We start from the raw sequence: 56292 nt of genomic DNA, 5'->3' as shown, positions 1-56292 counted from the left end.
GCCCAGGCGGCGAAAGAAGCGCGCGCCGGCGATCGCCGCCGCCTCCTCGTAGTGCTCCGACCCCTGCGAAAAGGACACCGCCGCGGTCCGGAGGCCCACGGCGCCATACCGCGCCGCGAACGCCAGGGCGACGATGGCGCTCGTACCGTAGACGGCCTGGAGGGAGGGGCGATTCCAGGTGGCGATGAGGCCCACGCCCAGCACCGAAGCCGGCGTCACGAACGCCAGCACGGCGAGCGCGTCGAGCCCCACGCCGAAGCGGCGGCGTCGCGCCGCGGCGTGACCGATCACGACGGCGAGCGCGAGGACCAACGTCCCTGCGTTCAGCGCATCGAGAAGGCTGTTCCACGCGCTCGTCCCGATCCACCGCGGCAGCTCCGCGAAGCCGCCGCCGCGGGCGGCCCGGGCGGCGAGCGCCGCGATGGGCGCGAGTGGCAGCAGCGCCGCGGCGGCCACGAAGACGGTCGCGGCGGGGCGCCAGCGGCCGAGATGCAGCTCGGGGACCTCGCGGCTCCGCGCACCCAGCACCGCGAAGGATCGCCGTCCGGCGACGCGTCGCTCGAAGACGAGCAGCCCGACGGCGACCGCGAAGAGCGGCAGCGCCAGCGCGAACGCCTCTCCGGGCGCGTAGTCGGCGCCTCCGAGCCGCGAGAAGACCATTCCCGGGTAGACGGCCACCCGTAGGAACATCGGGACGCCGAGCTCGGAGAACGCGAGCGAGAAGACGATCAGCGCCGCGAGCGCGACGGCGGGCCGGATGAGCGGGAGGAGGATCCACGTCGCGGCGCGTCGGGGTCCCGCGACGAGGAGCGCCGCTTCCTCCAGCGTCGGATCGACGCCCTGCAGGGCGACGGCGGCGAGCGAGGTGGCGATTGGCGCGAGCGCGAGCGCGAGGACGAGGACGTCCCCCGGCGCAGAAAAGAGGATGCGAGCGCCGAGGTCCGATCCGACGAGGCCGCCGCGGCCGAACAGATGGAACCACCCCAGCGCGAGCAGGAAGGGCGGCACGAACAGCGGGAACGCATGCAGCCAGAGCGCAACGCGCCGGAGCGGGACGTCCGCGCGGCCGAGCAGCAACCCCAGCGGCAGCCCCACCGCGAGCGAGAGGACGGTCACGCCGGATGCGAGCCCGAAGGATGACAGGAAGAGGCCCCAGGTCCGGGGCGCGGAGAGCGCTTGCGCCGCATGGCGGAGAGCGTCGCCCTTCGCGAGCTCGCAGCCCAGGAACACGATTGGCGCGAGCGCCAGCGCGGCGAGGGTGATCCCGGCCGCGATGAGGAGGAGGGGCTCCTCCCGGCGCCGTAGCGCTATAGCCCAGCCCATTCCCGGAGCCATGGCTGGAGCCGCTCCATCGTTTCGGCGACCTTCGAGTAGTCGATCTGCATGGTCTTGAGCTCGCTCGCACGCTTTCCACCCGGCGCAGGGTCGACGCCGGCGCGCAGCGGGATGTGCGCGGCGGCGTCGACGAGCTTCTGCTCGGCGGGAACGGAGAGGAGGTAATCGACGAGCCTCCGCGCCTCCTCGGCGTGTGGCCCCGCGAGCGACACCACCGCGGTAGGCATCAGCAGGGTGCCCATCCCATCCTGATCGGGGTAGACGATCTCGATCGGCGCGCCGTCGTGGAGCGCCTCGGCCGCATCGTCGGTGTCGGCGAGGCCGAAGGCCACCTCGCCCGAGGCGACGAGGCGCTTCACCTCGCCGTTCGAGCTCGCGATCCGGCACCCGTTCGCCTTGAGCCGCGTGAGGAAGGCCTTCAGCGCGTCATCGCCCCACGCGTCCGCGAGCGCGGCGACGTGCATGGTGGTCGTGCCGAAGAGCGGGTTCGCGATCGCCGTCTGGCCCTTCCACCTCGGGTCCGCGAGGTCACGAACCGATCGAGGCATCTCGTCTGGCTTCACGCGGGTCTTGTTCACGAGGAGGAGGCGCGCCCTCGCGGCGCCACCGGTCCAGGTCCCGTCGGCCGCCTTGAAGGCCGGCGGTACCGCTGCGGCCTGCGGCGAGACGTACGCCTGAGCGAGCCCCCGCTTCACGAGCAGCTGCGGTCGGACGGGGTCCCCCGACCAGAACACGTCGGCCTGTGGGCTCCTCGCCTCGGCGATGATCCGGTTGAGGACCCCGGTGCTCTTCGTCTCCTCGGTGTCGAAGACGGCCCGGACCTTCACGCCGCTCTGGCGCTCGAAGTCGCGCAGGATGGGCTCCGTGAAGACCTGGTCGATCGACAGGTACACGACGACCTCGCGCGAGCGGCTCCGGCAGCCGGCGGCGGCCGCCAAGGCGAGGGCGAGGCAGAAGAGCGATCGGCGTTGAATCATCTCGGGACCCCCACGCTGAAACCCCAGGTCAGCCCGGCGCGGATCTCGGTGATGTCGATCCCGCCGGCGCGCGAGAGTCGCACGCCGGCATCGAGCGAGAGGCCGTCCGAAACGCGCCAGATCGATCCGACGAGGCCGGAGACCGTCGTCGGTTCGTCACGTTCCCACTCCACGAATGCTTCCGCGACGGGGCGAACGGGCCAGGCGGCGTGACCTTCGAGGATGACGCCGCCGAACACGCCGGGGGTGTGCGCGCGGGTCCAGACGCCGGCGCCGTTCACGTGGACGGTGAGATCACGCCAGCGCTGTGACACGACGAGCGCGCCCTCTGCCCCGACGCCGGGGTCGCCGTTGACGGTGGGGAGCAGGGCGGAGATCTCCGTCGCGACGCTCAGCCCATTTTTCTGCTGGAGGCTGCCTTCGCGCAGGACCCCCTTCAGCGAGAAGGCGGTGTCTTCGACGCGCAAGCGCGGCTCCTGGAGGTCGCTTCCGAGGTGCACGAGATGGCGCCCTTCGAGCACCGCCTCCCAGCGATCCGCGAAGCCCCAGTTGAGGATGAGGCTCGGCGCGACCAGCGTCTTGTCGGGCCCCCGCACCAGGTACCCGAGAGGCCCGAACTCGATCTCCATCTCACCCTTCGCTGCCACCGCGGCGTCCGTCGAGTTGAACGGTCGGTACGCGCTCGCCGTGAGTGGCCATGCCGCTGCGAGCGCGAACCAGGAGAGAAAGAGAGCGCGCCGAATCCACGATGTCGTTCTCACGACCGTCGTTCCTCAGTGGCCCGCCTTCACCTGAAGCGGCAAGGTGAACCGCGAGATCTCCCGCTGGTCTCCCTTGAACGTCCGGTCGTTGTAACGGTTGAGGTCGTACACGAGGTTCGCCTCGAGGACGTAGCTGCCGTCGCGGAGCTCGGGCTGCCAGGTCAGGACCCGCTCCTCGCCGGCCCGGACAGGCGCCTCGTGCGGGCCCTGCTCGTCCGCCTGGGTCGCGGCGATGTGGTCGGGACGCTTCTTGTCCTCCTCCAGGAAGGACCGGTCGTCGGGGCGTGGGCCGTACCAGGTCGCGAACATCCACTCGCGCGTGGCGAGGACCTTCCCCTTGCGATCGAGGACCCGCGTCTGGAGGTAGATGGCACGCCGGTTCGAGCCGGTGGGGACGGAGTGCCCAGCGCCGACGTTGATCACGTGGAGCTCCACGTTCGCGCGGTCCTGCTGCGGCTGCAGCATGACGAGCGAAAGGGCACTGCCGAGCCGCTGGCCGGAGTGACCGCCGGTCCAGAGGTGGCGCGCGACCGCGCGCACCGGGACGTCCGCGCCCTCGGCGGTCTTTCGCTGCGTCCGCGGCATGTGGCAGTCCTGGCACTGCTGGCGACCGAGACCCGGCGCGGCGAAGTCGTCACGCCACTCGAGATAGGTCTGGGTCTGCTTGCCCGGGACGCGCTTGCCCATGGAATGGCAGAACGCGCACATCTCCGAGCTCGACATGCGCTCGTCGGCGAGGGTCGCGTGCGGCGCGTCGACCTTGTGCGGCCCCCGGATCTTCCCTTCGGGGGTCAGGTGGCAGGAGGCGCAGGTGATGCCCTCGCCCTGCGCCTCAGCGCGGGGTGCCGGCTTCACGATCTCGAGCGCGGTGCGCTCCGGAATCGCGAACGGCTGCGGGAAGTGGCAGACGTTGCACTTCTTGCCTTCCTCCTCGGCCTCTCGCGCGTGGATGGGCCACGGATCGGTCCCCGAGACGGCGTGCGCACTCGCCGCGACCGACGTGCCGGCGGGCATCTCGAGGACCTTGTCACCCTGCGCGCGCAGCCTGACGCCGGGGTATCGCATGTCGCTCCCGAACCCCTCGGCGTACTCACGATAGATGGCCTGATGGCAGGCGCCGCAGTCGGCGGACGGCGTCGCGGTCCCCTTGGGGAAGTCCCTGGACGGCGTGATGGCCGGGGCCGCGGGTGCGGTCGGAGGGGCAGCGGGCGCGGGGGATGCGGGACCGGTGGGTGCGGGTGCCTGCGCTCGGGCAGCGGACCCCGTGAGGACGAGCGAGGCGAGGACGGCGGTGAGGGTCTTCACGATAAGGCTCCTGTCGTTTGAGCTGCGGGACGGAGAATCAGCGGCAGCGAGAGGCGCTATGGAAGCCCGGTCACCGACAGCGCATCGAAGGACGTGACCGAGTCGGCCTTCGTCCACACACCGACCTTCCCGGCGTCCTTGAACGTGTCGTCCGTCGCGTCGATGATCGGCTTCCCTTCCCAGGAGACCTGGAGCCGGTTGCCGCGCGCCTCGACCGCCAGCGTGTGCCAGGCCCCGGACACGACCCGTCCGCTCCAGCCCTTGATCTGCCGGCGCCGCCCGTCGACCACGCGGTACAGGTTCACGTTGTCCTCGAGCGCGTTGGCCCGGGCCAGGTAGTAATTGTCCGCGTCGCGGTAGCGGATGACGAGTCCGCAGGCCTGGTCGACCTTCCCCGCGACCGGCTTGCACCGGACCTCGGCGCGAAGATCCCTGAGCAAGGGTGCGTCGGCGGCCGCCACCGGGAAGCGGGAGTCGGTCCCGTCCTCATCGACCTGGGCCAGCACGTGATCGCCGGCGGGGGCGGAGGCGTCGAGCTGAATGACCCACTTTCCGGAACGGCCCTCGCCCGTCCGGCCGAAGGAGAAGCCGGCGGGCGGTGAGCCCACGGCATCTCCCTGGAAGTCCCAGGTCTTCCCAGCGGCCTGCGCCAGCGCCGGTCCTGCGAGCGCGACGGACGCCAGCGCAACAACACCGATCGTTCGAAGCATTGGACATCTCCCTTTCCTCGGTCGGAGCGAGCCGCTCCGCGAGAGCCAAGGATGGGGCAATCGCGCTCGCGGAGCTCCTGAAGACTCCCTGACAGCGCTGTCAGGATTCGTCTGCCATGGCGCCGCTATACTTCCCATCGTGCATGCCGAAGCTCCCCCGAGAGTCCTGATCGTCGAGGACGAGACGAAGGTGGCGCGGGCGCTCGCCGACGGGCTCGGCGCCGAGCGCTTCGAGACGCGCGTCGCGGCGAGCGGGGAGGACGGGTTCTTCCTCGTCTCGAACGAGTCGTTCGATCTCATCCTGCTCGATCTCATGCTCCCGCAGCGCGGCGGCCTCGAGATCCTCGCAGCGCTCCGGGCTCGCGGTCTTCAGACCCCGGTGCTGATCCTCACGGCCAAGGACACCGTCGAGGACCGGGTCCTGGGCCTCGACGTCGGCGCGGACGACTACCTCGTGAAGCCCTTCGCCTTCCCCGAGCTGCTGGCTCGCATCCGGGCCCTGCTCCGCCGCGGCAGGCTCGATCCGGCGTCGAAGCTCCGGCACGAAGACCTCGAGCTCGACCCCGTGAGTCGAGCCGTCGAGCGCGGTTCGCGGGCGCTGGAGCTCACGGCCAAGGAGTTCGAGATCCTCGAGTACCTGCTCCGCCACCAGGGGCGCGTGGTCTCCCGCGAGATGCTCGCGCGGGACGTCTGGAAGGTGACCGCGCGCGCGACGCCGCTCGACAACGTGATCGACGTGACCATCGCGCGGCTGCGCCGGAAGGTCGACGATCCGTTCCCGAGGAAGCTCGTCCACACCATCCGTGGCGTCGGCTTCGTGCTGGGCATGGAGCCGCGATGACGCTCCGGCCGCAGAGCGTCCGCGCACGTCTCGCGCTGTGGCACGCGGGCGTGCTGACCCTCATCGTCTGCGCCTTCTCCGGAGCGGTCTACGCGCTCGTCCGAGCCCAGCTCTTCCGCGATCTCGATGCCCGGCTGGCGCGCGACGTCGCGACGATCGAGCGAACCTATCGGGAGGCCGACTACGATCTCGCGGAGGTCGAGACCCGCGCCGGTGTCGAGCTCTTCGAGGTCACCAACGCCGGAAGCGTCCTTTATCGAACGGCTGCCTGGACGAGGATCGGGCTCGACCGGGCGGCGCTGACCGAGGCCGTGCCGGCCACCTGGTCCTCGCCGCAAGGGCACTCCTATCGGATCGAGACGAGGTCGTGGCACGAGCTCCGGATCGCGGTCGCGACCGACGAGGCGCTCACTCTCCGCGCTCTGGGCCGGCTCGCGCTCATTCTCGCGCTCGGCATCCCCTGCGCCGCGATCGGCGCGCTGGCAGGCGGGTACCTCCTCGCCGGCCGCGTCCTGGCGCCAGTCGGCGCCATGGCCAGGCACGCTCGGCGCATCACCGCCGAGTCGCTCGAGGCACGGCTGCCGGTCGAAGACCCTCGCGACGAGTTCGGCCAGCTGGCGGGCGTGTTCAACGACACGCTGGCCCGGCTGCATGACGCGTTCGAGCGCCTCCGCCGCTTCACCTCCGACGCCTCGCACGAGCTGCGGACGCCGCTCACCGCGATGCGGAGCGTGGGGGAGGTGGCGCTGCAGGGCGCGCGCGATCCGGCAGCCTACCGCGAGGTCATCGGCAGCATGCTGGAGGAAGTCGAACGGCTGACGAGGCTCGTCGAGGGCCTGCTCCTCCTGACCCGCGCCGACGCGGGACGCATCCAGGCTGCGCAGGCGGTGGTGGATCTGGGCGCGCTCGCGACGAGCGCTGCGGAGCACCTCCGAGTTCTCGCCGAGGAGAAGGGGCAGGAGCTGACGGTCGACGCCCCTCCCGCGGTTCAGGCGCGGTGCGATCCGGCGTTGGTCCGGCAGGGAGTCGTGAACCTCCTGGACAACGCGATCAAGTACACGCCGCAGAGCGGCTCGATTCGTGTGGTGGTCGAGGTCCTGCCTTCTGGTGAGCCAGCCGTCGAGGTGAGAGACACCGGTCCCGGGATCGCACCGGCGCACCTTGAGCGGATCTTCGAGCGCTTCTACCGGGTGGACGCCGACCGGGCGAGGCAAGCTGGCGGAATGGGGCTCGGCCTCGCCATCGCGCGGTCGGTCATCGCGGCGAACGGCGGCCGGATCGAGGTCGAGAGCACCGAGGGAGACGGGAGCGTCTTTCGAATGGTGCTGCCCGCCGTGTGACGACCGGCTGGATCCGTCCCGCATGAGAGCGCTCCTCCGAAGAGGCCTGGAGCGAAGGCGCGGAGAAGGCCGAGCGCTCCCCCCGCCGCCACGACGACGACGACGTTCAGCCGCCACCTCCAGAAGGTGAGTTCTCCTTCTGCGCGTCGAGCGATCAGTGCCTGGCGGCGCCGCTGTGCACGGCGTACAGGTCGTCGAACAGCGCCGTGCCGCGGGCGAGGCGCTGCTCGTCGTCGGCATGCGCGGCAGCGATGCCCGCGACGAGCTGCCCGATGCCAGGCGCCTCCTCGCGGCCGTACTTCGCGTCCTTCACGTCGATGTCGTGGACGATCTCGGCGATCGCGCGGAGGGCGGGATCTGTGAGGCCGAATCGCCGCACGAGCACCTCGAACGTGCACAGCTCGCCCTCGTGAGTGAACTCCGATTCGAACATGTCGAAGCGAAGCTCGCCCTCTTCCGGGCGATACCCCTTCGCCGGGACGAACTTGAAGCGCGCCTCCGGATCGATGAACTTCCGGATGAGCCATGCGCTCGCCATCCGGTCCACCTTGATCCCGGTGCGTGTCACCCAGGTGCGGCCTTGGTGCTGCTCACGAGCCAGCGACGCCTTCGCCGGCTCCGTTCCTTCGACGAACCTCATGCGTGCCTCCATTCCGGACAGGAGGCCATCGACGACCTCGCGCCCGGGTGCTCCGAAGAAGTCGATCGCGGCGAGCTCGGTCGCGCGCTGGCGGAGGCGTGCAACCTGCCTTGCGAGCTCGGCGCGGCGGTCCTCGGGAACGACGCCTCGCTTCGGAAAAGCTGCCGCGATGGCGCGCGCCTGCTCCGCGAGGTGGCGGAAGTCGGCCTCGCGCTCCGACTGGAACCGCTCGATCACCCGCTCGTCGGAGAGGCCTTCGATGAACCGGGCCTCGACGATCGACGCGTCGCCGCCGCCCTTGACGACCTCGCGAAGGACCCACTGGAAGTCCTCCTGCGACTCGTCGTCGTAGGGCAGGGCGTAGACCGAGTTCTTGATCGCGACCGCCCCGATGCGAGCCAGGTGCCGGCCGATCTTGACCCGCAGATAGGCTGGTGTCGGCGGGATCTGGTGGATCAGCAGCATCCAGCGCGCCTCCGGCCGGGCGGGGGGACTCTCACGTTTCTTCAAGGCGCTCAACTGTGTCGTTGATGTAGCAAGTGAATCATTGGTGCGCGAGACCCGGACGGGACGGACTCCGAGCGTGCAGGCCTCCGCGCAACCGCGCGGTGCCGAGACGGGCCGGTGAGCGTGGGCGGTCGTCAGCGGAGGTGGTCTCGGGCGCATTCACCTGTGGCCCGAGCTCCGGATCCGGTACCGGACCCAGAGCAGGTCGCCGCGACGACGCTCGACGGACACGAGCTTCAGGTGTCGCGCCGGCCCGGGCCCTTCACGCGCGTCGAAGAGCGTCGGCGTGCCGACCCCGCCGTCGGCGACGGGAGCGACGAGGACGCTGAGCTCGTCGATGACGCCGGCTGCCAGGAACGAGCCGTTGATCTTTCCGCCGCCCTCGAGGAGCAGCCGTCGAATTCCGAACCGGGATCGCAGCTTGCGGAGCACGGTGGGAACGTCGATCCGGCTCTTTCCGCCGAACAGGTAGGAGACGCCGCGCGCGCGCAGGAACGCGAGGTAGCGATCCGGGACCTGCTCCGTGAGCACCGTCACGGCGTGCTCCCCGTCGATCGCGCCCGATTCCCAGCGCAGCTTCCCGCCGGGATCGATCGCGACGGCGTACGAGGGGGCGTCGGAGCGCGCGACGAAGTCCGTCCGCGGGAGGCGGGCGCCGCGCGTGGACGCCGGCAGCCTCGCCTTCCCCGCGTAGGGCTCCATCGAGATGCGGCCGATGATCCAGGCGTCCGCCTGGAACGACGCGGCGGTGCGCTCGTACTCCGCGAGGAGCCCATGCGGCAGGCGCCAGCCGTCGGTGACGATCCGTCCATCGACGGACGGGACCATGTGACAGATCACGTAAGGACGCTTCGTCATGACGGGCTCACCGACCGTACTGCGCGGGCGGTGGAGCGAGGACGGAGAGGGAGACGATCGCTGCGAGCAGGTTCATGTCGCCGGCCTCGACGGCCTACGCCGCCTTCAGGGAAGCCATGTCGATCGAGAAGCGGTACTTCACGTCCGACCGCAGCATCCGCTCGTACGCCTCGTTCACCTTCTGCACCGGGATCACCTCGACGTCGGCGGTGATGCCGTGCTTGCCGCAGAAGTCGAGCATCTCCTGCGTCTCCGGGATGCCGCCGATGGGCGAGCCGGAGATGCTGCGGCGGCCCAGGATCAGCCCGAAGGCGGCGAGGGCGGACGGCCTCTCCGGCGCGCCGACGAGCGTGAGGGTGCCGTCGCGCCGGAGGAGCTGGACGTACGCGTTGAGGTCGTGCTCGGCGGAGACCGTGTCGAGGATGAAGTCGAAGCTGGCCGCGTGCTTCCGCATCTCGTCGGCGTTGCGCGACACGACGGCCTCGTGCGCGCCGAGGCGCAACGCGTCCTCCTTCTTGCTGGGCGAGGTCGTGAAGGCGACGACGTGGGCGCCGAGCGCGCGGGCGAACTTCACGCCCATGTGGCCGAGCCCGCCGATGCCGACGACGCCGACCTTCTTTCCCTTCGTGACACCCCAGTGGCGCAGCGGCGACCAGGTCGTGATGCCGGCGCAGAGCAGCGGCGCGACGCCGGCGAGGTCGAGGTTCGAGGGGACACGCAGGACGAAGCGCTCGTCGACGACGATCCCGTCCGAGTAGCCACCGTAGGTGACGCCGCCGAGGTGCTTGTCCGGCGCGTTGTAGGTGAGGACCTGGCCGGGGCAGAACTGCTCGAGCCCGGCCTGGCACTCGGGGCAGGTGCGATCCGAGTCGACGAGGCAGCCGACGGCGGCGAGGTCGCCGGTCGCGAACTTCGTCACGGCGGAACCGACCCTCGTCACGCGACCGACGATCTCGTGGCCGGGAACGCACGGGTACACCGTGGACATCAGGCTGCTCCACTCGTTCCGGACGGTGTGGAGATCGGAGTGGCAGATCCCGCAGAACAGGATCTCGAGCTGAACGTCATGCGGGGTCGGATCGCGACGGGCGATGGTGGTAGGGGCGAGCGGCGCGGTCGCGCTCGCCGCGGAGTAGGCCTTGGCGTGGAACATGGACTGTTTCTCCCTTCGGGGTGCGCTGCGGCCCTGCACGGAGCCGGGCGACGCCGTGAAACCTACGCGCGCGCCGAGCCCCGCGAAACGGGCGAGAAGTGGATGGGCCGTTCAGGAAAGCTTCACGAAATGCAGGACTCCACCGGCTTACCGTGAGGAGGGGAGGGATGGAGCGTCAGCCTCGAACGATCCCGCAGCCCGTTACTCAGCCGGGCGAGCACGAGAAGGGCGGCTCTGACTCGCGGTCGGCCCGACCCGTGCGGAGCGGGCGCCTGAATTGCGGACGCGTGTGCCACCGCACAACCCTACGGCATGGTCGTCTTCGAGATCGTCATCGCCTTGCTGCTCGCGGGCGCCGGCCTGACCGCTTTGTCGCGGCGCATGGGGACGCCGTACCCCGCGATGCTGGCGCTCGCCGGCGCTGCCCTGGCGCTCGTCCCCGGCACTCCGACGCTGGTGCTCGAGCCCGATCTGGCGCTGACGCTCTTCGTCGCGCCGGTGCTCCTCGACGCCGCGTTCGATTCGTCCGCGCGCGATCTTCGCGCCAACTGGCGGTCCGTTGCCGGGCTCGCCGTGGGCGCCGTCGCCTTGACCGTCGCCCTCGTGGCGGTGGTGGCCCGGGCGGTCGTGCCGGACATGCCGTGGGCCGCCGCGGTGGCGCTCGGCGCGATCGTCGCTCCACCCGACGCGGCAGCCGCGATGGCGGTCCTGGGGCAGCTCCGCCCGCCGCACCGCCTCCTCGTGATCCTCGAGGGCGAGAGCCTCTTCAACGACGCGACCGCGCTCCTCGTCTTCCGGCTCGCGCTCGGCGCCGCACTCGCGGGCTCGGTGTCCCCGGTGAAGGCCATCCCGCTGCTCGTCGTGGTGACCGCCGGCAGCGTGGTGCTCGGGTACGTGCTGTCGCGCGTGATCGTACCGCTCACCGCGCGGATCCAGGACGTGCCCATCGCGGTCGTCGTCCAGTTCTGCGGCACGTTCGCCGTGTGGATGCTCGCGGAGCGCCTCCACCTCTCGGGCATCCTCACCGTCGTCGTCTTCGCGATGGCGAGCACGCGGGCCGCGTCGCGTTCCGTTCCCGCGCGGGTCCGGGTCCCGTCGTACGCGGTGTGGGAGTTCGCGGTCTTCGTCTTGAACGTGCTCGCGTTCATCCTCGTCGGGTTCCAGCTCAAGGCGATCCTGGGCCGGATCGACGCGGCCACGCTGGCTCGCTACGTCGTGGTCGCGGCGGCAGTCTGCGCCGCCACCATCCTCGCGCGCATCGTCTGGGTCTCCGGCGCAGCCGCGGTCAGCCGGTGGCGGTGCCGTCCCGCTGCCGAGGGCGAGGAGCCGCGCCGCGACGCCGTCGGGCTGTCGCCCCGCGCGGCGGCCGTCGTCGGGTGGTGCGGGATGCGCGGGATCGTCACGCTCGCCGCGGCGCTCGCGCTTCCCGCGGGAGGAGGCGGCGGGGCGGCGTTCCCGTACCGCGACCTGGTCCTGTTCACGGCGTTCTCGGTCGTGCTCGGCACGCTCGTCGTTCAGGGGCTGACGCTCCGGCCTCTGATGAGCGCGCTGCGGCTGCGGGATGACGGCGAGATCGAGCGCGAGCTGCGCCTGGCTCGCGTGGAGGCGCTGCGGGCGTCGGTCGCGGCGGCGGGAGAGGCGCCCGGTGACGACATGTCGAGCATGCTGCGCCGCCGCTACGAGGTGCTGCTCCGCCGCGCCGAAGCCGACAACGCCGGCGGGGCGGTGGGCGCGGATGGGCAAGAGGGGCAGCGGCTCGACGTCGGGACGGACCTGGTACGCAAGGCGACGGCCGCCGCGCGCAGCCGGATCCTCGCGCTGCGGGCGGACGGCACGATCGGCGACGCTGCGTTCCAGCGCGTCGAGCAGGAGCTCGACCGGGAGGAGCTGAACTTCCAGCCCCTCGGACCGGACGAGGCGGCTGCCGCGCGCTGACGTGGCGGCGCCAACGGGCCCGCGCGAGCCGCGCCTCGAGCGACCGCGCGTCCGCAAGGAGCGGCGCGTTCGCGTCCGCGCGCCGCCACGCCCGCAGGAGCTCGTCCAGGCGTTGAGGTCGCGCTCGCGCTCGAAGTACTCGCCGGTCTCGCTGAGGTGCCAGCGGACGTCGCCCGCCTGGAACAGCGCCTCCTTGTCGAGCGGGTACGCCTCGACGTCCCGCCTGCGATCTGCACGGCGCTCAGGGACGAGGCACGGTGACGGGCGGCACGCGCCGCTCGCTCGGGGACAGCCGGCGTCGAGAACGACGATTGGACCAGCGTGCGAACCCCTGCAGCCCGGGGATCTGGTAGCTCCAGAATGCCTCGATCGCCTCGCGGAGCGCGCGCTCGTCGGCGTGCGCCTCCAGGATCGCCGCGAGCATCCGCCGGGTGTTGTCGAAGATCCGGGCAAGCACGAAGCGCGCGGCCGCGCTTGCGCCGCGACGCGGACGCAGATCGGCGAGCGTCGAGGCGACGAGACGCTCCACGAAGCGCGCGCCGAACGCGGCGTAGTCGGTCCCCGCGGCGCGGTCGAGCAGGATCACGACCGCGAGCCGGTGCTCCGCCCAGAAGCGCAGCATCTCGTCGCCGATGTCGTCGGCGCCCCGGGTCGCCTCCGCCCGGAACGCGCGGGAGAGGGCGCGCACACGTCGGTCGAGCAGCGACTCGAACTCCTCGGCGAGCGCAGGCGTGACGAGCGCATGGAAGAGCTCGTACTTCCCGGCGTAGTAGCGGTACGTGCTCGCCGTTCCGACCCCGGCGCGCTCGGCGATGGCGGTCATCTTCGCGCCGGCGTACCCGCGCTCCGCGAAGATCTGGAGGGCGGCCGCCTCGATGCGCGCGCGCACCTCGTCCTTGAGGACCTGGGGCATCAGGCCTCGAACAGCCGCGGGTAGGAGAAGGGTGCCCAGCGTTCCGCCCAGGGGCGCGCCTCCTCGAGCTGATAGGCGAGACCGAGCAGGAGCGCGTCCGCGCCCGGTGCGGCGGCGAAGTGGACGCCGATGGGGATGCCCTCTTCGGTCCAGTGCAGCGGCACTGACATCGCCGGGCAGCCCGCGATGTTGTGGATGGGCGTGTAGCCGACGGTGCGCCCGGTCCGCCGGAGCAGCTCCTCGCGCGGCAGGACCGGGGAGAGGTGGCCAAGGCGCCAGGGCGTCGTCGCGAGCGTCGGCGTGAGGACCGCATCGTAGCCGCGGATCGTCTCGAGGTACCGCTCGGTGCCAGCGGCGAACGCCGCGCGCGCCGCGGGCAGCGCGCCCGGGCCCCGGCGTTCGAGCTCGTCGACGAGCGCCCAGCTGAACGGTTCGAGCTCGTCCCGCTGCACCGGGTGTCCTCGCAGCCGGTCCACCAGCTCCACGAGGCCGGCCACCGCCGCCCCGGCGACGATGAAGAAAGCGTCGCCGAGAGCCGCGCCGTCGAGATCGGGCGAAGCGACGGGCTCGACCCGGTGTCCGAGAGCCGCGCAGAGCCCAGCCGCGTCGTCCACGGCGCGGCGCACCGCCGGCTCCGGCTCCTCGCCGAGGAGGGTGCGCGTCCAGGTCGCGATCCGCAGCGAACGCGCGAGCGGCTCCCGCACGTACCCTACGGCGGGGAGCGGACCGGCCCGGTCCTCCGTCACGGAGAGGAACAGGGCGCTGTCGCGAACGGTGCGGCTCACGCAGTGGTCGGAGACGAGGGCGCCGAACTCGGAAGGGAGGCTCGCCGGCACGCAGCGCGTCCGGCTCGGCTTGAACCCGAAGAGGCCGCACACCGAGGCGGGGATCCGGATCGACCCGCCGCCGTCGTTCGCGTGGGCGAGAGGAACGATCCCGGCGGCGACCGCTGCAGCGGCCCCGCCGGATGAGCCCGCGGCCGACAGCGACAGGTCCCACGGGTTGTGCGTCACGCCCTCGAGGAGTGTCTCCGTGCTGCCCAGCAGCCCGAATTCAGAGGCAGCGGACTTTCCGACGGTGACGAGCCCGCTCTCATCGATACGGCCGATGTACGGGGTGCGAGTCTCGGGCCCCGCGACGTTGCCGGCGAACACCCGCGAGCCACATGACCAGCGCAGGCCCGGGTACGGGGTCACCTCCTTCACCAGGAACGGCACGCCGGCGAACGGTCCGGGCGGCACCTTCGCCGCGCGCGCGCGCTCGAGGTCCACGGCGGGGACCACCCGCAGCAGCGCGTTCAGAGCCTCGAGCCGCTCGGCGAACGCATCGAGCAGGTCGGACGCGGTGAGCTCGCCGCGCGCGACCAGCGCCGCCTGCCCGACCCCGTCGAGCCGGGAAAGACCGCGGAACTTCGCCATGAGACGCCTCCTCGCGAGGTTGAAACGCGAACATGGTATTCCCGTTTCCGCCTCGCGTCAAAGGAGCCCGGCGCCCGCGACGGAAGCGCCACGGATGCCGATCGAATCGCCCCGATGAGCGATCGCGGAGGCACGCCCGCGAGACCCCAGAGCATCACCGGCCCGCCTCGGGCACGATCTGGTCGGCTCGCGGCGCCCGGAGCGCGAGCCCCGTCACCGCCGCTCGAGGACGCGCGCGCGGCGGACCGCGCGCTCGCGCCGGTCGATCGCTTGAACGGCGCGGACCGCGTACTCCTGCGCCGTGTAGATCTGCTTCAGGGATGGGGTGCCGCTTCGGTGCCGGCTCATGTCCCCCACCGCGAAGAGCCCGCGCACGCTCGTCTCGCTCGTCGCGTCGTCGACGAGCACGTGGCGGGCGTCCTCCGGACCGTCGCCGGCGTCGAGCTCCGCGCCGAGCTGGAGGGCGAGGTCGTTGTAGACGCGGTGCAGCCCCATGGCGACCATCCCGAACCGCGCCGGTACCTGCGCGCCATCCTCGAGGCGGAACCCGCGGAGGCTTTCGCCCTTCCGGCCGCTCTCTCCGTCCAGGATCTCGACGAGCCGCGCTCCATGGAACGCCACCCCGTAGGCCTCCATGAGTCGCAGCGTCTCCGGCCTGGCCTCGAGCGCCTCGCCGTTTCCGAGGAGGACGACGGCCACACCGTAGCGCTCGTGCAGGAGGAGCGCGACCTGAGCGGCGGCGTCGCTCGCCCCGAGCACCGCCACCGGCGTGCCGCGCACGAGGTGCCCCTCGCAGAGGATGCAGTAGAGGAGGGACTCCGCGTTGGCCCAGGGATAGATCCAGCGGATGTCGTCCACCACCTTGCCGCCCTTCGTGGTGAGCTTCACTCGCGGCTGGCGGTCCATCACGCCGGTGGAGAGGATGACCGCGCCGGCGCGGAGGCGCTGGCCGCGGTCCGTCTCGACGACGAACCCGGTGTCTTCTGCACGCGCCGCGACGGCCTTCTCGTCGAGCAGCGTGGCCACGTCGGCGAAGTCGGCGGTCAGCCGAAGCGTCACGTCCTCGACGATCTCCGGGATGCCGACGTGGAAGTGAGTCCGGGCGATCGCCTCGCGCGCGGCCGCGTGCTCGGGGCCCGAGAGCAGCTCGAGCACCTTTCGCTGCACGATGCCCCCCGAGACGCCGATCATGTTGTCCACGTTGTAGACGTAACGGGCCCGGCTCGCGCGAGCGGTCCTCGCGTCGCCGCGGATCCAGGCGACCGTGAGGCCGTGCTGCGCTGCGCGCAGCGCAGCCGCGCTCCCCCCGATGCCGCCCCCCACGACGATGACCTGGCACTGATTCACGGAGCGCCTCCCGCCTAGCCTCGACGGCCTCCATGTAGCGTCCGGCGGGCACGCGCAAGGTTACGGCGCGCTCCCCACCGTCCCCTCAGGGGGTTGGACGGCCTGCTCCGAGAGTTTTCGCCCCGGCCGCGCCCGCGTTGACGGGTGCGCCCATCCCGGCGCGGCCACCTTCCGATCAGGAGGCCTCCTTGCGGAGCTGCCTCGAGCGCAGGTCGTCCTTCGTCCACTCGAAGGGCAGCGCCTCCAGCGTACCGGCGCGCTGGATTCGCTCCGCTGCGGCGAGCATCTCGTCCAGGATGGCGACGTGGGTGGCGTCGTCGTGCAGGTCCCCCATGGTGAGGCCGAAGGGGTGCTCGACGAGGAGCGCGCGGGAGGGCTTGATGCGGCGCGTGATGCTGGCGGAGAGCGTGAGGGACATCGTGCTCACCCCCTCCTCGTCGAGGACCCGCTGGACCAGTCCGACCGACTGGTTGCAGACGGGTCACGCGGGCACGAGGAGGGCGAGGTCGACCGCGTCCGACCGCAGCCGCCGCGCGACCTCCCGGCCGTTGTCTCGCAGCACGTCCGTCTCGATGGCGTAGCCCATGAAGCTGTAGTGGCGAGGTGCCGCGGCGCCGATCCGGCCGCTTCGCTCCAGGGTGCGGAGCGCGCGGAGCGGGAAGACGACGTCCACGTCGTCCAGGGCGCGCCGGGTGTCGTAGCCGCCGTGAGAGAGCCCGATGCGGGCGAGGTCGACGTCGTGCGGAAGCTCCCGGAAGCTCGGGTCACCTTCCTTGCTACGCCGGAACCGTTCCTGCTCGCCGGCGAGGTACGCGCCGGCGGTGACGACGAGCGCCACGGTCCCCGTCGAGACGGGTCGGCCGAGCGCGTTGACGCGGGACGGCTCGTCGTACGACTCGAACTCGAAGTCTGGGAGGAGCTTCTCCCGGATGTAGTCACGCTCCACGTCTGCGAAGGACTTCACGTCGGTGGACCTCCTTCCGGTCAGCGCACGCGCTGCTTCGAGCCGACGGAGAGCTCGCGCGCGACGTCCACGAACGCCCTGAACGCCGGCGACACCTGCGATCTGCTCGGGAAGTACAGGAAGAACCCGGGCACCGCGGCGGCGTAGTCCTCGAGGACGATGCGCAGGGCGCCGCGGCGCAGCTCGTCTGCCACCAGGGGCTCGAACGAGTAGAGGAGGCCCACTCCCGCCTCGGCGAGGAGCCGCATGAGCTCGGGGTCGTTCGTCGTGACCGATCCGTGGACGGGCACGCGCCACTCCTTCTTTCCGCGCTCGAGCTCCCACGCGTACCGCGCGCCGCCGACGTCCGTGCGGATGCAGAGGCAGTCGTGCTGGAGGAGGTCCTCTGGCCTCTGCGGCGCCCCGCGGCGCTCGAGGTACGACGGAGCGGCGACCACGACGAAGCGCCCGGGCGGCGTGAGACGGACCTGGACCATGTCGCGCTCGATGGCCTCCGACAGGCGGATGCCCGCGTCGAAGCCCTCGGCGACGATGTTCACGAAGCGGTTCTCGGCCTGGACCTCGACCTCCACCTTCGGATGCCGCTCCAGGAACCTCGGCAGCAGGCGAGCGACGACGAGCGACACCGCCACCGTCGGGACCGACAGCCGGACGCGGCCCGTGATCTCTCCCGGGCGAGCGGACACCGTCTTCAGCGACTCCAGCGCCTGATCCACCGCCGGGCCCGCGTTCTCGACGAGGCGTTGCCCAGCGTCCGTGAGCGCCACCGTCCGCGAGGTCCGCGTGAGCAGCGTCACGCCGAGCCGCGCCTCGAGCTGCCGGACCGACTGGCTGAGCGCGGAGGTGGACACCCCGAGATCCCTCGCCGCGGCCGCGAAGCTCCTGCGGCGCGCCACCGCGATGAAGGAGCTGAGGGCGTTGAGCGGAGTGAAGGCCATGGGGACGCTATCGCTGCGCTTCGGGGATGACCTCGTTCACGCAAGTCAGCGCGCTGAGCGCCCGAGGATAGCCGATGTACGGAAGAAGCTGCGTCACGACCGCGATGAGCTTCTCCTTGTCGTTCCCGACGTTGACGTTGCCCTGGATGTGCCCCTTGAGCTGAGGCTCGGCGCCCCCGAGCGCCGCCAGCATCGAAAACGTCAGGAGCTCCCGCGTCCTGGCGTCGAGGCCACCCCGGGTCCAGTAATCGCCGAAGCAGTTCGCGGAAAGGAGCTCCTGGACGTGGCGCTGATTGGCGGGCGCGGCCGCGTACAGCTCGTCGATGCGACCCCCGAAGATCTCCTTCTGGAGGGCCAGCCCCCTCGCGCGCCGGTTCTCCGGCGCCGTCGTGGACTGAGCCTCCAGCGGCAACTCCACGCCCCTGGCCCGCAGCACGTCGTTGGTCGTGTGGATGAAGTCGACGACCTTGGCGATGCCGACGTAGGGGACGGCCTGGTACAGGATCTCCTTGGCCTCGACCGGGGTGACGCCCACGTTCAGCGCTCCGCCGAGCATCATCCTGTACTCGCTCGAGGCTTGGCTCGCGATCGTCGACGCCAGGATGACCATGACCCTCGTCTTCGGGTCCAGGTTCCCGTGACGGAGAACCTCGTCGAACGCGAAGTTGTCGAAGATCTCGATCAACTCCGGGTCCGTCTCCTTCAGCTTGGACTCGTACCCGGGAAACAGCTGCTCGTGGTTTCGGACGGCCGCTTCCGTCAGATGAGCGACCGGACGGTTTCGGGTGGAGTTCATCTCGATCCTCGAGTGGGCGCTGCACGCGGCCAGGGACGTCAACGTCAACGCCGCGACGGCGATGACCTGCTTCATGGTGCGCTCGCGATCGTCGTCAGGCGTTCGTCATGTCGATGACGAAGCGGTAGCGCGCCGCCTTGTCGACCACCTTGGTCCAGGCGTCGTCGATCCTGGACATCGGGACCTTGGTGATCTCCGGCCTGATGCCGTGAAGCTCGCAGAACTGCACGAGCTCCTGCGTCTCCCGGATCCCGCCGATCTGCGAGCTCGCGAACGAGGTGCGATCTCTCAGGAGCGAGAACGGGCCGATCTGGTGAGGCTCGGTGGTCTTGCCGACGCCGACCATGCACAGCGTGGAGTCCATCTTCAGCAGCGGAATGAGCCGCTCGAGGTCGTGCTGGTACGGGACCGTGTCGAGGAGGAAGTCGAGCGACCGCCGGTACTTCGCCAGATCCGCTCCCTGATCGTTCACGATGACGGTCTTCGCGCCGAACCGCCTCGCGTCGTCGACCTTGCCTCTCGACGTCGTCAGCACCGTCACCTGGGCGCCCATCGCGGCGGCGATCTTCGTCGCCATGTGACCGAGGCCGCCGAGCCCGACGACGCCGACCTTCTTCCCGGGGCCGACGCTCCACCTCCGGAAAGGAGAGTAGACGGTGATCCCGGCGCACAGCATCGGTCCCGCGTGCGCGAGGTCGATCGCGTCGGGGATCGCGATGACGAAGTCCTCGTCCACGACGTTGAAGGTCGAGTAGCCGCCCTGCGTGAGCGAGCCGTCGCGGTCCTTCGACCCGTAGGTGAGGACGCTGCCGTTCTCGCAGTACTGCTCCATGCCGGCCTCGCACGGACCACAGTGGCGGCAGGAGTTCACCATGCAGCCCACCCCCACGCGAGAGCCCACCTTGAACTTGCCGACGCTCGAGCCGACCGCCACCACCACGCCGGCCAGCTCGTGCCCGGTGACGAGCGGGAACGTCTCCTTCCGCCAGTGCTCGCGCCCATGGTGGATGTCGGAGTGGCAGATGCCGCAGTACTGGAGCTTGATCGCGACGTCCTTCGGCCCGAGCGCTCGCCGCTGGAACTTCAACAGCTCGTGGGGGCCCTGGGACGAGTAGAGCGCCATCCCTTCGACCGGGAACGGGCCCTGTCCGTAGCTCGTCCTCTCGGCGCCTGGAGCGGCTCCCGCCGTGGACGGCTTGAACAACCCGGCGGCACCTGCGCCCGCCGCGGCGAGGGCGCCCGTCCACATGAAGCCGCGCCGGCTCAGGGTCGTCGTGTCGTGGGAATCCGGCTCGCGCTCGGGCGGCCGCTTCGCAATCTGATTCTTCATGGTTGGCTATCTCCGAACACGAGCCGCTAGAGCCCGGTCCTCTTCTCGAGCTCCTCCGGGTACCGCGCGCCCTCCACGCGAATCTTCGACGCGGCCTCGTCGATGGCGCGGAGGTCGTCCGCGGTCAGCTCGACGTTCGCGGCGCCGAGGTCCTCCTCGAGCCGGTGCAGCTTCGTCGTCCCGGGGATCGGCACGATCCAGGGCTTCTGCGCGAGGAGCCACGCGAGCGCGATCTGCGCGGGGGTCGCCTGCTTGCCCGCCGCGATGACGCCGAGGAGGTCTACGAGCGCCTGGTTCGCCTTGCGCGCCTCCGGGGAGAAGCGGGGCACGATGTTGCGGAAGTCGTTCTTCTCGAACGTGGTCTTCTCGTCGATCTTCCCCGTCAGGAATCCCTTGCCGAGCGGGCTGAACGGGACGAACCCGATGCCGAGCTCCTCGAGCGTCGGGAGCAGCTCCTCCTCGGGCTTCCGCCACCACAGCGAGTACTCGCTCTGGACCGCGGCGACCGGCTGCACGGCGTGCGCGCGGCGGATCGTGTTCACGCCGGCCTCGGACATGCCGAAGTGCTTCACCTTGCCAGCGCGGATGAGGTCCTTCACCGTGCCCGCGACATCCTCGATGGGAACGTCCGGATCCACGCGGTGCTGGTAGAGGAGGTCGATCGTCTCGACCTTCAGCCGCCGGAGCGACGCCTCGGCGACCTCGCGGATGTGCTCGGGCCGGCTGTCCACTCCGATCGTCCCGAGCTTCATCCCGAACTTCGTCGCGATGACGACCCGGTCGCGGACGGGCGCGAGCGCCTCGCCGACCAGCTCCTCGTTCGTGAAGGGGCCGTAGGCCTCGGCGGTGTCGAAGAACGTGACGCCGCGATCGACCGCGGCGCGGAGGAGCGCGATCATCTCCTTCCTGTCCGGTGGGGTCCCGTAGGCGAAGCTCATCCCCATGCAGCCGAGGCCGATGGCCGAGACCTCGAGTCCGCTCCTTCCCAGCTTGCGCTTCTGCATCTCGTGCTCCTTCCGGTTCGCTCAACCTCGGCTCACGCCGATGCTGTGGCGGCTCTCCATCCCCGTCGTCATCGAACGGGAAACTACGCGCGGCACGGCAGTCTCGAAAGAGGTCGATCGCGGATGGCCCGTGCAGGAAAGCTTCACGATGTGCCACTCCGCGGCCGAGCGCCTGATGCTTCGCGCGGGGGACGATCTCGAGCACGCCGTGCCTGCCCGAAAGCGGGATCCCTCCGGAGGTGTGCAGGACTGGCCTCGAGGGACGTGACGGGCGACGAACGGCTTCTACAGTACGTTTCAGCGCGCCAGGCGGAGGACGGATGCCTGATTTCAAGTACGTGGTGGTGGGCGGCGGGATGACGGGGCACGCCGCCGCGATGGGGATCCGCTCGGTGGATGCGAGCGCGCCCGTCCTGCTGGTCGGCGAGGAGCCCGTGGGACCCTACGTGCGCCCGCCGCTCACGAAGGGGCTCTGGACGGGGCAGGAGGAGGGATCGATCTGGCTGCCCTCGGTCGAGGGGATCCAGCTTCGGACTGGCACGCGCGTCGTCGCCATCGACCGTGCCGAGCGGCGCATCGGGCTCGAGGGAGGGGAGACCATCGGGTACGAGCGGCTCCTCCTCGCGACCGGTGGCACTCCGCGTCGGCTGCCCTTCGACGGCGACGGGGTCGTCTACTACCGGACGGTCGCGGACTTCAGGCGCGTCCGGGCGCTCCCGGCGGGAAAGCACGTGGCGATCGTCGGTGGCGGCTTCATCGGGTCGGAGATCGCGGCCTCTCTCGCGACCGCTGGCTATCGGGTGACGCTCGTCTTCCCGGAGGAAGGGATCGGCTCACGGCTCTTCCCGCGAGACCTCGCGGTTCACCTGAACGGCTACTACGCCGAGCGTGAGGTGGAGGTTCGGGCGGGGGAGCGCGTCACGGGGCTCGTGGCGCGCGGCTCGGGATTCACCCTCCGGACCGACCGGGACGAGATCCAGGCCGACCTCGTGGTGGCGGGGCTCGGCATCGTCCCGAACGACCGCCTCGCCGCGGAGGCGGGACTCGAGGTCGACGACGGCATCCTCGTGGACGAGACGCTACGCACGTCCGACCCCGCAATCTTCGCTGCAGGTGACGTCGCGAGATTCCTCAATCCGGCACTCGGAACGAGAATCCGGGTCGAGCACGAGGACAACGCCAACCGCATGGGACGGGAGGCCGGCCGCGCGATGGCCGGGGCCGACGTCGCCTACCGTCACCTGCCATTCTTCTACTCGGACCTGTTCGACCTCGGGTACGAGGCAGTCGGCGTTCTGGACCCGCGCCTCGAGGTCGTCGCCGAATGGAAGGAGCCGTACCGCAGGGGAATCGTCTACTACGTCGCGAATGGCAGGGTGCGCGGCGTGCTGACGTGGGGCGTCTTCGGCAAGATGGACTCCGCGCGAGAGCTCATCGCGGAGCCCGGTCCGCACGATCCGGAGTCGCTACGCGGGCGGATCCCGACCTAGCAGATATCCGGTTCCAGGCGCGCCGCGCGGCGGCGAAGCCTCGGCGCGCTCACGGTGGCGATGCCCGCGAGCACCAGCGCCGCCCCGATCCCGAAGGCGGGGTCGACGTGCTCCCCCAGGACGAGCACGCCGAAGGTCACGCCGAAGAGCGGCGTCAGGAACGAGAACACCGAGACCTGCGACGCGGCGTAGTGGCGGAGGAGCCAGAACCACGCGAGGTAGCTCGCGAAGGACACGACGACGCCCTGGAACAGGAGGCTCGTCCAGGCGAGCCGCGTGAGCGACACCTGCGTCGCCTGCCCGGAGGCCGCGGCGGCAGCGCCGAGGAGGACGCTCGCGACCGCGAGCTGGTAGAGCAGCGTCTTGGCGGGCGCCGCATCGGACAACGCCGAGCGGCGCACCACGACCGTGGTCGCGCCCCATGCCGCGCCGGCGAGGACGCCGAGCGCATCGCCGCCGAGCATCCGGAGCGACACGGCGCCGCGCGCCCAGCCGCCCGCGAACGCCACGGCGATCCCGGTGAAGGCGAGGAGGATGCCGAGCCACTGTCGGGGGCGGAGCCGCTCGCCGGGCACGGTCCAGTGGAGCCCGACCGCGGTGAAGATCGGCGAGGTGTAGAGGAGGACCGCCATGTGCGACGCCGAGGTCCGGCGCAGCCCCTCGGCGACGAACATGAACTCGGCGGCGAAGAGCGCACCCGCCACGAGCCCTGGCCGCAGCGTGCCGTCTCGCAGCGAGAGCGGCTCGCGGCGGATGGACATGAGCAGCAGGACGAGCGCGGCGCTCATCCCGGAGCGCAGGCAGACCTGCATGATCGGGACGACGTCGTGCGCGGCCAGCTTGATCGCCACCTGCTGTGCGCCCCAGATCGCGCACAGGAGCACCATCGTCGCCATCACGAAGCCGTCGAGACCCTTGCGCGCCGCGCTCATGCGTTCCGTTCCCGCGGGCCGTCGCGGCCTGCGCGAGCGCGATGATGCCGCTGGCGCCGGGGCTGGATATAGTGCGATCCGGACATTCATTGCAGCGAAGGCGCCATGCCCAGGCATCTCCGCACACCTCTCGACGAGACGCTGCCGCATCCGGTGTACTTCCGGACGGACAGCTTGCAGCCGGACTCGTCGTACCCACGCCACCGGCACCACTGGGGCGAGTTCGTCTACGCGTTCAGCGGGGTCATGGAGCTGAAGCTGGCCGACCGCCATTACCTCGCTCCGCCGCAGTACGGGATCTGGCTCCCGCCCGAGGTCGAGCACGTCGGGCTCAACCGCCACGAGGCGACGTTCTGCTCGCTCTACCTCGCGCGCGAGCGCTGCCGCCGTCTTCCGCGGGACGCCTGCGCGCTCGCGGTGGGCCCGCTCCTGAAGGCGCTGCTCGATCAGCTCCGCGCGCGCGGCATCGACACGCCGCGGACGGCGCCGGACGCCCGGCTCGTGGAGGTGCTCGTCGACGAGCTCGCTGCGGCGCCGCGCCAGGGCACTTACCTGCCCAGCTCCGAGGACCCGCTGCTCGGCCCCATCCTCGCCGCGCTCCAGGCGCAGCCGGACGACCAGCGGTCCCTCGCGCACTGGGCGAGGCAGGTGCACACCACGGAGCGGACGCTCGTCCGGCGGTGCCAGCGCGACCTCGGGATGTCCTTCGGCGAGTGGCGGCAACGGCTGCGGGTCGTGCGGGCGCTCGCGCTCCTCGAGGCGGGGCGCTCGGTGGAGTCCATCGCCTTCGACCTCGGCTACGGCAGCTCGTCGGCCTTCATCGCCATGTTCCACCGGATGACGGGGACGTCGCCGAGCAAGCTCCGGAAGGACGCCGCCTCGAGGGACCGCGCGCGGGCCGCCGTCAGTACGGCTGGTCTCCCTTCACGAGCCCGAAGGGTGACGCCGGCGCGAACACCCCGTTGACCGTGGTGCCGCCGTTGTGGATGGCCGGGAAGATGGGCTGCATGCTCTGCGGGAAGCCGAACGTCGGCTGGGTGAGCGCGTCGAGCCGCCCGCGCTCGTCCGCCGTGAGCTCCACCTCGAGCGACGCGAGGTTGTCCTCGAGCTGTTCCCACCGGCGCGCGCCGATGATGGTGGAGGTCACGCCGGGCCGCTGGCGGAGCCACGCGAGCGCCACGCGCGCCACCGTCGACTGGTGCGCCCGGGCGATGGCCTCGAGCGCGTCCACGGTCGCGTAGGTCCGCTCGTTCAGGAACGACTCTAGGAACTGAGCCCGATCCGTCTTCACCTGGCCGGCGTTGCGGCGGGTGTACTTGCCGCTCAGCGCACCGCTCTTGAGCGGCGACCAGGGAGTGATCCCCAGGCCGAGCTCCAGCGCCATGGGCACGAGCTCCTGCTCGACGCTGCGCTCGAGCAGCGAGTACTCGATCTGCAGCCCGATGAACGCCGACCACCCGCGGAAGCGGGCGAGGACGTTCGCCTCGGCGATCTTCCAGGCCGGCGTGTCGGAGACGCCGAGGTAGCGCACCTTCCCCGCGCGCACCAGGTCGTCGAGCGCGGCCATCGTCTCCTCGATGGGCGTGTGGACGTCCCAGTTGTGCAGCCAGTAGAGGTCGATGTAGTCGGTCTGGAGCCGCCGCAGCGAGTTCTCGCAGGCGGCGAGGATCGACTTCCGGCCGGAGCCGCCGCCGTTGGGATCACCTGGGTAGAGGTTCCCGCTGAACTTGGTCGCGAGCACCAGGCGATCGCGGCGAGCGGCGTGGCGTCCGAGATGGTCGCCGATGATCTTCTCGGAGTGGCTCTTCGTGTAGAAGTTCGCCGTGTCGATGAAGTTGCCGCCGCGCTCGATGTAGCGGTCCATGATGCGCTGCGACTCCTCGACGCTCGAGCCCCACCCGAGATCTTCGCCGAAGGTCATCGCGCCGAGGCAGAGCGGGCTCACGCGCAGGCCGGACCGGCCCAGCGTCACGTAGTGGTCGAGAGGCATGGGATCTCCCATCGTGCTAACTTGTTCAAAGATGCAGCTGGTTCAAGAACACACGTCGTTTAAAGTGGAACTACTTTAATCCTGAACCACAGAGCCGCAACCCATGCCGAAGATCGAACCCGCCAGGGTCTGGTCGCTCAACTACCGGCTGCTCATGTCGGTGATAACCGCCGCCGCGCCCGCCATCGCGGCGCTCGGGCTCGAGACGAAGGAGCTGTTCGTCCTCGGCGAGGTCGAGGAGCACCCGTATCCGGCGGCGCTCGCGGCCACCCTCTGCATGCCGAAGCCCAGCGTGACCGTGTACGTGAAGCGGCTCGAGGCCGCCGGCTTCCTGCGCCGCGAGATCGATCCCGCCGACCTGCGGCGTCACCGGCTGGTGCTGACTGCGGCCGGGCGCAAGGCAGCAGCGCAGGGGAAGGCCCTGCTGTCGAAGGCGTTCAGCGATCGGCTGGGGCGCCTCGGCGTCGCCGAGCAGGCGGTCCTCCTCTCCCTGCTCGAGAAGATGACCTGACCGTCGTCCGTGGGAGCGGGAGTCACGCGAGCTTCTTCAACAGCCAGGCCATGTTCTGGCCGAGGACCTGCATCGTGCGCAGCCCCTCCTCGTCCCGCTCCACGTCGCCCTTCTCGAGCCCGATCCCCACGTTCCAGTAGTTGGAGCCGGGCACGATCATCTGGTTGATCGTGAAGAAGTGATTCATCGTGTCGAAGGCGTGCGTCGAGCCTGCTCGTCGCACGGCGACGACCGCGGCGCCCACCTTCCGGCGGAACAGGTCGCCGTTCTGCTTGGCGACGAACCCGCAGCGGTCGATGAGCGCCTTCATCTCGGTGGACACGTCGCTGAAGTAGGTCGGCGAGCCGAGCAGGATGCCGTCGGAGGCGGTCATCTTCTCGATGCACGCGTTGACCATGTCGTCGTTCCGGGCGCAGCGTCGGTCGCGACGCTCGCCGCAGCGGCGACAGCCGGTGCAGCCGTGGATGTCGTGGCCGGCGAGGTGCACGACCTCGGTCTCGATCCCCTCGCGCTCGAGCACGTCGAGCACCCGGCCGATGAGGAGCGCAGTGTTGCCGTCCTTCCGTGCGCTGCCGTTGAATGCGACGACCTTCATGCCTGGCTCCCTCGCGGCGCGCCTCCCGGAGGCGGGCGGTGGCGTCGCGCGGCGGCAAACCTAGACGAAGACGGCCCCGCTTGCCATCGGGGCTCGCGATGACGCGGGTGCCGAAGGCGATCGGCCAGCGCGCGGGAGAGCTCAGGTGGCTGTTGAACGGGACGCCGTGACCAGGGGAGCTACGACCGCGATCGCCGGGCCTGCCGCGGAGGCGCCGCGCCGCCCCGGGGCGAGCGCGCCCTCGCGCTGGAGCTCGGCGGCGCGGCCGCGGCGGGCGACGAGGAAGTAGAGGACCGGCACGGCGAGCCGCGAGAGCAGCGTCGCCGCCACCTCGCCGGCCATGAGGCTCACCGCCAGGCCCTGGAAGATGGGGTCGGCCAGCATCACGGCGCTCCCGACGAGCACGGCCGCGGCGGTGAGCAGCATGGGGCGGAACCGGACCACGCCCGCCTCCTCGACCGCGGCCGCGAGCGGCATCCCCTCCCGCAGCTTCAGCTCGATGAAGTCGACGAGGATGATGCTGTTGCGCACGATGATGCCGGCGCCGGCGATGAAGCCGATCATGCTGGTCGCCGTGAAGAAGGCGCCGAGCGCGAAGTGTGCGGGCAGGATGCCGATGAGGGAGAGCGGGATCGGCACGAGGATCACCCACGGCACCGTGAAGCTCTGGAACCAGCCCACCACCAGGATGTAGATGAGGACGAGCACGACGGCGAAGGCGAGGCCGAGGTCGCGGAAGACCTCCAGCGTGATGTGCCACTCGCCGTCCCACTTGAGCGCCGGCTGCTCGGTGGACGCGGGGTGGGCGAGGCCGAGGCGTGGCACCTGCTCCCCGCCGGCGTCGCGAAGCGCGTCGAGCTTCCTGTCGAGCGCCGAGAGCGCGTAGACCGGGCTCTCGATCTCGCCCGCGAGGTCGCCGAGGACGTATGCGACCGGCATGAGGTTCTTGTGGAAGACGGGCGGGTCGACTCTTCCGTCCTCCGGGCTGACGAGCTCGGAGAGCGGGACCGGGCCGCGCCGTCCCGGGACGGTGAGCTGCAGCAGATCCTCGAGGCGCGCCCGCCGCGCCGGCGCGAGCTGGAGCACGACGGGGACCTGCTCCGCGCCCCGCTCGACGTGAAAGCTCCCGAGCGGCGCTCCGGCGCCGCCCGCCGCGAGCGTCTGGATCACCGCGGCCGGCGCGACGCCGTGCAGCGCGGCCTTCTCCGCGTCGAGGCGGAGCGCCAGCTTCGGCGACGTCGCTGCCAGCGACGAGTCGACGTCCACCACGCCCTTCGTCGAGCGGAAGGCCGCCAGGACCTCGCCGGCGAGCCGGTCGCGCTCCGCCGCCGAGGGGCCGTACACCTCGGCCACGAGGGTGTCGAGCACGGGCGGGCCGGGCGGGAGCTCGACCAGCTTGAGCCGGCCGCCGCGCGGCCAGGCGATGGCCTCCAGCGCCGGGCGGACGCGCGTCGCGATGGCGTGGCTCTGCGCCTTGCGATCGCCCTTGGGGACGAGGTTCACCTGGAGGTCCACCTGCTCGGCGCCTTCGCGCAGGAAGCTGTGGCGGACCATGCCGACGAAGGTGAACGGCGCGGCGACGCCCGAGTGGACCTGGACGTCCTTCACCTCGGGTTCCTGGAGGAGCCGCCGCGCCAGCTCCTGCCCGACGGCGAGCGCCCCCTCGCGTGCCGTGCCGGCCGGCAGGTCGAGCTGCACCTGGAACTCGCGCTTGTTGTCGAAGGGCAGCATCTTCACCTTGAGTGCCCCGAGCGCGACGAGCGACGCCGCCCCGGCGAGGAGCCCGAGCACGAGGGCCAGGAAGGCCCAGCGACTCCAGGCGCGGGTGAGGAGCGTGCCCATGACGCGACGGTAGAGCCGGGTGAGGCGCGTCTCCTGCGCCCGCGCCGGGATCGCCGCTGGCTCGGCCGCGAGCGGGTCCGCAGGGTCGCGGCCGCCGTCGGCCGGGTGCAGCCCCGACGCGTCGACCTCCGCCAGGTGCCCCTCCTTGCGGAAGACCTTCATCGCGGCCCAGGGGCTGATGACGAAGGCGATCGCGAGCGAGAAGAGCATGGCCGCGCTGGCGCCCACCGGGATGGGGCGCATGTACGGGCCCGAGAGGCCGCGCACGAACGCGTTCGGCAGGATGGCGGCGATGACGGCGAAGGTGGCGAGGATGGTGGGGTTCCCGACCTCGTCGACCGCCTCGACGACCGTGCGGGCGAAGCTCCGCTTCGGCCCGGGCAGGTGGAGGTGCCGGTGGATGTTCTCGACCACCACGATCGCGTCGTCGACGAGGATGCCGATCGAGAAGATGAGCGCGAAGAGCGTGACGCGGTTGAGCGTGTAGCCGAGGAGGTAGGTGGGGACGAGCGTCAGGGCGAGCGTCACCGGCACCGCCACCCCCACCACCACCGCCGAGCGCCAGCCCATGGCGAGCGCGATGAGGGCGATCACGGACAGCGTGGCGAGGAGGAGGTGCTCGATGAGCTCGTTCGACTTCTCCCCCGCGGTCTCGCCATAGTTGCGGGTGACGCTCACCTTCACGGAGGAGGGGATGAGCCGGCCGCGCAGCGTCGCCACCTTGTGCTCGACCGTCCTCGCCAGCTCGGGCGCGTTCGCGCCGGCGCGCTTCGCCAACGCGATGGAGACCGCCTGCTCGAATCCGGGCTTCCCTCTCTCGGCCATCAGGACGACGGCCGGCTCGGGCTCGGGACCGTCCGTCACGCGCGCCACGTCCTCGAGGTAGATGGGCCGGTCGCCTCGGACCGCGACCACCAGGCGGCGCAGGTCCGCCGCGGAGCGCACGAATCCGTTCGCCTCCAGCTCGATGCGCCTGCCCGCATCCACGAGCGCGCCGGCGGGGAGCTGCCCCTGACCGGCCGCGATGGCCGGCTGCAGCTCCGCGATCGACACGCCCAGCGTCCGCATCCGGTCCGGCTCGGGCTCGACCCGGGCCACCCGGCGCGCGCCCCCCAGCACCCGCACCTGCGCCGTCTGCGGGACGGCCGCCAGCTCGCGCGCGACCTCCTCCCCGAGGGCGCGCAGCTGGCCAGCGGGCTGCGGATCGCCGTGGAGCGTGAGCGTCAGGAAGGGGACGTCGTCGATGGTGAGGAGCCGCACCACCGGCGGTAGCGCCCCGGAGGGCAGGAGCTCGGGATGCGCGCCCAGCTCCTGGTGGACCTTCACCAGGCTCGCCTCGAGCGGCTCGTTCACCTTGAAGCGCACGGTGAGGAACGCCGCCGACGGGGTGGAGGTCGAGTAGAGGTACTCGACGCCCGGGATGCCCCACAGCCGCCGCTCGAGCGGCGCGGTGAGCTGGCTCTCCACCTCCCGCGCGGTCGCGCCCGGGTACGGCACCAGCACGTCGACCATGGGGACGATGATCTGCGGCTCCTCCTCGCGCGGCGTCAGGAGGACCGCGGTGACGCCGAGGGCGATCGAGGCGACGACGAGGAGCGGGGTCAGCTTGCTGCGCAGGAAGCCGCGCGCGAGCCGGCCGGCCAGGCCGACCCGGTGTTCCGAGGGAGAAGTCATGGCGTCACCTCCACCCGCTGCCCATCCCGCAGCGCGCTGCCCGGAGCGTCGATGACCGCCTCACGCGCCTCCAGTCCCGCGCGCACCGCGACGCGGTCGCCGACGCCCTCGCCGAGCGCGAGCCAGCGGAGCTGCGCCTGCCCTCCGGTCACGACGAAGACGCCGGTGAGGTCGCCTCGTTCCACGAGGGCGCTGCGCGGGACCCACACCCCGCGCGGCGGCGCGGCAATGTCGACCGGGAGCACGAGCCGGGCGAAGGCGCCGCTGCGGAGCGTCGCGCCGCCCTGCTGCACGCGAGCGCGCAGCGTCCGGCGATGGGACAGCGGATCGCCGCCGACCGCGAGCGCCGAGACCTGCGCTGCGCCGGCCTCACCGCCCGCCTCGAACCGGATCGTCTGGCCGATCGCGATCCCGCGCGCCTCCGCTTCGGAGAGGCTCGCCACGATCTCCAGCGCGCTCCCTTCCAGCTCGAGCAGCGGCTGGCCCGGGCCGACGAGGTCGCCGGCGTCGACGCGGCGGGCCTGCACCGTGCCGGCGAACGGGGCGCGGATCTCGGTGTAGGCGAGGGTCGCGCGCGCGGCCGCCACGGCCGCACGGGCCTGCGCCCGCTCCGCCCGCGCTCGGTCAAGCTCGACCGCGGTGGCCGCCCCCTGCGCCGCGAGCACCTCCATCCGGCGCTCCTGGGCGGCGGCGGTCGAGAGCGCGGTCCGTGCCGCAGCGAGCTGCCCCCGGACGTCATCGTCCGACAGCCGCACGAGCAGCTCGCCCTGGCGGACGCACGCGCCCTCCTGCACGTTCACGGAGCGGACCGAGGCCGGCGTCCGCGTGGAGACGACGGCCCGGCGCACCGCCGCCAGGCTCCCTGCCGCCCATCGGGTGCCGCGGGCGGGAGCGGTGGTGACGACGCGCACGCGCGCGGGCGCCGCCGGCGAGGCAGGAGCCGGCTCGGCCAGCGCCGCCGCCGGCACCGCCACTGCCAGGACCACTGCGAGGGTGCGCGTCATGGCTCCGCTCCTTCGACCACGGCGAGCTGCAGCTCTGCTCGAGCCGCTCGGTCTCGCGTGGGACACCCGACGCCATCGCATGGCCTGTACCAGGCGCGCCGCGGCGAGGATCCGTGTGCCCTGCAGCGGTTTCCGTGCGGCGGCGCCCCGAAACGGGATCCGGCGAGCTCCCGTCTCGGCGAGAGCTCGTGGCCGGCCGCGGCGAGATCCCGTCGCGTGGATCCGAACGACGCCGTGCGAGATGGCTCGCCTCGCAGGAGAGCGCGTTGGCTGCCCCGCGGCGCCTCGGCTGCCGGCCTGGCGAAGCGCCTCTCGCCTTGGGCGAGGGGGCGAGGTGCTCCGAGCGCCGGCGCGAATCGGCCAGCGCGAGCGCCTTCCAGCGCGCGCGGTCTAGCGTCCCGACCGGCGGCGCGGCTTGCGCACCGCGCGGATCCGGCCGCTCGCGCCGCCCCCTGCGTAGAAGAAGTCGCCCTGATCCGACTCGAGCCCGCTCACCTCCGTGCCCTCGGGCATCGTCAGGCGGGTCAGCACCTCGCCCGTCTCGGGATCGACCTGGCGGAGCTCGGCCTCGCCGCCTTCCCATGTCCCGTGCCAGAGCTCGTCGTCCACCCAGGTGACTCCGGTGACGAAGCGGTTCGACTCGATCGTGCGCAGGATCGCGCCCGTGTCGGGATCGATCTGGTGGATCTTCCGGTTGCGGTACTGGCCGACCCAGAGCGTACCCTCGGCCCAGGCGAGCCCCGAGTCTCCGGCGCCGCCACCCGGAGCCGGGATCCTCGAGAGGACCTCACCGGTCACCGGGTCGATCTTGTGGATGCGATCGCCCGCGATCTGGAAGAGGTGCCTGCCGTCGAAGGCCGTCCCGGCATCGCAGGGGACGTCGAGCGCGCGCACGATCCTGCCGCTCGCCGGTTCGAAGGCCTGCAGCTTCTCGCCGCTGGCGAACCAGACCAGGCTGCCGTCGAAGCTGACGCCGTTCACGCGCCGTGCGTCGGGGAAGGGCCCGTACTCGCGCACCACCTCGGCCGGCCGCTCCGAGTCGCTCTCTCTGCTCATCGCCTGCCCCTTTCCCTATCCTGACCGTGTCCGTCGGAGACCGGGAGCAACAAGGATGTCGCGAATCCGGCCACTGGCGCGGAGAGCCAGCGCCGGGAGCGGCCGCGGCCCAGGGCGCGCACCTGGCCGGCCTCCTCGAGGGCTGCCAGGGCCCGCTGCACCGTCCGCTGGCTGGACCCCAGTGCCAGCGCCAGCGCCGAGGTCGACCAGGCCTCGCCGTCGGCGAGCAGCGCCAGGACGGCGGCGTCGGGGCTCTCGATGGGCGGTGCCAGCAGCCGCACCGTGCCCGCCTCTGGCGCGACCAGGCAGAAGCCACCGGCGGTGGCCCGGATCCCGGCGAGCGGCCGCAGCGTGTGACGCAGGCGCCCCATCGCGACCCGCAGGCGCGCGCGGTGGGAGGCGTTGGTCCGACGCGCGCCGAACGCGCGCTGGATGAGGCCGTCGCGCGCTGCCTCGCCGGGCCACGCCTCCGCGAGACCGCACAGCAGCGCGAACAGCGCCGGCCGGCGCGCGAGCCGCACCACCCGCTCCCCGCGGCGCACCGCCCGCCGGCAGCCGTCGACGACCAGGTCCGACGAGGTGAGCACGGCCTCCACCTCCGCCAGGGTCAGGGATCGCGCCTCGCCCGCGGCGACGAGACGCGCCGCCGGCAGGACGAGGGCCCGTCCTGCCTGCTCGATCTCGGCGCGCAGCGCCCCGATGCCCGATCGCGCCGCCGCCTCCCGCGCGCGCGCGAGGGCCGCGCGCGCCCGTTCGGCTCGCCCCCGGCGGAGCGCGATCTCGAAGGTCACCAGGGCGGCCACGGCCGCGAGCCGGGCGGGCCCGGCGTCGAGCTCGAGCCGAGCGCACGCGACGTCCGCCTCGTCGACCCGGCCGAGCAGCAAGAGGCGGCGGATCTGCAGCAGCCGGGCGTGGGCCGCGTTGTCCCGCTCGCCGCGAGCGGCGAACGTGCGCAGGGCCTCGCTCAGCGCCCGCGGCGCCCAGGCGAGATCCCGCGCGGCCAGCGCCACCTCCGCCTCCGCCGTGAGACAGCGCGCCCGCGCGAGCGTCTCCCGCGGCCCGAAGCCACGCGCGGCCCGTCGCAAGAGCTCCCGCGCCCGCCCCAGGTCCCCGAGCTGGGCCATCGCGATCCCGCGCAGCGCGAGGGCCGCCGGGTCGTCCCGCAGGGCCACGCGCCCGAGCGCGCCGAGCGGATCCCCCGCGCGCAGCGCGCGCCCTGCCGCCGTGATCGAGGCGTCCATCTTCGGAACCTAATCCCGTCGCCGTTGTTACTCCCGACTCCCTTCGGTGGACGTTACCTCTGGCCACGCAGGGAACGATCCCTGCCGACAGCGGGCGGACCGACGCCGCCCCGAAGCGTGACAGGAAGGGAGAGCGCGATGACGACGCACCACACCGGTACACGTGGAGAGTGGCTCGCAGCTCGGCTGGAGCTGCTCGAGGCGGAGAAGGAGCTGACGCGGCGCAGCGACGAGCTGGCGCGGCGGCGGCAGGAGCTGCCGTGGGTCCGGGTCGAGAAGGAGTATCGCTTCGAGACCGACGAGGGGAGCGCCTCGCTGAAGGAGCTCTTCCGCGGGCGCTCGCAGCTCCTCGTCTACCACTTCATGTTCGGGCCCGACTACGCGGCGGGGTGTCCGTCCTGCTCGGCGATCGCCGATGGGTTCAGCGGCTCCGTCGTCCACCTGGCCCACCACGACGTCACGCTCTCGGCCGTGTCGCGGGCGCCGCTCGCGAAGCTGCAGGCCTACAAGCGGCGGATGGGGTGGACGTTCCCCTGGGCGTCCTCGTTCGGCGGCGACTTCAACCTCGACTTCGCCGTCCATTTCACCGAGAGGCAACAGCGCGAGGGGGGCATCGAGTACAACTACCGGCGCGAGGGGGCGGCCTGGCAGCAGAGCGCGCTGGTCGGGGAAGACGGCGAGGGCCCCGTCGCCGAGATCGCGGCCATGACCGGCACCGACGTGGCCACGTACACGCGCGAGCGGCCGGGCGTGAGCGCGTTCGTGCTCGAGGACGGCGTCGTCTACCACACCTACTCCGCCTATTCGCGCGGGGTCGACGGGCTCTGGGGCATGTACCAGTGGCTCGATCGCGCACCCAGGGGGCGCAACGAGACGGGCGTCTGGTGGCGCCGCCACGACGAGTACTACAGGGGCTGAAGCGAGACCGGCGCTGCTGGCGCGGCTGCGGGACGGGAGATCTCACGCATGCTCTCCGAGCTTTCCGAGCGAGCTTCCCGGCAGAGGTTCCTGGGCGTCTCGGCGCTGCTCTTCGCTGGCAGCGCGGCGGTGACGATCGGCTGGTGCGCGTCGATGTCGGCCATGGGCGGGATGCCGATGCCCGGCGGCTGGACGATGTCGATGGCCTGGATGCGGATGCCCGGACAGACGTGGCTCGGCGCCGCGGCGTCCTTCCTCGGCATGTGGGTCGTGATGATGGTGGCGATGATGCTGCCGTCCCTCGTCCCCATGCTGAGGCGCTACCGCGAGGCCGTCGGCAGCACCGGCGAGGCGCGCCTCGGTCTCCTGACGGCGCTCGTGGGCGCTGGCTACTTCTTCGTCTGGACCGTGCTCGGAGTGGCCATCTTTCCGCTGGGGGTCGCGCTGGCGTCCGCCGAGATGCAGCAGCCGGCGCTCGCGCGCGCCGTGCCGATCGCGGTCGGCGGGGTCGTCCTCGTGGCCGGCGCCTGCCAGCTCACCGCGTGGAAGGCGCGGCACCTCGCCTGTTGCCGGGAGGCGCCGGGGCGCGGCCGCGCGCTGCCAGCCGGAGCCGGCACGGCCTGGCGCCACGGCCTGCGCCTCGGCCTTCACTGCACCTTCTGCTGTGCGGGTCCGACCGCGGTCCTCCTGGTCGTCGGAGTCATGGACCTTCGCGCGATGGCCGTCGTGACGGCGGCCATCACCGTCGAGCGTCTCGCGCCGGCCGGTGAGCGCGTGGCGCGAGCCACCGGGGCGCTCGCCGTCGGGGCAGGGTTGCTCCTCATCGCTCGAGCGGCCGGGGTGGGGTGACGCTCCGTGAGGGGTCGCGCTGCCCGACACTTCACGTCGCGCGGGCGACCTGGCGCAGCAGGCGCCGCGTCATGATCCGGTGTCCGCCGGTCCCGATCACGGCCGCACGGTAGAGCCGTCCGAGGACGCCGGGAAAGGCCGCGTGCGTCTGCGCGCGCAGGCGGCCGCCGTCGAGCACGAACGTCAACGCGTAGCTGGAGAAGCGGTGGCGACCGCGCAGGGCGAGCCGCCGCCCCGGCTCGGCCTCGACCACCCTGAAGCCCGGCACCGTCTCCCCCGGCCGTCCGGCGAACGCGGCCGTGCCCTGCGCCGGATCGCAGCCCAGGAGCCGCGCGAACGTCGCGCTGCCGCCCATCTCACGGCGCAGGACCTTCAGCAGCGCCGTCCAGACCGCGTCGGCGGGAGCGTCGATCGGCCGGCTGTGCTCGTCGATGTACGGCAGCGGCTCCATGGACAGGGTCACGCTCGGGCGAGGAGGTTCACGCGTGCCGATGCGACGCCGGGAGGCCGAAGCGCTCGACCGTCGCCCCCTCGAAGTCGAGCTCGATGAGCACGGCCGGCGCGTCGCCGATCACGGCGCCGTCGTGCCCCGGCTCGATCGCCACGACCTGCGGTGCCACGAGCTCGAGGGCGCAGCCATCCGGGTACTCGATCCGGATCGCGCCGCTCGCGAGGAAGCCGACGTGTCCGTGCATGCAGAGATCGGTGCCGACCTCCGGCTTCATGTCGACGGACCAGCGGAAACCCGGCGGATACACCACGCGCTTCACCCGCGCCGCTCCCGCGGGCCCGACCTCGAGCCGGACGTGGCCGACGTCCCTGCGGGTCGCGCCCCGGACCGGCTCGAGCGGCGTGGCGGCCACCGTCGAGCGGCGAGGGCGGCTCCCACGGGCAGTCGTCCGCTTCGCCGGCTTCGCGGCCTTGCTCGTTCGCCCCGCTCTCCTCCTCGGAACCTTCTTGCTCGCCATTGGGCCCCTCCGGATCGCGAGGGTCCATGCTACCAGACGCGACGTCACCCTCCGTCGAGCGGAGGTTCGCTCCGGGAGCGCCAGGGCCGGCGCTCTTCCGGTGAGAGAGCGTCCGCCTTGCTCGGGCGCGCCGCCGGCGGATGAGCGGGCGCTCGTCTCGCCTGCCATCACCGCGGTTCGCGGAGCCGCCGACCGATCGCGGTTCGCTGGCGCACGCGACCGTGTCACCCCTGCATCCCTCGCGGTGGTCGCGCCCCGCGAGCCTAGGGTGGGCCTGGGCGCGAGGCGCTCGAGGTGCGTGCCCGCGCCTGGGGGTGTCATGAACATCGCCAGCGTGAGGGGCTTCGCGGAAATCGCGCCGGAGCCGGTCGAAGTCGTTTCATCATCTCGGCGAGGGCCGTCGAACGGGGGCGCGACCGCAGGGGAGAGGACGACGCTCCGCCGCCTGATGATCGCCGTCGCGCTGCTGGCGGCGATCCTGCAGGCCACTCCGGCCGCGGCCGGATCGAGAGCGGGCCCTCGCAAGGCGACGGCCCCGGGGCCGGCCGAGCCGGCCACGATCGCGCACAACGCACAGGTGCTGCAGGAGCTGCCGTTCTCGGACCGCCAGGACTACGACGACGCGCAGCGAGGATTCATCGCCACCTTGCCGGACCTGACGATCGTGAGGGACGACGGGACGATCGTGTTCTCGCTTCAGGAGTTCGAGTTCCTGCAGCAGCCCGAGGCACCGGCGACGGTGAACCCCAGCCTCTGGCGGCACGCCCAGGTGAACCTCACCCACGGGCTCTTCCAGGTCACCGAGCGCGTGTACCAGGTCCGGAACTTCGACCTCGCGAACATGACGATCGTCGAGGGCCAGAGCGGCGTGATCGTGATCGACCCGCTGACCGCGACCGAGACGTCCAAGGCAGCCCTGGAGCTCTACTACCAGCATCGCGGCGTGCGGCCGGTGAAGGCCGTCGTCTACACGCACTCCCACCACGACCACTACGCCGGGGTGAAGGGGGTCGTCTCCGAGGCGGACGTCCTGAGCGGTGACGTGACCGTGCTCGCTCCCGAGGGGTTCCTGGACGCGGCCGTCAGCGAGAACGTCTACGCCGGCACGGCCATGTCGCGGCGGGCCTCGTACATGTTCGGATACCTCCTGCCCAAGACCGCCACCGGGACGGTGGACGACGGGCTGGGGAAGTCGCAGTCGGTCGGCACCGTCTCGCTCATCGCTCCCACGGACACGATCACGCGCTCCGGGGAGACGCGAAACCTGGACGGCGTGCAGATCGAGTTCGTGATGGCTCCGCAGACGGAAGCGCCGGCCGAGATGACCCTCTACTTCCCCGAGCTCCGGGTGCTGGACGCGGCGGAGATCGCCTGTCCGTTGATGCACAACACGCTGACCCCGCGCGGCGCCCAGGTGCGCGATCCCAGGAAATGGGCGGCGAGCCTGGACGAGCTGATCGCCCGGTACGGGAGCCAGGCCGACGTGCTCATCGCCTCGCACAACTGGCCGCGGTGGGGGAGGGGCCCGGCGGTGCAGCTCATGGCCGATCAGCGCGACCTGTACAAGTTCATGAACGACCAGACCCTGCACCTGCTCAACCAGGGTTACGTCCCCGTCGAGATCGCCGAGGTGATCAAGCTCCCCGCGAGCCTGGCGAAGCTGTGGTACGTGCGCGATCACTACGGCACCCTCAAGCACAACGTGAAGGCCATCTACCAGCGCTACCTCGGCTGGTTCGACGGGAATCCGGCCAACCTGGATCCGCTGCCGCCGGTCGAGGCCGCCAGGAAGTACGTGGAGTACATGGGCGGCGCGAGCGTGGTGACGGCGAGGGCACAGCAGGACTTCAAGCACGGAGAGTACCGCTGGGTCGCGCAGCTGATGAACCAGGTGGTCTTCGCAGAGCCCGACAACGTCGAGGCCCGCAAGCTGCAGGCGGCCGCCCTGGAGCAGCTCGGCTATCAGGCGGAGTCGCCCATCTGGCGCAACTTCTACCTGTCCGGCGCCCAGGAGCTGCGGGACGGGCTCGCGCCGGCGCCGGGAGGCGCGGCGACCGGCAGCGCGGACACGATCCGGTCGATGACGATCCCCCTCCTGTTCGACTACTGGGGCGTGCTCCTCGACGCGGCCAAGGCGAACGGCCAGCGCATGCTCCTCAACTGGACCTTCACCGAGCGCAACGAGAGCTACGCCCTCAACCTGTCCAACTCCGCCCTGACTCATCACCCGGGGCTCGACCCGGCGGCGGACGCGAGCTTCACGCTCGCCCGCGCGACCCTGAACGCCATCCTCCTCGGCCAGACCGACTTCCAGACGGAGGTGAAGGCGGGCAGGATCCAGGCGGTGGGCAACGTCCAGAAGCTCGCGGAGCTGATGGGCATGCTCGACAAGTTCGAGCCGCAGTGGCCGATCGTGACGCCTTGAGGCGTGCTTCGAGAGGGACCTCCCGCCTGCGCGCTCCGCGGAAGCCCGGGCGCTCTCTCGCGCGGCGCGGGACGGGGCGGCGAGCGCCCGCCCGCGCTGGCGGCCAGCGGTGGTGATGCCGGGCCTGGGCGGCCGCCCGGCGCTACCGTTGGGTGAGGGGGAAACGACATGAAGGGAAAGGATCAGAAAGAGCGCCGGACCGAGCCTCGCCCGGCCGAGCGTGAGACGCATGAGCGGGAGCGCACCGTCGCTCCGCCCATCGAGCGGGAGCACGAGACGGCGGAAGGCGTGTTCGAGGAGGACGAGGAGCGGCGCCACCACGAGCGCCAGTGACCGGTGACGCCGCCGCTCAGGCCTCGAGAGATGGAACGGCCCCCGGCCGGCGAAAGCCGGTCGGGGCCGCTGTGCTGCCGTGCCGTGAGACGGCCAGGTCGGCTACATGCTCGAGGGAACCTTCCCCTCGACGCCCTTCACGTAGAAGTTGATCGCGCCCTTCCACGTGTCGTCGGCGACGGCGTCCTTCGCGAGGACCTCCTTGCCCGTGTTGTCGACGACCGGTCCCTTGAACACCGCGACGGTGCCGGTCTTGAGCCCCTCGCGCGCGGCCTCGACGGCCTTCTTCGTCTCCTCGGGGAGGAACGCGGCGGGCTTCACGAAATCGAGCATTCCTTCCTTCACGCCCCACTTCGTGACCTCGGGCTTCCACCGCTTCTCGAGGATCTCGCCGAACGACTTCTCGTAGTAGACCGTCCAGTTCAGCGCGACCGAGCCGAGGTGCGCCTTCGGCGCGAACGCGCTCATGTCGCTGTCCCAGCCGAACCCGAACTTGCCGTTGCGCTCCGCGGCCTGGAGGACGGCCGTCGAGTCGGTGTTCTGGAGCAGCACGTCGGCGCCCTGGTTCATGAGCGACTGCGCCGCCTCCGTCTCCTTGGGCGGATCGAACCAGGAGTTGATCCAGACCACCCGCGTCTTCACCTTGGGGTTCACGCTCTGCGCGCCCAGCGTGTACGCGTTGATGTTCCGGAGCACCTCGGGGATGGGGAACGACGCGACGAAGCCGAGGGTGTTCGTCTTCGTCATCTTGCCCGCGACGACGCCCGCGAGGTAGGCGCCCTCGTAGAAGCGGGCCTCGTAGACCCGGAGGTTGTCCGCGGTCTTGTAGCCCGTGGCGTGCTCGAAGTAGACGTCCGGGTGGTCCTTCGCGACCTTCACCATCGCGTCCATGAAGCCGAACGAGGTGGCGAAGACGACCTTGTTGCCCTGGGCGACGAGGTCGCGGATGACGCGCTCGGCGTCCGGGCCCTCGGGGACCTTCTCGACGAAGGTGGTGGTGACCTTGTCGCCGAACTTCGCGAGCGCGTTCTTGCGGCCGAGGTCGTGCGAGAAGCTCCAGCCGGAGTCCCCGACCGGGCCCACGTAGACGAAGGCGGCCTTCAGCGGCTCGGCCTTCGCGGTGGGGGCGGCGGCGGGCGCGGGCGGCGCCTCTTCCTTCTTGGCGCAGGCTGCGAGCGTCGCCCCGAGGACGACGGCGCCGAGCGCGAGCTTGCGGACGAACGAACGAGTCATGTGGCTCCCCTCTCTCTAGGTGCGGTGGTGACTGCGGTGAGGCGCTGCGTCCCGCCGTTCAGGCGCCCGGGAAGAACGGCTTCCCGAGCGAGGCGGGCATGTTGAGGCGGATCCAGAGCGGATTCCGGGAGATGAGGACGAGGACGACGACGGTCGCGACGTAGGGGAGCATCGCCATGAACTGGCTCGGCAGCTCCACGCCCTGCGCCTGCAGGTGGAGCTGCAGCATGGTGACGCCGCCGAACAGATACGCGCCGAGGAGGATCCGGGCTGGCCGCCACGTCGCGAAGACCGTCAGCGCGAGGGCGATCCAGCCGCGTCCCGCGACCATGCCCTCGACCCAGAGCGGCGTGTAGACGACCGAGAGGAACGCCCCCGCGACGCCGCAGAGCGCGCCGCCCGTCACCACGGCGGCGAGGCGGATCCGGCGCACGCCGTAGCCGAGCGCGTGCGCGGACTGCGGCGACTCGCCGACCGCCCGCAGCACGAGCCCCGCGCGCGTCCGGTAGAGGAAGAAGGACGCGGCCCCGACGAGCGCGACCGCCACGTAGACCATCGGGTGCTGGCGGAAGAGGGCCGGGCCGAGGAACGGCAGCTCGCCGAGGATCGGCACCGCGTGGGCGCGCTGCTCGCCGAGCTGCCGCCCGACGTAGTCGATCCCCACGAACGCGGAGAACCCCGAGCCGAAGAGGCTCACCGCGAGCCCGGTCGCGTACTGGTTCGTGTTCAGCCACACCACGAGCCAGCCGAACACGGCCGCCACCGCCGCACCCGCCGCGGCACCCGCGGCGAAGCCCAGCCACTCGCTCCCCCCGTGGAACGCCGCCGCGAAGCCCGCGACGGCCGAGATGAGCAGCATGCCCTCGGCCCCGAGGTTCAGGATGCCGGCGCGCTCGTTGAGGAGCAGCCCGAGGCCGGCGATGGCGAGGGGCGTGCCCGCGGCGAGCGTCGCGGCGACGAGCAGGGCGACCTCGCTCAAGGCGCGGTCCTCCAGGTCCACCGGACGAGCCGGAGGCGGTGGTGGATGAGGGTGTCGCAGCCGAGCAGGGCGAGGAGCAGGATGCCCTGGAACACGCCGCTCACCGAGGCGGGCAGGCCGACGCGCGACTGCGCGAGCTGCCCGCCGATCACGAACGCGGAGAGCACGACGCTGGCGAGCACCGCGCCGAGCGGATGGAGCCGGCCCACGAAGGCGACGATGATCGCGGTGAACCCGTAGCCGCTCGCCACGTGCGGCGTGAGCTGGCCCATCGGGCCGGCCACCTCGAAGGCGCCGGCCACGCCGGCGAGCCCGCCCGAGACGAGCAGCGTCGTCCAGACCGCGGATCGCGACGAGAACCCCGCGTAGCGCGCCGCCGCCGGCGCGGGGCCGCCGATCTGGAGCTGGATGCCGCGGTGGGTCCGGAACATGAACAGCCACATGAGGACGGCCGCGACGAGCGCGAACGCGAACCCCCAGTGCAGCCGCATGCCGCGCACGAACCGCGGGATCTCGGTCGCCGCCGCGAACTGCACGGTCTGCGGGAAGTTGAAGCCCCGCGGGTCCTTCCACGGCCCGAACACGAGCCAGGACAGGAAGAGGTCCGCCACGTAGACGAGCATCAGGCTGACCAGGATCTCGTTCGCGTTGAAGCGGTCCCGCAGGAGCGCCACGATCGCCGCCCACGCCGCTCCGCCCGCGGCCCCCGCCGTCACCACCAGCGGGAAGAACGCCCACGGCGAGAGCGCGACCGACGCGGTCGTGACCCACAGCGCGAGCCCGCCCCCCGCGATGGCGCCCATGAGGAACTGCCCCTCGGCGCCGATGTTCCACACGTTCGAGCGGAAGCAGAGCCCGAGGCCGAGCGCGCACAGGATGAGCGGCGTGCACTTGAGGCCCAGCTCGGTGAGCGCGCGCACGCCGTGGAACGGCTCGACGAGGAACATCGAGAGCACGCGCACCGGGTCCTTGCCGAGCGCGAGGAAGAGCACGCCCCCGGCGGCCACCGTCACCGCGAGCGCGATGAGCGGGGAGAGGACGCTCATCCTGAGCGAGGGCACCGGGCGGACGTCGAGGCGGATCATGGGCTCCCTCCGGCGAGCGCGGCCGCCTGACCGGGGCCGCCCGCCCACAGCCCGCTCATCCACTCGCCGATCTGCTCGACGGTCGCCTCGGCCGTCGGGATCGACGGTGAGAGGCGCCCCTTCGCGATCACGTGGAGCCGGTCGGCGAGCGCGAAGAGCTCCTCGAGCTCCTCGGAGACGACGAGCACGGCGCACCCCGCGTCGCGGAGCGCGACGAGCTCCGCCCGGATCTGCGACGCCGCCCCGACGTCCACGCCCCAGGTCGGCTGCGCCACGACGAGCACCTTGGGGACGGCGTCGAGCTCCCTGCCGACGATGTACTTCTGGAGGTTGCCGCCCGAGAGGCTCCGCGCCGCGGCGGACGGGCCCGCGGCCTTCACCCAGTACCGCCGGAGCACGCCGGAGGCCTGGTCGCGGAGCGCGGCGCGGTCGATCCAGCCGAACGCGCGCAGCGCCTCCTTGCGCGTCAGCAGCATGTTGTTCGCGAGCGAGAGCGCCGGCACCGCGCCGCGGCCGAGCCGCTCCTCGGGGACGAAGTGCAGGCCGCGCTTGCGGCGCGCGGCCGCGCCCATCCGGCCGATCGGCTGCCCGAAGAGCTGGATCGCGCCGGCGTCGGCGCGCGGGTCCTCGCCCGAGAGGGCCGCGAGCAGCTCCTGCTGGCCGTTTCCGGACACCCCGGCGATGCCGACGATCTCTCCTGCGCGGACGTCGAGCGAGACGTCCTCGAGCGCGACGCCGAACCGGTCGTGGCTCTCGAGGGTGAGCTCCCGCGTCGAGAGGGCGATCGCGCCGGCGCTCGCGGGGCGCCGCTCGAGCCGGGGCGGCTCGGCGCCGATCATCAGGCGCGAGAGGCTCGCGGTGCTCTCCCGGGTCGGATCGCAGCTCGCCACGACGCGGCCGCCGCGCAGCACGGTGCACTGGTGGCACAGCGCCACGATCTCGTGGAGCTTGTGGCTGATGTAGAGGATCGAGCAGCCGGTGGCGGCGAGCTTCCGCAGCGTCTCGAACAGCTTGTCGGCGGCCTGCGGCGTGAGCACGGCGGTCGGCTCGTCGAGGATCAGGAGCCGCGGGTTCGCGAGGAGCGCCCGGACGATCTCGACGCGCTGGCGCTCGCCCACGGACAGCACGTGCACCGGCCGGTGCGGATCGAGGTCGAGGCCGTACTCGGCCGCCTTCCCGCGAATCCCCTCGACCACCTCCCGCAGGCTCACCGTGCGGGACAGGCCGAGCCAGACGTTCTCCGCGACCGTGAGCGAGTCGAACAGCGAGAAGTGCTGGAACACCATGGCGATGCCGAGCGCGCGCGCGTCGTGCGGGCTGCGGATGTCGGCCGGCGCGCCGTCCCAGAGGAGCTCGCCGGCGTCGGGCGCGACCGCGCCGTAGGCGATCTTCATCAGCGTCGACTTGCCCGCGCCGTTCTCGCCGAGGATCGCGTGGATCTCTCCGGGCGCGACGGCGAGCGCGACGTCGTCGTTCGCGACGACGTCCCCGTAGCGCTTCGTGACGTGCCGAAGCTCGAGGCGCGGTGCGGTCACGGAGCCGTCACTCCGTCTCGCGCCGCTGCCGGATCGGAGAGACGAACCGGTAGTCGATGTCCCAGGGGAAGTAGATCCACTTCTCCTGCCGGAACTCCTTCACGAACGTGTCGACGATGGGGCGCCCGAGCGGCTTGGCGTAGAGCGTCGCGAAGTGCGCCTTCGGGAGCCGCTCCCGGACCGCCTGGGCGGTCCGGCCGGTGTCGACGAGGTCGTCGATGAGGAGCCAGCCGTCGCCGTCGCCCTGGACCGTCTTCAGCCAGCGGAGCTCGCCCTGCTTCTGCTCCGCGCCGCCGGACTCGCCCCCGCCGTAGCTGACGATGCAGACCGTGTCGATGAGCCGGATGTCGAGCTCGCGGGCGACGAGCGCCGCGGGAACGAGGCCGCCGCGCGTGATCGCGATGATGCCCTTCCAGTCACCGAGCTCGTGCAGGACGCGCGAGAGGTAGCGCGTGTCGCGGTGCAGCTCCGGCCAGGAGATGACGATCTCGTCCTTGTACGGACCCTCGTCGGACGGGACCGCACCCCGACCCTTGCCGGGCGAGGAGTTCGTCGGGTCTGTCGCCATGGCGTGTTCTACCGGATGGGGCTGACAGCGCCGACAGGCGGGCGGATGGCCGCCTGAGTCAGGCGACGCCGGGCGGCAGGCGCTCGAGGGCATCTGCGCCAATGAAGAAAAGAGGCCCCCGGCGAACCGGGGGCCTCGAGGTTTCGGCGAAGCGGAGGCTCGCTACTCGGACTGCACGATCGAGATCTCGACCCGGCGGTTGGCCTCGCGACCCTCCGGCGTGTCGTTGGACGCGATCGGGCGGCTCGGGCCGTAGCCCTTCGCGGACAGCCGCGCCTTGTCGACGCCGCGGGCGGCGATGGCCTTCGCGACGGCGTCGGCGCGGGCCTGCGAGAGCCGCTTGTTCAGGGCCGCGCTGCCGCTCGAGTCCGCGTGACCTTCGACCTGGACGCGCTTGATCTCGGGGTGCTCCTTCAGCACGTTCGCGATGTCCTCGATGAGCTTGTCCGACTCGGGGCGAATGGTGGCCTTCCCCGCCTCGAACTGCACCTTCTCGCGGAGCTCGATCTTCTTCGCCTCCGGCTGCACCACGACGCGCGGGCAGCCCTGGTTGTCGGCAGGGCCGGCCTGGTCCGGGCACTTGTCCTGGTGATCCGGGACGCCGTCGCCGTCCGTGTCCTTCGCCGGGCAGCCCTTCAGCTCAGGGAGGCCCTTCTCGGTCGGGCACGCGTCGTCCTTGTTCGCGACGCCATCGCCATCGTCGTCGAGGTTGGGGCACTGATCGGGCGTGTGCGACTGCCCCGGAGCGCAGGGATCCACCGGCGCGGCCGCGGCCGGGGGCGGCGGAGGCGGCGGCGCCGCCTGCTCGGGGGCGGCCTCCTTCTTCGCGCGCGCGCCCTCCATGCCGAAGGCGAGGCCGACGACGCCGCGCCACTCGGGCGTGCCGATCGCGTTGAAGAACCCCGGGCCGCCGAGCGCGAACAGCTCCGCGGGGCCGAGGACGGCGCGCAGGCCCGCGAGGACCTCGGCGGTGCTCGGGCCGGCCTCGAAGGGCGTCGCGCCGCGGAACGACAGCTCGGGCCGGATGGTCCCCTTCATCGCGATGGTCGCCCCGTAGATCACCTCGGAGCCCACGTTCGTGTTCTGGATCTGCTCTCCCTCGCGCGCGACGAGGCCGCCTTCCGCGCCGATGATCACGTTGCCGAGGTCGCGGCCGAGCTCCAGCTTCAGCAGCGCCGCGGGCTTCGAGAACTTGGCGAACGCGCCCGCCGTGCCCCAGGGAGGCAGGAACTCGCCGGCGAAGGCGACGTTCACCGGCGAGGCGCCGTCGCGCTGCGAGAGCGCCGAGATGCGGATGCCGAACGAGGGCATCCCGAAGCCGTCGCTCTTCGCGGCCGAGAGGCCACGCTCACCGTCCTGGTTCAGGACGTAGCTCGCGCGGGCGTAGAGCTCGACGCGCTCCACCGGGACGTAGTCGAGCGTGAGGTGGAGCGTCTGGCGGTCCTTCACGATCGCGTCGCCGGTGCGGCGGCCGAACAGCTCGGTGCCGTGCCGCACGAGCGGCCGATGCTCCCAGTCGCCCGCAGCGGAAAGGCGGAAGCTCCTCGCGGGATTCACCTCACCCGTCCCGACGACGAGGGAGCCGATCGCGGAAGGGTCGAGCTGCAGCCGCTCGAGCTCGAACGATTGGGCCGACGCGGCGTTTGCGAGTGCCGCAAGCACCGCGAACGTCAGGATTCTGACTTTGGTCACTTTTCAAGCCTCATGTTGAAGGGGGGAGTAAGCGAACGGGCGCAAATTACCTCCAATGCCTGACAGCCGGGCATTGAATCGTCCGCTCCTCTCCATCTGTGGCCCACCTTTCGGGCCGAGGATGGAAAGGTACCCCGGAGAGCTACCCTTATGGCCGCATTCGCCTAAAATGGCGAGCGTGCTTCACGCGCCCGTCCCGCTGGTCGCCGAGAAGCGCGCTCTTTTGCCGCACGATTCCGAGCCCGGAGCCCGTGCGCTCGCCCCCTCGATTCCGACTCCGAACCCCCCGAGACCGACATGACCACCGCCGCAATGCTCCTCGCCACGTTCCTCGTGGCGCAGACCGAGGCGCCCGCCGCGACCACCGCGGCGGCCCCCGAAGTCGCCGCCGATCGCGCGGCCGCCGCAGCCGAGAAGGCGGCTGCCGCGGCGCTCCTCGCGGCAGAGGCTGCCGCCCGTGCGGCCGACGCCGCCGCCCGGGTCGCGGCCGTCGTCCCCGCCCGCTTCGAGGTCCCGGCTGCGCCCCCGGCGCCGGCGCACGCGGTCCCGACGAGCTGGTCCAGCACCGTCGGGCTCGGCCTCATCTCGCTCACCGGCAACTCGAACACGGTGACGTTCAACGCGAACGCGGCCGCCGAGCGGAAGAGCGCGTCGTGGATCTGGGGCGCGAAGGTCTCCGCGAGCTACGGGCAGAACCGCGTGGCGGGCGTCACCGGCTCGCAGACGGTGGCGGAGGCGGCCGGTGCCCAGCTCCGGCTCGATCGGCGCTTCGGCGAGCGCTACAGCGCGTACGTGCTCGGCGCGGCGGAGACCGACCACGTGAAGAGCGTCGAGCTCCGCGGCACGGGGGAGGTCGGCGCGACGGTCGTGTGGGTGGACGCCGGCGGGCCCTCCGGCTGGAAGACGAGCCTGCGCACCGACCTCGGCTTCCGGCTCGCGAACGAGGCCCGCTACCAGTACTACCCCACCGCCGCGCAGCTCCCCGACGACACCCTCTACGCCCCGCGCGCCGGGCTCGGCTTCAGGTACGCCATCTCCAAGGACGTCCTCTTCGCCGAGGACGCCGAGGTCCTGCCGAACGTCGTCGGCGAGAGCAGGGTCGTCTTGAACAGCCTCTCCAAGATCTCGACGCGCCTCTCGCGCTCGCTGGCGTTCGGGGTGTCGTTCACGGTGAATCACGACAGCCGGCCCGCGCCGACGAAGGTCTCGACGGACACGGCGCTCGGGCTCACGCTGGACGTGCTGCTGTAAGAGCGCCGGCGCTCGCCCGTGGTATCCATCTCGCCTCGCAAACAGGAGACCCACCATGCCCGCCACCGTCGATAACCTGAAGGTCGCCTTCGCCGGCGAGAGCCAGGCGAACCGCAAGTACCTCGCGTTCGCGCGCCAGGCCGAGAAGGAGGGCTACGCGCAGATCGCGAAGCTCTTCCGTGCCGCGGCGGAGGCCGAGACGATCCACGCGCTCGGACACCTCGCCAACATGGGCGGCGTCGGCTCGACGCTCGAGAACCTGAAGAGCGCGGTGGCCGGCGAGACCTACGAGTACACCGAGATGTACCCGCCCATGGTGGAGCAGGCCCAGCGCGAGAACCACAAGGCGCGCTACCTGCTCGGGTTCGCGAACGCCGCCGAGAAGGTCCACGCAGGGCTCTTCGGTCAGGCCCTGAAGGCGCTGGAGTCCGGCGCCGACCTCTCGACGATGGAGGTGTACCTCTGCCCCGTCTGTGGGGACGTCGAGTTCGGCACGCCGCCGGACAAGTGCCCGGTCTGCGGCGCGCCCCAGTCGAAGTTCCAGCTCGTCGCCTAGCTCTGGACGTGGCGAGGTCGCTCTGCGGCGCCGGCTCTTCCCGGGTCGCGAACGCAGCACCTCGGATGCGGCTCGAGCGCGCCGAGCGAACCATGAGATCGTGACGCTCTCCCGTCGAGTGGGGACGGGCACGGAGGAGGCGCGAATGTTCAAGGCGATCGTCGTGGAGAAGGCCGCCGCGGGGCACGAGGCCCGCCTCGCCGAGCTCGACGAGGCGCAGCTCCCGGAAGGCGACGTCACCGTGCGCGTCGAGTACTCCACCCTCAACTACAAGGACGCCCTCGCCATCACCGGCGCGTCGCCGGTCGTGCGCAAGTACCCGATGGTGCCGGGCATCGACCTCGCCGGCGTCGTGGAGGCGAGCGGCGATCCCGCGTGGTCACCGGGCGACAGGGTGTTGCTCGACGGGTGGGGCGTGGGTGAGAGCCACTTTGGCGGGCTCGCGCAGAAGGCGCGGGTGAGGAGCGCGTGGCTCTTGCCGGTGCCTGCGGCCTTCACGTCGCGGCAGGCGATGTCCATCGGCACCGCGGGCTACACGGCCATGCTCTGCGTCCTCGCGCTGGAGAAGCACGGCCTGAAGCCCGGCGACGGCGAGGTGCTGGTCACCGGCGCCGCGGGCGGCGTGGGCAGCGTCGCGATCGCGATCCTGTCCAGGCTCGGCTACAGGGTCGTGGCCTCCACGGGGCGCGCCGCCGAGGCGAGCTACCTCCAGTCGCTCGGCGCCGCGGAGGTCATCGACCGCGCCCAGCTCTCCGCGCCGGGCAAGCCGCTCGGCAAGGAGCGCTGGGCCGGCGCCGTGGACTCGGTCGGCAGCCACACGCTCGCGAACGTCTGCGCGACGACCCGCTACCGGGGCGCCGTCGCGGCCTGCGGGCTCGCGCAGGGCATGGACTTCCCGGCCACGGTGGCGCCCTTCATCCTCCGCGGCGTCACGCTCTACGGCGTCGACAGCGTGATGGCGCCCAGGGCGCTCCGCCTCGAGGCGTGGTCGAGGCTGGCGCGCGACCTCGACGCGACCAAGCTCGACGCCATCACGCACGAGATCGGGCTCGGCGAGGCGATCGGGGCGGCCCGCGACGTCCTCGCGGGCAAGGTCCGCGGGCGGCTCGTGGTGAACGTGAATCGCTGAGCGGTGAGGGGCCGACGGGCGCGCGAGCGCGCGATTCCGGGACCTCGCTCGTGACTCGCTGGAGCGGCTGGCGCAACCGCGCCGCCCGCCGCGCGCGTGGCGTCCCTGCGACAATCCGCCCGCGCCGCCCGTGCGCTGAGCGTGCTAGCGATGTGTGCTTCACAACCAGTCATGAGGCGGTCGCGCATGGGGCGAGCTCCCGCTCCAGGCGCGGGCGCCTCGCGGAGGAGTTGGATGCGCTCGAAGCTCTTGGGTGTCGTGGTGGCCCTCGCGGTCGGCTCGTCGGCGGCCGCGCTCGACGGGCCCAACCTCGTGGTGACGCGGCTGGACGTGCCCGCGGTCGTGAACAAGGCGGAGCCGGCCACGTACGTGGCGACGGTGAAGAACATCGGCAATGTCGCCACGAACTCGCCCGGCGGCGTGTACGTGGTGGTCTACTTCTCGTCCGACGCGACCATCACGCCCGACGACCCGGCGTGGGCTTCGGGCTGGTTCTCGGACTTCGCGCCCGGGCAGGAGAAGACGGTCGCGATGAACGTGCCGGCCGGCGGAGGCTCGGGGCCGGGGGTGTTCTGGGCCGGCGCGATCGTGGACGGCCCCGACGGCTACGGCGGCGCGCGCGTCCCCGAGACGAACGAGGACGACAACACGCTGCTCGGGACGCAGATCACGGTCACGCAGTCCGACCTGGCGGTCACGGGGATGGCAGGGCCGACGAGCATCCAGGCAGGCGAGACCGTCACGGTCACCGCGCACCTCAAGAACCTCGGGGACGGGCGCACGAGCGGACCCATCGGCGCGAGCGGGTTCTATCTCGCGGCGTACGTCACCGGCGACGCGAACATCACCGAGTGTGACGACGCCGGCTTCGACTGCGACCTCCAGCGCGCGCTCGTCTGGGTGGACACGATGGCTCCTGGTGAGGAGCGGGACGTCGTGCTCACGTTCAGCTCGACCATTCCCGGGTACATCGGCCTGCTCGCGGACACGGGCGAGAACCCGGCGAAGGGGACGTTCGTCTACGAGCGCGACGAGTCGAACAACGCCCTCGTTCCGGCGTTCACGGCGGTCGGGCCGGATCTCGTGGTGACGCGGCTGGACGTCCCCGCGGTCGTGAACAAGGCGGAGCCGGCCACGTACGTGGCGACGGTGAAGAACATCGGCAACGTCGCGACGAACTCTCCCGGCGGCGTGTACGTGGTCGTCTACTTCTCGTCCGACGCGACGATCACGGCAGACGACCCGGCGTGGGCTTCGGGCTGGTTCTCGGACTTCGCGCCCGGGCAGGAGAAGACGGTCACGATGAACGTGCCGGCGGGTGGCGGCTCCGGGCCGGGGACGTTCTGGGCCGGCGCGATCGTGGATGGTCCCGACGGCTACGGCGGCGAGCGCATCCCTGAGACGAACGAGCGCAACAACACGCTCCTGGGGAGTCGGGTCACGGTCACGCAGTCCGACGTGGCGGTCACGGGGATGGCCGGGCCGACGACCATCCAGGCAGGCGAGACCGTCACGGTCACCGCTCACCTCAAGAACCTCGGGGACGGGCGCACGAGCGGCCCCACCGGCGCGAGCGGGTTCTACCTCGCGGCGTACGTCACCGGAGACGCGCAGATCACGGAGTGTGACGACGCCGGGTTCGACTGCGATCTGCAGGTCGCGCTCGCGTGGGTGGACGTGATGGCTCCGGGTGAGGAGCGGGACGTCGCGCTGACCTTCAGCTCCACCGTCCCCGGGTACGTCGGCCTGCTCGCGGACACGGCGGAGAACCCGCAGAAGGGGACGTTCGTGTACGAGCGGGACGAGTCGAACAACGCCCTCGTCCCGGCGCTCGTCGCGCCGTGACCGACCGCGGTCAGGAACCGCCGGTTCGATTCGCAGCCCCCCGGCCTCCCTCTCCACGCGGCGAGGGAGGCCGGGGAACGGCGCCGGCGCGACGCTCGAGAACCTGAGCGCCGCGCCATCCGTCGGTCGGGCGCGGCGATCAGAGCGGCTCGCCGCCGAACCCCACCGTCGTGATGAACACGTCCGTGTTGCCCGCGTTCGTGGCGCCCGGGAAGGCGCCCGCCGTCGAGCCCACCACCACGACGCCGTTGGCGCCGATGGCGATCGCCGAGCCGTGATCCGACGCGGCGGTCCCGATGCTACGCATCCACAGCTCGGTACCCGCGGGATCGAGCTTCATCACGAACGCGTCCCTGCCGCCGAAGCCACCGCCGTCGGTGAAACCGACGACGTAGACGTCTCCCGCCGCGTCGAGGGCGACCTGGCTGGGCATCTCGAAGGCGGACCAGTCGAGCACCCGGGTCCACAGCACGGCTCCGGTCGCCCCGTCCAGCTTGACGAGGACGACGTCGGTGTTGCCGGAGCCGACGACGGTGCGGTGGCCGGCGGCGTAGACGTCGCCCGCGGCGTCGAGGGCGATCGTGGTCAGGACCTGCGAGACGGTGAGGTCGCTGAGCCGCGTATCCCACCGGACGCTCCCGGCCGCGTCGAAGGCGGTGACGAACGCGCCCCCGGCCGGCGAGGTCGGGCCGCAGAAGCTCGTCCCCGTCGTGTTCGCGAAGCAGCCCGACACGACCGGCCCGGCCGCGCTCGACGCCACGTCGAACGCAAAGCCGGGCACCACGGACGTCACCGCCTGCTGGAGCCCGGCGCCGTCCACGGTGGCGACGAGGCTCCCTCCGCTGCCCATCGCCGCGACCAGCACCCCGTCGCCCCCGGGCGCCGCCGCCACCGACGCGATCTGGGTGAGCGTCCAGCCGCTCGCGACGATGCTGGGCTGCGACCACTCGTGGAGCCCCGCGGCGCTCACCTTCTCGAGAGACGAGCCCAGGTACGAACCCCCGTCGGTCACGAACGAGGTCGTCCACCGCTGCGCCACGAGGTACACGTCGCCCGCCGCGTCGATCGCGGCGGAGGACACCCGCTCCGCGTCCGCGCTCCCGAACTGGCTCGTCCACACGGGCGCGGCGAGCGGGTCGAGGTTCGCGACGAAGGCGTCGCTCAGCCCCGCGCTCGTGAAGCCCGGGAACGCGTCGCCCACGACGCCGGCGAGGAGGAGGTCTCCGGCCGAGCCGAGGAACACCGCCGTGGCGCGGTCGCCGCCGGCGGTGCCGAGCTGCCGCACGGTCCCCGGGTACGACGGCAGCGCCGTGGTCGCGACGTGGAGCGAGGCGACGCCCGCCGTGCCCCCGTAGGTCGCCACGATCTGCGCGTCACCGTCGCGCCGCGCCGTCACGAGCCCGAGATCGTCGACGGTCGCGACGCTGGGATCCGTGCTCGCCCACTGGGGCGCCGCGATCACCAGCTCGCCGCTGGGAGCCCGGATGATCGCCGTCGCCTGGGCCGTTCCCCCGGGCACCAGCTCCATCACGAGGGGCTGCACCACGATCGACACCGGCCCGATCACCACGCTGACCGGGAGCTGCCCGGACCTCGGCACCATGGGGATCGAGACGGCGGCGTTCGTCCCGCGCGCCACGTCCACCGTGACGGATCCCTCGTGCGTGATCTCGCCGGTGGTGTCGTAGCCCCGCGCGCGGATCGTGCGGGCGGTGCCAGGCGAGACCCTGATCGTCCCCGCGGCGACCCCGTCGACGGCGGTGAGGTTGAACACCAGCGGCGTCGCGAGATCCGGCGCCGTCACGTCGATGACGATGACGTCGATGGGCGTCCCCACGACGACGGCGGTGACGCTCAGCGCCGTACCGTCACCTTCTCCTCCGGAGCGCTGCGTACCGCACGCGGTGAAGACCAGCGACGCGAGCGCCAGCGCCAGGACCGTCCCTCTCGATTGCATGTGTGCCCCCCGTAGGCATGTCGCCGCCAGGAAGGCGACCTGGCGGCCAGGGGCCATGCAACCGGGTTGGCGAGCGGGGGTGCAACCGTCCTTCCCGGGCTCACGTCATGGCTTAAGGCTGACGAGGGGCGCCGCGACGCCCTCCCCGGCGAATCTGGGCGCAGCCCCGTGACGCCGGCCCCCTCTAGTGGGGGACCATCCACTGCAGCCAGTACGCCTGGACGAGCACGACCACGCCGACGAGGCACGCCAGCGCGAGCGAGTGCCAGAACACGTAGCGCAGGATGGCGCCCTCGTGGCCGTCCTGCTTCGTCGCCACCGACGCCACGACGATGCTCTGGGCGTCGATCATCTTGCCCATGACGCCGCCCGAGCTGTTGGACGCGGCCGCGAGGATCGGGTTCATCCCGATCTGCTGGGCCGAGACCACCTGGAGGTTGCCGAACAGCACGTTCGACGAGGTGTCGGAGCCGGTCAGCGCCACGCCGAGCCAGCCGAGCAGCGGCGAGAAGAACGGGAACAGGAAGCCCGTCGAGGCGAACGCGAGGCCCATCGTCGAGTCGGAGCCCGAGTAGCGCGTCGTGAACCCGAGGGCGAGCATGGCGGCGATCGTGAGGAGCGAGTAGCGCACCCGCTTCAGCGTGCCGAGGTAGGTCCTGGCGAGCGTGACGGGCGACAGCCTCAGCCACAGGCCCGCGACCACGCCCGCGAGGAGGAGGGCCGTGCCCGTGGCGGAGAGGAGGTTCAGGCTGAACCGCGCCGCCTCGGGGTGGACCTTGGCGGCGACGGGCGGCGCCTTGAGGACCAGGTTGTGGAGGAACGGCACGTCGAACGTCGGGTTGAACAGCCCGTTCAGCCAGCTCTTCACGGCGGGCTGGCCCCACACGAACACCGAGACGGAGAGGACGATCCAGGGCATCCAGCCCATGAACGCCTCGCCGAAGGTGTGGCGGCGGAACGCGGCGGCGGCGCCGACGGACCGGCGCTGCGGCGCTGCGGCGGCCTCCGTCGCGCGCTCCTCGGGGAACCGCCACTCCTCCTTCGGCTGCCACACCTTGAGGAAGGCGTAGGTCACGACGATGCAGGACGCCGCGGCGACGATGTCGACGAGGTTCGGCCCGATGAAGTTCGAGACGAGGAACTGGGGGATCGCGAAGGAGAGCCCCGCGACGAGGCACGCCGGCCACACCCCGAGCATCCCGCGGAACCCGGCCATGGCCCACACGAGCCAGAACGGGACCATCAGCGAGAACAGCGGGAGCTGGCGCCCCGCCATCGAGGAGAGGGCCAGCTCGTTCAGGCCGGTGACCTTGGCGAGCGTGATGATCGGGGTGCCGAGCGCGCCGTAGGCCACGGGCGCGGTGTTGCCGATGAGCGCCAGGCCGGCGGCGGCGAGGGGCTTGAAGCCGAGGCCGATGAGCATCGCGGCGCTGATCGCGACCGGCGTGCCGAACCCCGCGGCCCCCTCGATGAACGCGCCGAACGCGAACGCGATGAGGAGCACCTGGATGCGCCGGTCGCCCGCGAGGCCTCCGATGGTGTCCTTCACCACCTCGAACTTCCCGGTCTTCACGGTGATGTCGTAGATGAAGATGGCGTTCAGGATGATCCAGCCGATGGGCAGGAGGCCGAAGGCCGCGCCGTACGCGGCGGTCGCCCCCGCCATGCCGAGGGGCATGCCGTAGACGCCGACGGCGATGCCCTGGGCGAGCACGAGCCCGAGCAGCGCCGCGACGTGCGCCTTCACGTGGAAGAACGCGAGCGCCGCGAGGAGGACGACCACGGGGATCGCCGCCACGAGCGCGGAGAGGTGGAGGTTGCCGAGGGGCACGTAGGTCTGCGTCCACGTCATGTCGCTCTCCTGCGGTTCGAGACGCCGGCGTTCGCGGAGCTTCCGTCACGCTGGTCTCGCACGCGGCGCGGGCGCACCCCGCCCGTTCCGGGCGACCGGTCGCGGAGCGGAGGGGAGCGGGGTCTTTCGCGGGGTGACCGGCGGGCCTCAGAGATCGAGGCGGGCCTTCACGGCGGGCAGGTGCCGGCGGCTCACCGGCACGTCCTTCCCGGACCGGGTCCGGATGACCGCGAGGCCCTCGTCGATGCTGATCTCGTCGACCTGGTCGGCGTTGACGAGGAACTGCTTGTGGCAGCGGACGAGCCCGGCGCGCTCCTCGAGCACCTTCAGCGTGAGCTCGGTGAAGAGCTCCGCCTTCGCGGTGACGACGTACACGCCGGCCTCGCTCGACCGCACGAACTCGACCTCCGGGACGTCCACCAGCTTGATCGCGCGGGCGGCGAGGCAGGGGATGCGCCGGATCTCGGCGCGCGGGTACCCGGGCCGGGCCTCGGCGCCGGGGAGCTTCCGCAGCCGCTCCACGGTCTTCGCGAGCCGCTCGCGCGAGACGGGCTTCAGGAGGTAGTCGAGGGCGCGCTCCTCGAAGGCGCGCAGCGCGAACGCGTCGTGGGCGGTGACGAAGACGATCGCCGGCAGCTCGTCGTCGTCCAGCATCGAGAGGAGCTCGAACCCGGAGATGGCCGGCATCTGGATGTCGAGGAACACCACGTCCGGCCGCTGCTTGCGGATGGCCTGGATGGCCTCGACGGCGTTGCCGCAGCGGCCCGCGATCGAGAACGCGCCGGTCTCGAGGAGGAGCGACTCGAGCTCCTCGCGCGCGTGCAGCTCGTCGTCCACGATGAGGGCCCGCATCACGCGGCGGCTCCCTTCCCGGGCAGGCACACCGTCACGCGCGTGAGCTCCTGCGGCACGCAGGTGACGGTCAGGCCGAACGCCTCGCCGAAGAGGTTCTTCACGCGCTTGTCGACGATCTGCATGCCGAGGCCGGCCTTCTCGCGCGGCTGCTCCTTCCACGCGCCGCCGTTGTCCTCGACCTCGATGAGCGCCGCGCCGTCCTTCCGGAAGGCGCGGATGGTGGCGCGCCCCTCGCCGAGCATGTCCGAGAGCCCGTGCTTGAAGGCGTTCTCGACGAGCGGCTGGAGGGTGAACGCGGGCATCTCGAGCGAGAGGAGCTCCGGGTCCACGTCGGTCTCGACGGCGATGCGCCCCTCGAACCGCGCCTTCTCGATCTCGAGGTACGCGCCGACGTGCTCGAGCTCCTCGCGGAGCGTCGACACGTCGCTCGAGCGCTTCAGGTTCTTGCGGAAGAAGTTCGAGAGGTGGATGAGCAGGTCCCGCGCGCGGTCGCCGTCGCGGCGCAGGATGGCGATGATGGTGTTGAGCGCGTTGAACAGGAAGTGCGGGTTCACCTGCGCCTGGGCGAGCTTCAGCTCCGACATGACGAGCAGGCTCTTCTGCTCCTGGTAGCGCGCGATGAGGAGCTGGCTCGAGAGCACGGCGCCGAGCCCCTCGCCGAGCGACTTGTTCATGTTGAGGAAGCGGCGCCCGCGCGGCTCGAAGAGCTGGACCGTCCCGACGACGCTGCCGTCCACCTGCAGCGGCGCGATCACCATCGAGCTGAGCTGGCAGCTCGGCGACACCGTGCAGTCGTAGGCCTGGCGGACGCCGTCGGCGAACACGACCGCGTTCTCCGCGATCGACTGGCGCGTG

At 71.6% G+C, this 56292-nt stretch carries 50 protein-coding genes (2 of these 50 only partly in view); 14 read left to right on the top strand and 36 right to left on the bottom strand.

The window, feature by feature from the left end; all coding sequences use genetic code 11:
* The 5 genes from MNZ29_RS01215 to MNZ29_RS01195 form a co-directional block, all read right to left on the bottom strand.
* Positions 1-1335, bottom strand: partial view of an iron ABC transporter permease gene (locus tag MNZ29_RS01215; RefSeq protein WP_242352326.1) — the 5' portion only. The gene continues 252 nt to the left of window position 1, outside the view; only the first 1335 of its 1587 coding nucleotides appear in the window; the start codon lies at positions 1333-1335; its stop codon lies off the left edge, out of view.
* Positions 1308-2312 carry an ABC transporter substrate-binding protein gene (locus MNZ29_RS01210; RefSeq protein WP_242352324.1) on the bottom strand — a complete coding sequence of 335 codons (1005 nt, stop codon included), beginning with the start codon at positions 2310-2312 and terminating at the stop codon, positions 1308-1310. Before MNZ29_RS01210 ends, MNZ29_RS01215 begins: the two co-directional genes overlap by 28 nt.
* Positions 2309-2941, bottom strand: a complete 633-nt coding sequence (locus MNZ29_RS01205) for a hypothetical protein (RefSeq protein WP_242333041.1) — start codon at positions 2939-2941, stop codon at positions 2309-2311. The genes MNZ29_RS01210 and MNZ29_RS01205 overlap by 4 nt, the downstream gene beginning before the upstream one ends.
* A gap of 144 nt (positions 2942-3085) precedes the next feature.
* Positions 3086-4378, bottom strand: a complete 1293-nt coding sequence (locus tag MNZ29_RS01200; protein ID WP_242333039.1) for a NapC/NirT family cytochrome c — start codon at positions 4376-4378, stop codon at positions 3086-3088.
* Between the two features lie 56 nt (positions 4379-4434).
* Positions 4435-5088, bottom strand: a complete 654-nt coding sequence (locus tag MNZ29_RS01195; RefSeq protein WP_242333037.1) for a hypothetical protein — start codon at positions 5086-5088, stop codon at positions 4435-4437.
* Positions 5089-5227: 139 nt separating this feature from the next.
* Here MNZ29_RS01195 and MNZ29_RS01190 point away from each other — a divergent pair, with 139 nt between their 5' ends.
* The gene (locus MNZ29_RS01190; RefSeq protein WP_242333035.1) at positions 5228-5929 is read left to right on the top strand and encodes a response regulator; all 702 of its coding nucleotides are present in this window, start codon (positions 5228-5230) and stop codon (positions 5927-5929) included.
* Positions 5926-7269, top strand: a complete 1344-nt coding sequence (locus tag MNZ29_RS01185) for a cell wall metabolism sensor histidine kinase WalK (protein ID WP_242333033.1) — start codon at positions 5926-5928, stop codon at positions 7267-7269. The genes MNZ29_RS01190 and MNZ29_RS01185 overlap by 4 nt, the downstream gene beginning before the upstream one ends.
* 154 nt (positions 7270-7423) lie before the next feature.
* On the opposite strand, the gene MNZ29_RS01180 is transcribed toward MNZ29_RS01185, so the two are convergent.
* The 3 genes from MNZ29_RS01180 to MNZ29_RS01170 all read right to left on the bottom strand — a co-directional run bounded on the left by MNZ29_RS01180 (position 7424) and on the right by MNZ29_RS01170 (position 10427).
* Positions 7424-8575, bottom strand: a complete 1152-nt coding sequence (locus tag MNZ29_RS01180; protein ID WP_242352322.1) for a chromate resistance protein ChrB domain-containing protein — start codon at positions 8573-8575, stop codon at positions 7424-7426.
* The gene (locus MNZ29_RS01175) at positions 8576-9274 is read right to left on the bottom strand and encodes a RibD family protein (protein WP_242352320.1); all 699 of its coding nucleotides are present in this window, start codon (positions 9272-9274) and stop codon (positions 8576-8578) included. It abuts the gene before it with no gap.
* A gap of 94 nt (positions 9275-9368) precedes the next feature.
* Positions 9369-10427 (bottom strand): NAD(P)-dependent alcohol dehydrogenase, encoded by a 1059-nt coding sequence (locus tag MNZ29_RS01170; RefSeq protein ID WP_242352318.1) that lies wholly within the window; start codon positions 10425-10427, stop codon positions 9369-9371.
* A gap of 312 nt (positions 10428-10739) precedes the next feature.
* On the opposite strand from MNZ29_RS01170, the gene MNZ29_RS01165 reads away from it, so the two are divergent.
* Positions 10740-12362: a sodium:proton antiporter gene (locus tag MNZ29_RS01165; RefSeq protein ID WP_242352316.1), complete on the top strand. Its 1623-nt coding sequence runs from the start codon at positions 10740-10742 to the stop codon at positions 12360-12362.
* A 241-nt stretch (positions 12363-12603) separates the two neighbouring features.
* Here the strand turns inward: MNZ29_RS01165 and MNZ29_RS01160 are convergent, their stop codons facing one another.
* From MNZ29_RS01160 to MNZ29_RS01120, 9 genes are all read right to left on the bottom strand, one after another.
* A complete protein-coding gene (locus MNZ29_RS01160) occupies positions 12604-13275 on the bottom strand; it encodes a TetR/AcrR family transcriptional regulator (RefSeq protein WP_242352314.1) in 672 nt (223 codons plus the stop codon).
* Positions 13275-14693 carry an amidase family protein gene (locus MNZ29_RS01155; protein WP_242352312.1) on the bottom strand — a complete coding sequence of 473 codons (1419 nt, stop codon included), beginning with the start codon at positions 14691-14693 and terminating at the stop codon, positions 13275-13277. The genes MNZ29_RS01160 and MNZ29_RS01155 overlap by 1 nt, the downstream gene beginning before the upstream one ends.
* 213 nt (positions 14694-14906) lie before the next feature.
* The gene (locus MNZ29_RS01150; RefSeq protein ID WP_242352311.1) at positions 14907-16040 is read right to left on the bottom strand and encodes an FAD-dependent oxidoreductase; all 1134 of its coding nucleotides are present in this window, start codon (positions 16038-16040) and stop codon (positions 14907-14909) included.
* A gap of 175 nt (positions 16041-16215) precedes the next feature.
* Positions 16216-16467 (bottom strand): hypothetical protein, encoded by a 252-nt coding sequence (locus MNZ29_RS01145; RefSeq protein ID WP_242352309.1) that lies wholly within the window; start codon positions 16465-16467, stop codon positions 16216-16218.
* Positions 16468-16521: 54 nt separating this feature from the next.
* On the bottom strand, positions 16522-17004 hold the full coding sequence (locus tag MNZ29_RS01140) for a glycine/sarcosine/betaine reductase selenoprotein B family protein (RefSeq protein WP_242352307.1): 483 nt from the start codon (positions 17002-17004) through the stop codon (positions 16522-16524).
* A gap of 20 nt (positions 17005-17024) precedes the next feature.
* Positions 17025-17942 (bottom strand): LysR family transcriptional regulator, encoded by a 918-nt coding sequence (locus tag MNZ29_RS01135; RefSeq protein WP_242333018.1) that lies wholly within the window; start codon positions 17940-17942, stop codon positions 17025-17027.
* A gap of 7 nt (positions 17943-17949) precedes the next feature.
* Entirely contained in the window at positions 17950-18813 is an 864-nt protein-coding gene (locus MNZ29_RS01130) for a carboxymuconolactone decarboxylase family protein (protein ID WP_242352305.1), read from the bottom strand.
* Between the two features lie 19 nt (positions 18814-18832).
* Complete coding sequence (locus tag MNZ29_RS01125; protein WP_242352303.1) at positions 18833-20068, bottom strand: NAD(P)-dependent alcohol dehydrogenase; 1236 nt, start codon at positions 20066-20068, stop codon at positions 18833-18835.
* A gap of 26 nt (positions 20069-20094) precedes the next feature.
* Positions 20095-21072, bottom strand: a complete 978-nt coding sequence (locus MNZ29_RS01120; protein ID WP_242352301.1) for an aldo/keto reductase — start codon at positions 21070-21072, stop codon at positions 20095-20097.
* 320 nt (positions 21073-21392) lie between these two features.
* On the opposite strand from MNZ29_RS01120, the gene MNZ29_RS01115 reads away from it, so the two are divergent.
* Positions 21393-22562, top strand: coding sequence for an NAD(P)/FAD-dependent oxidoreductase (locus tag MNZ29_RS01115; RefSeq protein ID WP_242352299.1), 1170 nt, complete (start codon positions 21393-21395; stop codon positions 22560-22562).
* On the opposite strand, the gene MNZ29_RS01110 is transcribed toward MNZ29_RS01115, so the two are convergent.
* Entirely contained in the window at positions 22559-23494 is a 936-nt protein-coding gene (locus MNZ29_RS01110; protein ID WP_242352297.1) for a DMT family transporter, read from the bottom strand. The two genes, MNZ29_RS01115 and MNZ29_RS01110, sit on opposite strands and share 4 nt — an antisense overlap.
* Positions 23495-23599: 105 nt before the next feature.
* On the opposite strand from MNZ29_RS01110, the gene MNZ29_RS01105 reads away from it, so the two are divergent.
* On the top strand, positions 23600-24460 hold the full coding sequence (locus tag MNZ29_RS01105; RefSeq protein WP_242352295.1) for a helix-turn-helix transcriptional regulator: 861 nt from the start codon (positions 23600-23602) through the stop codon (positions 24458-24460).
* Here MNZ29_RS01105 and MNZ29_RS01100 read toward each other — a convergent pair.
* The gene (locus MNZ29_RS01100) at positions 24399-25484 is read right to left on the bottom strand and encodes an aldo/keto reductase (protein ID WP_242352293.1); all 1086 of its coding nucleotides are present in this window, start codon (positions 25482-25484) and stop codon (positions 24399-24401) included. The two genes, MNZ29_RS01105 and MNZ29_RS01100, sit on opposite strands and share 62 nt — an antisense overlap.
* Positions 25485-25587: 103 nt before the next feature.
* Here MNZ29_RS01100 and MNZ29_RS01095 point away from each other — a divergent pair, with 103 nt between their 5' ends.
* Positions 25588-25995: a MarR family winged helix-turn-helix transcriptional regulator gene (locus tag MNZ29_RS01095; RefSeq protein WP_242352291.1), complete on the top strand. Its 408-nt coding sequence runs from the start codon at positions 25588-25590 to the stop codon at positions 25993-25995.
* 22 nt (positions 25996-26017) lie between these two features.
* On the opposite strand, the gene MNZ29_RS01090 is transcribed toward MNZ29_RS01095, so the two are convergent.
* The 5 genes from MNZ29_RS01090 to MNZ29_RS01070 form a co-directional block, all read right to left on the bottom strand.
* Positions 26018-26590: a flavodoxin family protein gene (locus MNZ29_RS01090; RefSeq protein ID WP_242352289.1), complete on the bottom strand. Its 573-nt coding sequence runs from the start codon at positions 26588-26590 to the stop codon at positions 26018-26020.
* A 141-nt stretch (positions 26591-26731) separates the two neighbouring features.
* Positions 26732-30106, bottom strand: coding sequence for an efflux RND transporter permease subunit (locus MNZ29_RS01085; protein WP_242352287.1), 3375 nt, complete (start codon positions 30104-30106; stop codon positions 26732-26734).
* On the bottom strand, positions 30103-31110 hold the full coding sequence (locus MNZ29_RS01080) for an efflux RND transporter periplasmic adaptor subunit (protein ID WP_242352285.1): 1008 nt from the start codon (positions 31108-31110) through the stop codon (positions 30103-30105). The genes MNZ29_RS01085 and MNZ29_RS01080 overlap by 4 nt, the downstream gene beginning before the upstream one ends.
* A 390-nt stretch (positions 31111-31500) precedes the next feature.
* On the bottom strand, positions 31501-32166 hold the full coding sequence (locus MNZ29_RS01075) for a glutamine cyclotransferase (RefSeq protein WP_242332996.1): 666 nt from the start codon (positions 32164-32166) through the stop codon (positions 31501-31503).
* Complete coding sequence (locus MNZ29_RS01070) at positions 32163-33407, bottom strand: helix-turn-helix domain-containing protein (protein WP_242332994.1); 1245 nt, start codon at positions 33405-33407, stop codon at positions 32163-32165. Before MNZ29_RS01070 ends, MNZ29_RS01075 begins: the two co-directional genes overlap by 4 nt.
* Before the next feature lie 138 nt (positions 33408-33545).
* Between MNZ29_RS01070 and MNZ29_RS01065 the strand changes: the two genes are divergently transcribed.
* Positions 33546-34325 carry a thioredoxin family protein gene (locus tag MNZ29_RS01065; protein WP_242332991.1) on the top strand — a complete coding sequence of 260 codons (780 nt, stop codon included), beginning with the start codon at positions 33546-33548 and terminating at the stop codon, positions 34323-34325.
* Positions 34326-34373: 48 nt separating this feature from the next.
* The gene (locus MNZ29_RS01060; RefSeq protein ID WP_242352283.1) at positions 34374-35174 is read left to right on the top strand and encodes a DUF2182 domain-containing protein; all 801 of its coding nucleotides are present in this window, start codon (positions 34374-34376) and stop codon (positions 35172-35174) included.
* 31 nt (positions 35175-35205) lie between these two features.
* Here the strand turns inward: MNZ29_RS01060 and MNZ29_RS01055 are convergent, their stop codons facing one another.
* Both MNZ29_RS01055 and MNZ29_RS01050 read right to left on the bottom strand, forming a co-directional pair.
* Complete coding sequence (locus MNZ29_RS01055) at positions 35206-35625, bottom strand: hypothetical protein (RefSeq protein ID WP_242352281.1); 420 nt, start codon at positions 35623-35625, stop codon at positions 35206-35208.
* A 28-nt stretch (positions 35626-35653) separates the two neighbouring features.
* Complete coding sequence (locus tag MNZ29_RS01050; RefSeq protein WP_242352279.1) at positions 35654-36037, bottom strand: hypothetical protein; 384 nt, start codon at positions 36035-36037, stop codon at positions 35654-35656.
* Between the two features lie 553 nt (positions 36038-36590).
* Here MNZ29_RS01050 and MNZ29_RS01045 point away from each other — a divergent pair.
* Together MNZ29_RS01045 and MNZ29_RS01040 are read left to right on the top strand one after the other, a co-directional pair.
* A complete protein-coding gene (locus tag MNZ29_RS01045) occupies positions 36591-38567 on the top strand; it encodes an alkyl/aryl-sulfatase (RefSeq protein WP_242332983.1) in 1977 nt (658 codons plus the stop codon).
* A 168-nt stretch (positions 38568-38735) separates the two neighbouring features.
* Positions 38736-38900, top strand: a complete 165-nt coding sequence (locus MNZ29_RS01040) for a hypothetical protein (RefSeq protein ID WP_242332981.1) — start codon at positions 38736-38738, stop codon at positions 38898-38900.
* 102 nt (positions 38901-39002) lie between these two features.
* Here the strand turns inward: MNZ29_RS01040 and MNZ29_RS01035 are convergent, their stop codons facing one another.
* The 6 genes from MNZ29_RS01035 to MNZ29_RS24780 all read right to left on the bottom strand — a co-directional run bounded on the left by MNZ29_RS01035 (position 39003) and on the right by MNZ29_RS24780 (position 45992).
* Positions 39003-40133: a BMP family ABC transporter substrate-binding protein gene (locus MNZ29_RS01035; RefSeq protein WP_242332979.1), complete on the bottom strand. Its 1131-nt coding sequence runs from the start codon at positions 40131-40133 to the stop codon at positions 39003-39005.
* Between the two features lie 58 nt (positions 40134-40191).
* A complete protein-coding gene (locus MNZ29_RS01030) occupies positions 40192-41112 on the bottom strand; it encodes an ABC transporter permease (protein WP_242332977.1) in 921 nt (306 codons plus the stop codon).
* On the bottom strand, positions 41109-42197 hold the full coding sequence (locus MNZ29_RS01025) for an ABC transporter permease (protein ID WP_242352277.1): 1089 nt from the start codon (positions 42195-42197) through the stop codon (positions 41109-41111). Before MNZ29_RS01025 ends, MNZ29_RS01030 begins: the two co-directional genes overlap by 4 nt.
* Positions 42194-43732, bottom strand: a complete 1539-nt coding sequence (locus MNZ29_RS24785) for an ABC transporter ATP-binding protein (RefSeq protein WP_242332973.1) — start codon at positions 43730-43732, stop codon at positions 42194-42196. Before MNZ29_RS24785 ends, MNZ29_RS01025 begins: the two co-directional genes overlap by 4 nt.
* Positions 43733-43739: 7 nt before the next feature.
* Positions 43740-44300 carry a xanthine phosphoribosyltransferase gene (gene gpt / locus MNZ29_RS01015; RefSeq protein WP_242332971.1) on the bottom strand — a complete coding sequence of 187 codons (561 nt, stop codon included), beginning with the start codon at positions 44298-44300 and terminating at the stop codon, positions 43740-43742.
* A 162-nt stretch (positions 44301-44462) separates the two neighbouring features.
* Complete coding sequence (locus MNZ29_RS24780; RefSeq protein WP_242332969.1) at positions 44463-45992, bottom strand: OmpA family protein; 1530 nt, start codon at positions 45990-45992, stop codon at positions 44463-44465.
* A 297-nt stretch (positions 45993-46289) separates the two neighbouring features.
* On the opposite strand from MNZ29_RS24780, the gene MNZ29_RS01005 reads away from it, so the two are divergent.
* The 4 genes from MNZ29_RS01005 to MNZ29_RS00990 all read left to right on the top strand — a co-directional run bounded on the left by MNZ29_RS01005 (position 46290) and on the right by MNZ29_RS00990 (position 50773).
* Positions 46290-47243, top strand: a complete 954-nt coding sequence (locus MNZ29_RS01005; protein ID WP_242332968.1) for a DUF481 domain-containing protein — start codon at positions 46290-46292, stop codon at positions 47241-47243.
* 55 nt (positions 47244-47298) lie between these two features.
* Entirely contained in the window at positions 47299-47799 is a 501-nt protein-coding gene (locus MNZ29_RS01000; RefSeq protein WP_242332966.1) for a rubrerythrin family protein, read from the top strand.
* 145 nt (positions 47800-47944) lie between these two features.
* On the top strand, positions 47945-48928 hold the full coding sequence (locus tag MNZ29_RS00995; protein ID WP_242352275.1) for an MDR family oxidoreductase: 984 nt from the start codon (positions 47945-47947) through the stop codon (positions 48926-48928).
* A gap of 234 nt (positions 48929-49162) precedes the next feature.
* Positions 49163-50773 carry a CARDB domain-containing protein gene (locus MNZ29_RS00990; RefSeq protein ID WP_242332962.1) on the top strand — a complete coding sequence of 537 codons (1611 nt, stop codon included), beginning with the start codon at positions 49163-49165 and terminating at the stop codon, positions 50771-50773.
* A 139-nt stretch (positions 50774-50912) separates the two neighbouring features.
* On the opposite strand, the gene MNZ29_RS00985 is transcribed toward MNZ29_RS00990, so the two are convergent.
* The 4 genes from MNZ29_RS00985 to MNZ29_RS00970 form a co-directional block, all read right to left on the bottom strand.
* Positions 50913-52730, bottom strand: coding sequence for an Ig-like domain-containing protein (locus MNZ29_RS00985; protein ID WP_242332960.1), 1818 nt, complete (start codon positions 52728-52730; stop codon positions 50913-50915).
* Positions 52731-52914: 184 nt separating this feature from the next.
* Positions 52915-54582, bottom strand: coding sequence for an L-lactate permease (locus tag MNZ29_RS00980; RefSeq protein ID WP_242332958.1), 1668 nt, complete (start codon positions 54580-54582; stop codon positions 52915-52917).
* 147 nt (positions 54583-54729) lie between these two features.
* Entirely contained in the window at positions 54730-55434 is a 705-nt protein-coding gene (btsR, locus tag MNZ29_RS00975; RefSeq protein ID WP_242333170.1) for a two-component system response regulator BtsR, read from the bottom strand.
* Positions 55434-56292, bottom strand: partial view of a sensor histidine kinase gene (locus MNZ29_RS00970; RefSeq protein ID WP_242352273.1) — the 3' portion only. Its footprint extends 827 nt past the window's final position; 859 of the gene's 1686 nt are visible here — the last part of the coding sequence; the start codon falls outside the window, past its right edge; it ends in the stop codon at positions 55434-55436. The genes btsR and MNZ29_RS00970 overlap by 1 nt, the downstream gene beginning before the upstream one ends.

This window comes from Anaeromyxobacter sp. SG64, assembly GCF_022690745.1.
In the GTDB taxonomy this organism is placed as follows: domain Bacteria; phylum Myxococcota; class Myxococcia; order Myxococcales; family Anaeromyxobacteraceae; genus Anaeromyxobacter; species Anaeromyxobacter soli.
The sequence above is the reverse complement of the archived record's forward strand: the minus strand, read 5'-3'. Positions and strand labels throughout refer to the sequence as shown.

Bases quoted from the DNA above. Each gene is read 5' to 3' on its own strand.
- MNZ29_RS01210 (WP_242352324.1), bottom strand. From the start codon at position 2,312: ATGATTCAACGCCGATCGCTCTTCTGCCTCGCCCTCGCCTTGGCGGCC.
- MNZ29_RS01205 (WP_242333041.1), bottom strand. From the start codon at position 2,941: ATGGAGATCGAGTTCGGGCCTCTCGGGTACCTGGTGCGGGGGCCCGAC.
- MNZ29_RS01195 (WP_242333037.1), bottom strand. From the start codon at position 5,088: ATGCTTCGAACGATCGGTGTTGTTGCGCTGGCGTCCGTCGCGCTCGCA.
- MNZ29_RS01185 (WP_242333033.1), top strand. From the start codon at position 5,926: ATGACGCTCCGGCCGCAGAGCGTCCGCGCACGTCTCGCGCTGTGGCAC.
- MNZ29_RS01180 (WP_242352322.1), bottom strand. From the start codon at position 8,575: ATGCGCCCGAGACCACCTCCGCTGACGACCGCCCACGCTCACCGGCCC.
- MNZ29_RS01175 (WP_242352320.1), bottom strand. From the start codon at position 9,274: ATGACGAAGCGTCCTTACGTGATCTGTCACATGGTCCCGTCCGTCGAT.
- MNZ29_RS01170 (WP_242352318.1), bottom strand. From the start codon at position 10,427: ATGTTCCACGCCAAGGCCTACTCCGCGGCGAGCGCGACCGCGCCGCTC.
- MNZ29_RS01165 (WP_242352316.1), top strand. From the start codon at position 10,740: ATGGTCGTCTTCGAGATCGTCATCGCCTTGCTGCTCGCGGGCGCCGGC.
- MNZ29_RS01160 (WP_242352314.1), bottom strand. From the start codon at position 13,275: ATGCCCCAGGTCCTCAAGGACGAGGTGCGCGCGCGCATCGAGGCGGCC.
- MNZ29_RS01155 (WP_242352312.1), bottom strand. From the start codon at position 14,693: ATGGCGAAGTTCCGCGGTCTTTCCCGGCTCGACGGGGTCGGGCAGGCG.
- MNZ29_RS01135 (WP_242333018.1), bottom strand. From the start codon at position 17,942: ATGGCCTTCACTCCGCTCAACGCCCTCAGCTCCTTCATCGCGGTGGCG.
- MNZ29_RS01130 (WP_242352305.1), bottom strand. From the start codon at position 18,813: ATGAAGCAGGTCATCGCCGTCGCGGCGTTGACGTTGACGTCCCTGGCC.
- MNZ29_RS01125 (WP_242352303.1), bottom strand. From the start codon at position 20,068: ATGAAGAATCAGATTGCGAAGCGGCCGCCCGAGCGCGAGCCGGATTCC.
- MNZ29_RS01120 (WP_242352301.1), bottom strand. From the start codon at position 21,072: ATGCAGAAGCGCAAGCTGGGAAGGAGCGGACTCGAGGTCTCGGCCATC.
- MNZ29_RS01115 (WP_242352299.1), top strand. From the start codon at position 21,393: ATGCCTGATTTCAAGTACGTGGTGGTGGGCGGCGGGATGACGGGGCAC.
- MNZ29_RS01110 (WP_242352297.1), bottom strand. From the start codon at position 23,494: ATGAGCGCGGCGCGCAAGGGTCTCGACGGCTTCGTGATGGCGACGATG.
- MNZ29_RS01105 (WP_242352295.1), top strand. From the start codon at position 23,600: ATGCCCAGGCATCTCCGCACACCTCTCGACGAGACGCTGCCGCATCCG.
- MNZ29_RS01100 (WP_242352293.1), bottom strand. From the start codon at position 25,484: ATGCCTCTCGACCACTACGTGACGCTGGGCCGGTCCGGCCTGCGCGTG.
- MNZ29_RS01095 (WP_242352291.1), top strand. From the start codon at position 25,588: ATGCCGAAGATCGAACCCGCCAGGGTCTGGTCGCTCAACTACCGGCTG.
- MNZ29_RS01090 (WP_242352289.1), bottom strand. From the start codon at position 26,590: ATGAAGGTCGTCGCATTCAACGGCAGCGCACGGAAGGACGGCAACACT.
- MNZ29_RS01085 (WP_242352287.1), bottom strand. From the start codon at position 30,106: ATGACTTCTCCCTCGGAACACCGGGTCGGCCTGGCCGGCCGGCTCGCG.
- MNZ29_RS01080 (WP_242352285.1), bottom strand. From the start codon at position 31,110: ATGACGCGCACCCTCGCAGTGGTCCTGGCAGTGGCGGTGCCGGCGGCG.
- MNZ29_RS01075 (WP_242332996.1), bottom strand. From the start codon at position 32,166: ATGAGCAGAGAGAGCGACTCGGAGCGGCCGGCCGAGGTGGTGCGCGAG.
- MNZ29_RS01070 (WP_242332994.1), bottom strand. From the start codon at position 33,407: ATGGACGCCTCGATCACGGCGGCAGGGCGCGCGCTGCGCGCGGGGGAT.
- MNZ29_RS01065 (WP_242332991.1), top strand. From the start codon at position 33,546: ATGACGACGCACCACACCGGTACACGTGGAGAGTGGCTCGCAGCTCGG.
- MNZ29_RS01060 (WP_242352283.1), top strand. From the start codon at position 34,374: ATGCTCTCCGAGCTTTCCGAGCGAGCTTCCCGGCAGAGGTTCCTGGGC.
- MNZ29_RS01055 (WP_242352281.1), bottom strand. From the start codon at position 35,625: ATGGAGCCGCTGCCGTACATCGACGAGCACAGCCGGCCGATCGACGCT.
- MNZ29_RS01045 (WP_242332983.1), top strand. From the start codon at position 36,591: ATGATCGCCGTCGCGCTGCTGGCGGCGATCCTGCAGGCCACTCCGGCC.
- MNZ29_RS01040 (WP_242332981.1), top strand. From the start codon at position 38,736: ATGAAGGGAAAGGATCAGAAAGAGCGCCGGACCGAGCCTCGCCCGGCC.
- MNZ29_RS01035 (WP_242332979.1), bottom strand. From the start codon at position 40,133: ATGACTCGTTCGTTCGTCCGCAAGCTCGCGCTCGGCGCCGTCGTCCTC.
- MNZ29_RS01025 (WP_242352277.1), bottom strand. From the start codon at position 42,197: ATGATCCGCCTCGACGTCCGCCCGGTGCCCTCGCTCAGGATGAGCGTC.
- gpt (WP_242332971.1), bottom strand. From the start codon at position 44,300: ATGGCGACAGACCCGACGAACTCCTCGCCCGGCAAGGGTCGGGGTGCG.
- MNZ29_RS01005 (WP_242332968.1), top strand. From the start codon at position 46,290: ATGACCACCGCCGCAATGCTCCTCGCCACGTTCCTCGTGGCGCAGACC.
- MNZ29_RS01000 (WP_242332966.1), top strand. From the start codon at position 47,299: ATGCCCGCCACCGTCGATAACCTGAAGGTCGCCTTCGCCGGCGAGAGC.
- MNZ29_RS00995 (WP_242352275.1), top strand. From the start codon at position 47,945: ATGTTCAAGGCGATCGTCGTGGAGAAGGCCGCCGCGGGGCACGAGGCC.
- MNZ29_RS00990 (WP_242332962.1), top strand. From the start codon at position 49,163: ATGCGCTCGAAGCTCTTGGGTGTCGTGGTGGCCCTCGCGGTCGGCTCG.
- MNZ29_RS00985 (WP_242332960.1), bottom strand. From the start codon at position 52,730: ATGCAATCGAGAGGGACGGTCCTGGCGCTGGCGCTCGCGTCGCTGGTC.
- MNZ29_RS00980 (WP_242332958.1), bottom strand. From the start codon at position 54,582: ATGACGTGGACGCAGACCTACGTGCCCCTCGGCAACCTCCACCTCTCC.
- btsR (WP_242333170.1), bottom strand. From the start codon at position 55,434: ATGCGGGCCCTCATCGTGGACGACGAGCTGCACGCGCGCGAGGAGCTC.